The organism is uncultured Tateyamaria sp. (genome assembly GCF_947503465.1).
In the GTDB taxonomy this organism is placed as follows: domain Bacteria; phylum Pseudomonadota; class Alphaproteobacteria; order Rhodobacterales; family Rhodobacteraceae; genus Tateyamaria.
Genome location: NZ_CANNDN010000003.1, coordinates 449,823 through 503,551, shown reverse-complemented (window position 1 = coordinate 503,551; position 53,729 = coordinate 449,823). Strand labels below are relative to the sequence as shown.

Genomic DNA, 53,729 nt, shown 5'->3' with positions numbered 1-53,729 from the left:
GATGGTCTTGTCGGCATTTCGGATCACCAGCGCACCCATCAGCAGGAAGATGCCCGCGGCGACCCATTTCAGGACTGCTAGAAATCCACCATAGACCGACAGGATCCACGTGATGCCAAAGATCGCCAGCAGCGACCACAGCACATCGCCCACCACCACACCCAGCGCCAGCGGCCACGCCGCATGAAGCCCGCCCGACAGGCTGCGCGCGATCAGGCCCACCCAGACTGGCCCCGGCGTCAGGAACAGCACCGCCAGCGCGCCCGCATAAAGCGCGATGTCAAGATACTGAAGCGTCATCCCAGCGAAAATTCCTGATGCAGCGTATTCGCCTCGCGCCACAGATCGCGTGGATCGGTTCTGCCGGTCGCAGCAAGCCAGCTTTCGGCTGATGCGACTTCTTCGGCGACCAGTGCGTCCAAAACCGGTTGGGTCACTGTGGTTTCTGCACGTTCCTGAACCGCCATTTTTTGGGCCGTAAGCGTCGTCAACGCCTCCGAAGTGGGTGCATCCAGCTCGCAGCCCGCGCGCAGTTTCGGCATGTCCATGGGCGGCATGGCGACGTTATTCAGGCGCATCCACCGTAGAGCCAGAGCAGGGCGCAAAACGTAGAAATACCTCTTGATGCGGACGCCACCATCGGGTCCCTGCAAGCGCGACTGCTGACGCTTGAGAAGCGAAAGATAGTGCCAGGTGACAGCTTTGCGGTCGAGCGCCCGCCGGGCAAAATCGTGCAACCGTTCGACAGCGTGGTCTTCGGTCAAGTATTGGATGGGTGACTGCAACCACTCTGCAATGACCGCATTGGACCCCACAGCCAGGGAGAGCGCCTTGGACAGTTCTCAACCGGACAGATCCAGCTCTTCATCAATGGGCCGCTCGATGACATCGCGCCGCTTGTCCAGACGAAAGTGCCAATCCACTGGCCGGGCATAGATAAACCGGACATCGTAATCGCTGTCGGGCGAATGGAACCCCCATGCGCGTGATCCACTTTCAACGGCAAGCAGAATGCGGACGTTTTCCTCGTGTGCGATATCGCGCAACCTGTCGCGGATCAGGGCGTACATCTCCGGTGATACTGCATCGTTCATGTATTCCTTACCTCTGAGATATCGTTAGCGTCGGCGGTGACCTCGATCCTTTGCGCCCGGCCCTCAAGTTCTGAGAACAATTCAGGTCCGGTCCCCGTCATCCACGCCTGCGCCCCCAACGCGCAAATCTCGTCATACAGGGCCGCTCGTCGGTTCGCATCCAGATGCGCGGCCACCTCATCCAGAAGCAAAAGGGGCGACGTCCCGAAATCCCGTGCCAAGGCCCGCGCATTGGCAAGGATCAGGGACACAAGCAATGCCTTCTGCTCGCCCGTCGAACAGTCCTTCGCAGGCACGCCCTTGGCCGCATAAACACCAAACAAATCAGCACGATGAGGCCCCAACAACGTCCGCCCCGCCGCAAGATCACGTGCGCGCCCGTCCGCCAGAGCGTTCCGCACATCTGCCACCGTGTCAGGCATCCCCAACTCACCGGGTTCAAGGGTCAAATCAGCGGCTGGAAAGGCGGTCTGCGCCCCCGCCTGCGCCTCGGCCAGTTCGGCCAAGGCCCGCACGCGGTTGGCATGAATGGCGGCGCCCGTCTCTGCCATGCGCAACTCCAGCGCGGCATACCAATGCGCATCCCGCACCATATCCTTGAGCAGCCGGTTGCGCTCGCGCATCGCTTTTTCATAGTCCAGCGACACCTGCGCATGATCGGGCATAAACGACAGGGTCATGCGATCCAGAAACCGCCGCCGCCCTTCGGCCCCTTCGATCCAAAGCCGGTCCATGGACGGGATCAACCACAACACGCGGGCCACGCGACCCAACGCGGTCTGCGCCGCCGCCTTGCCGTCAATCCTGACCTGCCGGGCCGCGCCACCTTCGGACCAGGTTTCAATCTCGTGCACCTGCTGCAACGACTGCATCACGCCGGACAATTTCCAGCCCACAGCTTCAGGGCGTCGGGTCATATCCTCGGCCGAGGACCGGCGCAGGCCACGGCCCGGCGAAAACAGCGATACAGCTTCCAGAATATTGGTCTTGCCCGCCCCATTGGGGCCAAAAATGGCAACGGGCCGCGCATCCAGCTCCAACCGCGCCAGCTTGTGTGACCGGAAATGGGACAGGGTCAGCGATGTCAGATGCAACGCCACGACAGCCCCTTCATTGTTCGAAAAATATGCCCGCCGGAGGCAAAAAATCACACGCGCATCGGCATGACGACATAGACCGCCGACTGGTCCGTGCCTTCCCGCATCAGGGTCGGATCACCGGAGGAATTGAACATGAACACGGCGTTCTCGCGATCCACCTGGCTTGCAATCTCCAGCAGGTATTTCGCGTTGAACCCGATCTCCAGCCGCTCATCCCCATAGGCGACGGCCAGTTCTTCTTCGGCGGCCCCGCTGTCAGGCGCGTTCACGGACAGGATCAGGCGGTCCTCGTCCAGTTGCAGCTTCACCGCGCGCGACCGTTCCGACGACACGGTGGCCACCCGGTCCACGGCCTTGGCAAAGTCGCTGGCGTCCACTTCCATCTTCCGCGTGTTGCCCACAGGGATCACGCGGGTGTAGTCGGGGAACGTCCCGTCGATCACCTTCGATGTCAGGGTGATGTCGGGCGTGGCAAAGCGCACCTTGGTCTCGGACACTGACACGGCAATCTTCATGTCATCATCGTCCAGAAGCTTGCGCAACTCACCCACGGTCTTGCGGGGGACGATCACGCCGGGCATGTCTGCGGCCCCCTCGGGCAGATCGCTGTCGATCCGGGCCAGACGGTGCCCGTCGGTTGCCACACAGCGCAGCGCCTTGCCGTCATCGCCGTCGGCGATGTGCATGTAAACACCGTTCAGGTAATACCGCGTCTCCTCGGTCGAGATCGCGAATTTCGACTTGTCGAACAACCGGCGCAGCTTGGGCGCGTCGACCGAGAAGTTCGAGGCGTATTCCGACGACGCCATGACCGGAAAATCTTCCTTGGGCAGCGTCGCCAGCGAAAAGTTGGATCGACCGGCCTCGACCGTCAGGCGGCCTGCGGCACTGTCGGCGGTCAGGGTGACAAGCGCGCCATCAGGCAGCTTGCGGACAATCTCGTGCAGCGTGGTGGCGGCAACGGTTGTCGCCCCTGCGCGTTCGACCTGCGCGGGGGCCTTGTCCACCACCTCGATATCCAGATCCGTGGCGCGAAAGGTGACGTCGGACCCTTCGGCCTCGATCAGCACGTTGGCGAGGATCGGAATGGTGTTGCGACGCTCGACGACGGACTGGGCCTGGCTCACCGCTTTCAGCAGCACACCGCGTTCGACACTGATTTTCATGGTCCGTCTCCCCACCTCTGTCCCGGGACGGGCAGACTAGCCCAACCGCAGCACTTCACAAGCATTTTATTGCTTGTCGGGCGGGCGGGCAGCGACGTCAAGGCGGGGCAGTGGCGAAAACGAAAAAGGGCGCCCCAAAGGACGCCCCCCTGTGTCGCGAAAGCGGCAGATTCAGGCTTCGAGTGACCGGCGCAGCAGCTCCAGGTCTTCGGCAATCTGGCCGTCCGATTGCTTCAGCTCTTCGATCCGCTTCACACCGTGCATGACCGTCGTGTGGTCCCGACCCCCGAACCGACGACCTATTTCGGGAAGCGATCGCGATGTCATGTGCTTGGCCAGATACATCGCCACCTGTCGGGGGCGGGCATAGGCGCGCAGACGCTTGGGGCCGATCATGTCCGACAGGCGGATGTTGTAGTGCTCGGACACCTTGCGCTGGATCTCCTCGACGGTGATCTTCCGTTCAGAGGCGCGCAGCACGTCGGCCAGACAATCCTGCGTCAAGTCCATGTCGATCTTGCGGCCCACGAGGCTGGCGAACGCGAACAGACGGGTCAGGGCACCCTCAAGGACCCGCACATTGGTCGAGATGCGATGGGCCAGGAATTCCAGCACACCCGCCTCGACCCGCAGGTCAGGATAGGTGTCCATCTGCTGTTCAACCTTGGACTGCAGGATGCCCAGGCGCAGTTCGTAATCGGTGGGATGCAGGTCCACGACCAATCCGCATTGCAGACGGGATTTCACGCGATCTTCAAGGTCCTTGATCTCGCCCGGCGCGCGGTCTGCGCTGATGATGATCTGCTTGTTCTGGTCCACAAGCGCATTGAACGTGTGAAAGAACTCTTCCTGCGTGCTGTCCTTGCCGGCGATGAACTGAACGTCATCGACCATCAGCACATCGACAGAGCGGAACAGCTCCTTGAAATCCATCATCTTGCGATCACGCAGCGCTTGCACGAACCGGTACATGAACTGCTCGGCCGACAGGTACAGGACATTCAGATCCGGACGACGGGTCTGCAATTCCCATGCGATGGCGTGCATCAGGTGGGTTTTGCCCAGGCCGACACCACCATACAGAAACAGCGGATTGAACGTGACCGGACCGCCTTCGGCCACCCGCTTGGCAGCGGCATGGGCCAGTTCGTTGGGCTTGCCCACAACGAAACTGTCAAAGGTAAAGCGTTTGTCGAGCGGCGCCGCAGACAGCGCGGACCGGGCCGACTTGCCGGCATGGGGCATCACCGGTGCCGCCGCAGGCGCATCTACGGCAGAGGGGCGGCTGCCCGAATTTGCAGCCAAGGCAAAGCTGAGGCGGCGAATGCTGTCATCTTCCGACTTCAGCTCGTGCAGGATCAGGTCAGAGAAGTTCTGACTGACGTAATTGCCCATGAAATTCGTGGGCACGTCAAAAGTCGCGATACCGTCCTGCAGGTCCCGAAACTGCAAGGGCTCAATCCATGTTGTGTAATTGTTCTGGCCTACCGTCTTGAGCAGCCGTTGTCTCAGCTGTCCCCATTTTTCTTGTGTCATGCGCGTTCAACCATCCCTTCTGCCATTTACTACGCCAGCGATCTTCGGCCCGCCGGCTCAGCCCGTCCCTAGTCTCAAGGCGATCGAAACCAGACCACTGCCAAAGGCCGTAGCGTCGATCCATTCGGATTTTCACAGATGAGGCGTCATGCTCTGCCCGAAACATCGGGTTCCCCGCACGCGCCGTCCGCACACCAAATTTTATGACAGGTCGGGCATGGCACAGTACCATGCACAAAATCGGTTCAGACTACGTCTGCCGTCCCCTATCCAGACACGCGTGTGCGTACTGATGCACTCCGGTGTCTGGCCTGTCCCCCCAAGGCGATTCCAAATCGCATGTCAGAGGTAGCAAGTTCGTGAGCGGGCCGTCCACAGAACTTAAATCTTGACTCTAAGATTTTGAAAAAAGAATCTGCGCGGCCTTTGTTTTCTCAGAAAAAACAAAAAAAGCGCCGCAAAATTGCGACGCTTTGTGTCTTCGTGCATGCCGGGAATTACCCCAGTGCTTTGACCCGTGCGGAGAGACGCGACATTTTCCGCGAGGCTGTGTTCTTGTGATACACACCCTTGGTCACGCCGCGCATCAGCTCGGGCTGTGCGGCTTTCAGTGCGTCCGATGCTGCATCCTTGTCACCCGAGGCGATCGCCTCTTCGACTTTGCGCAGATGCGTCCGGATGCGCGACCGGCGCGCCTTGTTCACGGCGAAGCGTTTTTCGTTTTGACGGGCCCGCTTCTTGGCCTGAGGCGAATTTGCCATGTTTATCTCGTCCCAAATGGTTGGTGCGGTAGTTCAGAAGCCGCGCATATGGGCGGTTTCCGGATCAGAGTCAACTGCCCCCAAACAAACGCGTCAATCTGTGGTATGATCCGGGCACTCAGCAGCCACCGGAGGATGACATGACGCAACCCATGGCCACTGTTCAGCACGCCCGCGCGCTTTACCGCGCCCAAGGCGACAAGGCCGAAGCCTACGCCGCGCAACAGGCCCGCGCCGCCAAGCAGGCCGGCAACGCGACCGAAGCCGAAGACTGGCGGAAAATCCGCGCCACGATCCGTCAGATCAGGGGCGCGCACCAGAAATAGACACTACTTGTCTCGGAACTGCGCCTCGCGCTTTTCAAGGAAGGCAGCCATGCCTTCCTTCTGGTCCTCGGTCGCAAACAGCGAATGGAACACGCGGCGTTCGAACAGCAGCCCTTCGCGCAGCGGTGTTTCAAAGGACCGGTTCACGGCCTCCTTCACGGCCATGACGGAAATCATGGATTTCTCGGCGATCTTTTCGGCGGCGCTCATCGCCTCTTCCATCAGCTTCTTGGCAGGCACCACGCGGCTGACCAGCCCGGACCGCTCGGCCTCTTCCGCGTCCATGAAACGGCCCGTCAGGTTCATGTCCATCGCCTTGGCCTTGCCCACGGCGCGGGTCAGGCGCTGCGTGCCGCCAATGCCGGCCATCACTCCCAGGTTGATCTCGGGCTGACCAAACTTGGCCGTGTCCGACGCAATGATGAAATCGCACATCATCGCCAATTCGCACCCCCCGCCCAGCGCATAGCCGGATACGGCGGCAATCACGGGTTTGCGCACCCGCACGATGGCGTCGGTTTCCGGCCCGAACAGATCCTCGGTGAACACTTCGGTAAAGGACTTGTCCTTCATCATCGCGATGTCGGCCCCGGCGGCGAACGCCTTTTCCGACCCGGTGATGACGATACAGCGCACCTTGTCATTTTGCTGACACCCGGCCATCGCGTCGGCCAGTTCGGACATCAGTTGATCATTCAGGGCATTCAGCGCATCGGGACGGTTCAGCGTCACCTTCGCGATGTGGTCTTCTACGTCGACGATGATCGTCTCATAGGCCATGGGTCTGCCTTTGGTTTGTTATGTTTCAAGTGGTAACGCTTATCACGGGGGGACCCCGTTTCAAGTCAAGATTGGCACGACCTACAGTAGAAGGACGACCGCCCCGCCTGCACCACGCGCATGATGGATTGGGAACACCCGGGGCTCCGACAAGGTTCCCCTTCCCGCCCGTAAACATCGAACCGATGCTGAAAATACCCAAGCTCGCCATCCGCTTGACGGAAATCCCGCAAGCTTGATCCGCCCGCCTCGATCGCTTCGGCCAGCACATCCCTGATGATCGGCACCAGCGCCGCAACGCGCGCTTTGGAAATGCGCCCTGCCTTGCGCATGGGCGAGATGCCCGCGCGGTACAATGCCTCGCAGACATAGATATTGCCCAGTCCCGCGACGATTCTCTGATCCAGCAGCGCGGATTTGACGGGCGTGTTTTTGCCCTCGAATGCCGATATCAGATGATCCTCGTTGAACGCGTTGCCCAGCGGCTCGGGCCCAAGAACGGCCAGCAGCTTGTGTTGCTCTGCCGTTGCCGTCTCCATCAGATCCATCGCCCCGAACCGCCGCGGATCGTTGAACGTGATGCGCGCGCCATTGTCCATGTGCAGCACCACATGGTCGTGCTTCTCGGGTGCCGGATGCGCGTGCACGAACTGCCCAAGCGGATCCCCGGACACCAGCATCCGCCCCGACATCCCCAGATGGATCAGCAGCGTCTCACCCGACGCCAGATCAGCCAAAATGTACTTTGACCGCCGCCGCAGCCCCAACACCTGCTGCCCGCTCAACCGCTCGGCCATCCCAGCCGGAAACGGCCACCGCAGATCGGGCCGGTTCACATCCGCCTGCGCGATCACGGCCCCTTCCATCGCGGGCACAAGGCCGCGTCGGACGGTCTCAACTTCCGGCAGTTCGGGCATCGACGGCAAACTCCTGCGGCGAAAGGGTCACGTTGTGTATGTCCGCCAGCGGCCTATAACAAGGCCTGACCAAACAACAAAGACGCCCCAGCCATGACCGAAGACAAGACAACGCATTTCGGGTTTGAAACCGTACCCGAGGATGAAAAGGCCGGTCGTGTGCGGGGCGTGTTCGGCTCGGTCGCGTCGAAATACGACATCATGAATGACGTGATGAGCGTCGGCATCCACCGCATCTGGAAAGAGGCGATGATGGATTGGCTGGCCCCCCGCGCCGGGCAAAAGCTGCTGGATGTGGCGGGGGGCACCGGCGACATCTCGTTCAAGTTTCTGAAACGTGCGGGCCACGGCCACGCCACCGTGCTGGATCTCACCGAACCCATGCTGGTAGAAGGCCGCAAACGGGCCGAGGCGGACCGCATGGCCGACAGCCTTGATTGGGTCGTCGGCGACGCGATGGCCCTGCCCTTCGACGACAACACCTTCGACGTCTATACGATCAGCTTCGGCATAAGGAACGTGACAAGGCCCCAGGACGCTTTGAACGAAGCCTACCGCGTGCTGAAACCCGGCGGCCGCCTGATGGTGCTTGAGTTCAGCCAGTTGCCCAATGACGGGCTGCAAAAGCTCTATGACCTCTACAGCTTCAACGTGATCCCCAACATGGGCAAGCTGATCGCCAACGACCGCGACAGCTATCAATACCTGGTCGAGAGCATCCGCAAGTTCCCCGATCAGGAGACGTTCCTGTCCATGGTCCGCACCGCAGGGTTCGAGAATGCCAAGTACCGGAATCTCTCCATGGGCATCGCCTGCCTGCATTCCGGGTGGAAAATCTGATGATTTTTCAATATATTGTGTTTAACAAGGCGTTAAGCGCAAGTGTCCCCGCGGGGACACTTCTGGGCGGCGGTTTTGTCCCCGCGGGGACACCCCGGTGAGAGGCCCCCACAACATCATCCGCCTGATCCGCACGGGCGCGACGTTGGAACGTGCGGGCGCGATGAATGTCGTCCTCGACGCGTTCGAAGCCCCACCCGCCCTGCGCTTCGTTGCCAAGGCGCTGGCCAAACCGTTCCGCTGGCTGGGCTACAAGGGCGATCCGACGATGCCGCCCGCCATCCGCGCGATCACGGCACTCGGCCCTGCCTACATCAAGTTTGGCCAAATCCTGTCGACACGGCCGGACGTGGTGGGCGACGAACTGGCGGTCCAGTTGCGTGTGTTGCAAGACCAGTTGCCCGCCTTCCCCGCCACCGACGCCAAGGCCGAGGTTGAGCGTGAACTGGGCGTGCCCACCGATGCCCTGTTCTCGGAGTTCAGCGAACCGGTTGCCGCCGCCTCCATCGCGCAGGTGCACAAGGCCAAGCTGGCGAACGAAGACACGTTCGTGGCGGTCAAGGTGCTGCGTCCGGGCATCGAAAAAGCGTTCCAGAAGGACATCGACGCCTTCTATTTCGCCGCCCGCATTGTCGAGGTGTTTGCCCCCGGCGCCCGGCGCCTGCGACCCATGGACGTCATCGCCCATTTCGATGGCGTCGTGCAGGGCGAACTGGACCTGCGCCTCGAATCCTCTGCCGCGGGCGAGTTCGCCGCCAACACGGAAAAGGACGCGGGTTTCAAACTTCCCAGGATACGGTGGGAATATTCCGGCCGTCGGGTGATGACGCTGGAATGGGCCGATGGGGTTCCCATGGGTGACAACGCTGCCATCGACGCCGCCGGTCACAACCGCGTGGACCTTAGCGAACGGGTGCTGAAACTGTTCCTGCTGCACGCGCTGCGCGACGGGTATTTCCATGCCGACATGCATCAGGGCAACCTCAAGGTCGCCCCGAACGGGGACATCATCGCCTATGATTTCGGGATCATGGGGCATATCGATGAATACACCCGCCGCGTCTATGCCGAGATCCTGTTCGGCTTTATCCGCAAGGATTACAAGCGCGTGGCCGAAGTGCATTTCGAGGCAGGGTATGTCCCGGCCGACAAGGATGTAGACGAGTTTGCCCGCGCCCTGCGCGCCGTCGGCGAGCCGATCTTCGGTATGGACGCATCCAAGATTTCGATGGGGCGGCTCTTGGCCTATCTCTTTGAAGTTACTGAACGTTTCGGGATGGAGACGCGGACCGAACTGATCCTGCTGCAACGCACCATGGTCGTGGTTGAAGGCGTGGCGCGGTCCCTCAATCCGAACATGAACATCTGGCAGGTCGCGTCACCTGTGGTGACGGACTATATCCAGAAATCCATCGGCCCCAAGGCGGTGGTCAGCGACCTTTACAACACGGTCCGTGTCCTGACCCGGTTCGGCCCACGTTTGCCGCGCCTTGTCGAACAGGCGCTGATCGCCCAGTCCAACCCTCTGCCGCCCAAGCGTCGCGGGTTCTGGCGATGGATCGTGCTGGCCCTGGTGCTGGGCACGGTGTTCGGGACCGCGCTTGTCCTGACGCTCGAGGCAATTTTCTGATCGGCGCCCTGCACGCGAATCGTGCTAGGCTGCGCAACATCATTTCAGATGTTGATTACTGCCATGCCCCCATTGCACACCCCGGCCAAGTCGGCGTTTCCGATCCTTCTGTGGATCGGTCTTGCCTTTGTCGGTGGCCTTGCGATCTGGGCGACGGTGTTTTGGCTGACAAACGGGGGTGAGGATGGCCCCCGCCTGCTGGTCGCCGTCGGGACAGCGGGTCTGTCACTGGCCTTTGGCGGTGTGCTGGGGGGCGTCATCAAAAAGCTGTTCGATGCGTGGAACACCCGCAAGACCGCGCTTGACGCACGGACGGAGTACATCGCGCAGCTGATGGAAGATTTCAAAACCGTCTACAACATGGTGGAGCGGGCGCGCTTTCTGATCCTGGCGCATCAATCGGCCAAAACCTATGGCGAACAGATGCGCGACCTGCCTGATGCCATTATTCTTCTGCACAATATCAAGCGGGCCACACGACAGGGTTTTCCGAACCTTTACAAAGATTTGGAAGGCCCGATCTTCTTTTGTACGGTGTTCCTGAAGGCGTTGGTGGAAGAGTACAGGGACGACTACTATCCAATCTCGAAAAAGCAGTCACAGGATGAGGCCGACAACAAGGTGACCCGCGCCTTGATCGCGGAGGGGACCAAGGATCGAGACGCGGAAATCGTCCAGTCGGCCTGGGCCGAAATCCGGGATCTGACATGCTTGAAGGTGTTGTTGCTGGCGACCGGACCGGACAAGGAAAAGGGCGAAGCCGAAGACTTTGCCAGCTACAACAAATTCTTTGTCCAGCACATCGACCTGGCCAGCTACGCCTTGATGCTGCGGATGCCCGGCAATGAAAAAGGCGTGCGCAATCCGAAGAACGACAAAAAGCTGGCAAGGCTTGGTGCCTTGGCGCGCCGCTTGAAGGCGAACCGCGCGGCAGGTGCAGCGGGCGACACGAGACAGGTGTCGCCCCGCGTCTGACCGTCAGCCCATCCGTTCAATCGCCAGCGCGATCCCCTGGCCACCGCCGATGCACATGGTGATCAAGGCCTTTGATCCGCCGATCCGCTCCAGCTCGTACAGCGCCTTGACCGTGATGATGGCGCCGGTTGCGCCCACGGGGTGACCCAGGGCGATGGCACCACCGTTCGGGTTCACACGCGCAGGATCAAAGCCAAGGTCGTTCGAGACGGCGAGCGCCTGTGCAGCGAACGCTTCGTTCGATTCCACAACGTCGAAGTCGCTTGCCGACAGGCCCGTCCGGTCCAGCAGGTTGCGCACTGCCGGGATGGGGCCGATGCCCATGACTTCGGGGCGGACACCCGCATGAGCATAGCCCAGCACGCGGGCCTTCGGTGTCAAACCGGCCTTTTCGGCCGCCTTTGCGGTGGCAAGCACGACAGCACCGGCACCGTCGTTGATGCCGGATGCGTTGCCCGCCGTGACGGACCCGTCCTTCTGGAACACGGGCCGCAGGCCGGCCAGGGCATCCATGCTTGTCGCCTTGGGATGTTCATCGACCTCGAAGGGCACCAGGTCGCGCTTGACCTTCACCTCGACCGGCGTGATCTGCGAAGCGAACCGACCGTCCGCGATGGCGGCGGCGGCGCGTTCCTGGCTTTGCATCGCAAAGGCATCCTGGTCGTGCCGGGTGATACCATGTTCGGCGGCCACGTTCTCTGCCGTTACGCCCATGTGCCCGGTGCCAAAGGGGCAGTTCAGTGCGCCCAGCATCATGTCGAGCGTTTTGACATCGCCCATCTTGGCCCCCCAGCGTTGGCTGGGCATGATGAAAGGGGAACGCGACATGTTTTCGGCCCCGCCCGCAAGGCCAAACTCGGCATCGCCCAGCATCAGAGACTGAATCACGCTGACAATCGCCTGTACGCCCGACCCACACAGGCGGTTCACGTTCATGGCGGGCGTCGTGTCGGGCACGCCTGCCTGCATCGCCGCGACACGGGACAGGTACATGTCCCGCGGTTCGGTGTTGATCACGTGACCAAAGGCGACGTGGCCGATCTGCCCGCCTTCGACCCCCGACCGGTCCAGCGCGGCCTTGGCCGCTGCGGTGCCCAGGTCGATCGGCGTGGTCCCGGCGAGCGATCCCCCAAAGGTGCCGATGGCCGTGCGTGCCCCGTCCAGAATTACGATGTCTTGGGTCATGGCTTTCTCCTTTTGGGGTTTGCACAAGGATATGACGATGGGACACGCGCGTGTCAGCCCCGATGGCTTGACTTTGACGCAGCGGCACGGGCATTTGTCCGGCATGACGGAAAGTAATGACGCTATATTGTCGCTTTTGCCGGCCCGCCTGAAAGACGCGCGGCGGGCGCAGGGCCTGTCGCTGGATGCGGTTGCGAAATTGTCGGGTGTGTCCCGGTCGATGGTCAGCCAGATCGAGCGCGGCGAATCCTCACCCACCATTGCGACGCTGTGGAACCTGACGCGGGCCTTGCAGGTGGATTTTGCCGGGCTTCTGGATGAGGGCGCGGCGGAACGCATCGAGGTGCTGCGGTCGGGCGATGTGCCAAGCATCGAGAACCGGGGCGCGGGCTGCACCATCCGTATTCTGAGTGCCCCCGAGGATGCAGGGCGACATGAGGTGTACGAGCTGCGGTTTGTGGACGGCGGTGTGCTGGACAGCCAACCCCATGCGCGTGGCGCGCGGGAGCATCTGACGGTGATCGACGGCACGCTGAGGGTCACGAGCGGCGGTGCTGTCGAGACGATCGGGCAGGGCGATACCGCCCGCTATGCTGCCGATGTCCCCCACCGTATTGAAGCCGACCGCCCGGCGCGGGCGTTCCTGGTGGTCCAGGACGCGTAATTTCCGTTTTCACGGAATTTTGTCCGTGATGATGATTTCCGCTCTACCGGAATCGTTTCCGAAATGTTAGATATGTGGTCAAAGGAGCGCATCCATGACCCACGCCTTTCTGACCCATGTGACCGACACCCTTGCCCAGATCGAGGCGGACGGGATGTTGAAACGCGAGCGCGAGATCACGTCACCGCAAGCGGGCCGCATTGATGTGGGCGGCCGCGCGGTTCTGAACCTGTGCGCCAACAACTACCTTGGGCTGGCCGATCACCCCGACCTGATTGCCGCCGCCAGGGGCGCGATGGACACGCATGGGTTTGGCATGGCGTCGGTCCGGTTCATCTGCGGCACGCAGGACTTGCATCGGGACCTTGAGCATCGCCTGGCCCGCTTTCTGGGCAAGGACGATGCCATCCTGTTCGCCGCGTGTTTTGACGCCAATGGCGGATTGTTCGAGCCGCTGTTGGGGCCGGAGGACGCCATTGTGTCCGATGCCCTGAACCATGCCTCGATCATCGATGGCATCCGGCTGTGCAAGGCCAAGCGCTATCGCTATGCCAACAGCGACATGGACAGTCTGGAAAAGCAGCTGCGCGCGGCCAAGGCGGATGGCGCGCGGCACATCATGATTGCGACCGACGGCGTGTTTTCCATGGACGGCTATCTGGCGAAGCTGCCGGAGATCACGACGCTGGCCCGGAACTTCGGCGCGTTGGTGATGGTGGATGATTGTCATGCAACGGGGTTCATGGGGCCCAAGGGCGCAGGCACGCCCGCCCATGCGGGTGTTGATGTCGACATTCTGACGGGTACGTTGGGCAAGGCGCTGGGCGGGTCCATCGGCGGTTACATCGCCGGACCGCAGCCGGTGATCGACCTGCTGCGCCAGCGGGCGCGGCCGTACCTGTTTTCGAATTCTTTGCCCCCCGCCATTGTCGCCGCGGGCATCGAGGCGATCCGGCTGGTTGAGGACGGTGATGCGCTGCGGGCGCAGCTTTTTGACAATGCGGCGTATTGGCGGGCCGGATTGGAGCGGTTGGGCTTTGAACTGTTGCCGGGCGAGCATCCGATCATTCCGGTGATGCTGGGCGAAGCGCAGTTGGCGCAGGATATGGCGGCACGGTTGTTCGAGGACGGTGTCTATGTCTCCGGCTTTTTCTTTCCGGTGGTGCCGCGTGGGCAGGCACGGATCAGGACGCAGATGAATGCGGCCCTGACCCGCGATGATCTGGACCGCGGGTTGGCGGCGTTCGAGGTGGCGGGCAAGGCTGTGGGGGTGATCTGATGCGCAACACGATGATGGCGCTGGAAAAAACGCATGCCCGCGAAGGGCTGTGGCAGGTGTCCGCCCCCGTGCCCGAGATCGGGCCGGATGACGTGCTGATCCGGGTGAAGAAAACCGGGATTTGCGGGACCGACATTCACATCTGGAACTGGGACGACTGGGCGCAGACCACGGTGCCTACTCCGTTGATCACGGGCCATGAGTTTGCGGGCGAGATCGTGGATATGGGCCGGAACGTCCAGGGGCTGGACCTGGGCCAACGCTGTTCCGGGGAAGGGCATCTGATCGGCACAACCTCGCGCCAGAGCAGGGCCGGCAAATTTCATTTGGACCCGGCCACGCGGGGGATCGGGGTGAACGAACAGGGGGCCTTTGCAGAATATATGCGCCTGCCCGCTTTCAACGTCGTGCCGCTGCCGGATGAGATTGACGACGATATCGGCGCCATCCTCGACCCGTTGGGGAATGCGGTGCATACCGCGCTGAGCTTTGATCTGATTGGCGAGGATGTGCTGGTCACCGGGGCCGGTCCCATCGGTATCATGGCGGCGGCGGTGGCGCGCCATGTGGGCGCGCGCAACGTGGTAATAACGGATGTGAACCCCGACCGGCTGGACCTTGCCGCCCGCGTGGCGGATGTGGTGCCCGTCAATGTGGCGCAGCAGGACCTGCGGGATGTAATGCCCGGCCTGAAGATGACCCAGGGGTTTGACGTGGGCCTTGAGATGTCGGGCAATCAGATGGCGCTGGACCAGATGGTCGAGGCGATGACCATGGGGGGCCGCATCGCGATGCTGGGGATACCGCCGGGCAAGAGCCCCGTGGACTGGTCCCGGATCGTGTTCAAGGCCATCACCATTAAGGGCGTCTATGGGCGCGAGATTTTCGAGACCTGGTACAAGATGATCGCGATGCTGCAAAATGGTCTGGACGTGGCGGGCGTCATCACGCACCGGTTCAAGGCGTCGGAGTTCGAGGCCGGATTTGCGGCGATGAAGTCGGGATCGTCGGGCAAGGTCGTGCTGGATTGGACCTGACAGCGTGCCGGGCCGAAGCCCAGCCTACGGTGTCGGAGGAGCGGTGCGCCGTGAAGGCGCACCCTACGGGTTGAGCGGCTGGCGTCCCCGGTCCGTCAACGTCCAGACCTGCACCGCTTCGAACACGGCCGCGGTGAGCGGTTGGCCATAGCCCGCGGCGGTATCGAGGTTGACGCGGTTGCCGTAATGGGTGGCTGCCTTGATGGGGGTATGGCCGTGCACGATCAGCTTTGGGTGCGGGTCCGTGTGGTCGTGAAACTCCTGCCTGATCCACAGCAGGTCCTCTTCGGACTGATCCATGATCGCGACGCCCGGGCGGATACCTGCATGCACGAACATCAGGTCGCCCACGACATGCATGAGCCGCAGGTCGCGCAGGAAGGTCACATGCGCCCGAGGCACCGCGTCGCGGGCATCAGCGTGCACGTCCTTTTCCCGCCGCGCACCGCTGGCGTCCACGCCATAGGATGCCAGTGTCGTGTCACCGCCCAGCCGTTCGTGCAGCCAGTAAAGTTCCACCATCAGGTAGGGATCATGCCGCAGCGGATCATCCATGAACCATTCGAACATGCGGTCATGGTTGCCTTTGAGGAAGGTCCAGTTCCGGCCTGCATCGCGCCCGTCGATCAGCGCATCCAGCACCGCGCGACTGTCTGGGCCGCGGTCGGTGTAATCGCCCAGAAACACGACCTGTGCATCGCGGCCGCCGTCGCCTTCGATGAGAGAGAGGATGCGATCGAGTTCAGCCATTTGGCCATGGATGTCGCCGATGGCGTAGATGGGATGGGTCATGGAGCAGGCTCGCCTTAAGGTTCGGCTGTAACTGCGGCCTACAATTCGTTCAGACCACGCGCGAGTGTTACGAAAGGGTATTTGAATTTTACACGCAAGGTCGATGCGTGAATGTCACGCAGCCGAAATACGCCCCGTCACCTGCGCGGACGCATCACTCGTCGTCGCCAAAAAATACGATAGCGCCGACGGTGCTGCCGGCTGCGACGACTTTGGATGCACGTTTGGCCTGGCCGATGGTCAACGCCATGGCTTCGCTGTTGGCGGCAACGTAACGGATGCCAAGATCAAGATCGCGATAACTGATCTGTTTGTCTTGGGTGCGCAGGCGCTTCAGATAACCCGAGAGCCGTCGCGAAATGAACAGGGCCTCTTGGGTGGTGATGACACGGGATACGCCTGAAATGCTGGCTGAGTTGTCAGCGATGAAGTCAGACGACTCACAACTGAGCACAACGCAGCGCTTGTCGGCCGCAGCGCACATGTTTGCCATCTCTGCAATTTCGAGTTGGCTACCATCTGGAAAAATCAGCCTGCCGTTGTCGTTATGTGCGATGACTGCGATGACATTTTCGTCAGACCCTGAGATGACCCGCGCTATTTCATCGGCTGATTTTGCGCTTTGAGCGGCATCTTCGAACGTGTTGAAGTTGCGATTGACCGTTGTAGTTTCATCCAGCATGGCCAGTGTCGGTTCGCGTCCAAAGATCGAGATGAATTCGGTCGAATGATCGGGGAGCGCAGTTGCGAACCGGATCGTCGGTTCGACCCCTCTGAGGTAGGAAGTTGCCAGATTTTCGGAGAGGCGTGGCGCCTCGATGGCGAGTTCCCGAAACAGAGTGGTGCCGTCGCTCTCTCCGGCGCGGAAAGCCAGTTGAGAGTCGTCGAAGCGGCTGGCGCGGCTGGCTTGCGAAATGGTGGAAGTCGCTGTGTCACCAACCCGTGCGGTGGTTGCGACCGTATCGCAGGAACGGGCGAGTAGAGGCAACGCCATAACGCCTAAGAGGCCGAGGTGAATAATCGGGCCTAAAAAATTCTTGGACATAATCAAACTCCAAAATAATGCTTGAGAACTCCTGTTGCGTGAATTGGTTTGTCTTTTGCCGGTGCAGGTGTGGCACCCAGTTCAACGGATTGACCGGACGACAGGGATTTAACGAGTGATTTGAAAATGAGTGGGAAGGCTGCGCCAAATACAAACATGTCGCGCAGCGAGTGATCGTCGGGCTGGCCGTCGAACCAAAAATACACGCCGAGGACCGATACGATCATCATAACCGCCGTCATTGCCCAATAAAGCGGAGATCGTAGCAGGCGTTGCGTGCCTTTGAGGTGAAGCCGGGTGCGCAGGTTGTACCAGTGCAGCACCTCCTGAAACACGCTGCCCAGGCAAACGGCAATTGCGACTTCTGACATTAGATAGTCAAGCATGGCAACCTCCTGTGAAAAGGATACCAGCGTTGCTCAATCACTCAATACGGGAATCCCCTACCTTTGGACGGCGGTGGACGGGTGGCCGTCCCCGCATTGATTTAAAGGCGAGGACGGGAGTTTGGCCGTCAAGCCACGTCGAAAGCCAGTGGTTTCACCTGCGTGAACATGCCGGTGCCGTCGAGCGTCTTCAGAACATCGCTTGGGATCGGGTCATCGACATAAAGCAGCGCAATCGCCTCGCCGCCCACATCGTTCCGGCCCAGCGTGAAGTTCGCGATGTTCACGCCGTTCTTGCCCATCGTGTTGCCCAAGAGGCCGATGATGCCCGGCACGTCCTCGTTCGTGGTGTAAAGCATGTTGGCGCCGATCTCGGCGTCGATGTTGATGCCCTTGATCTGGATGAAGCGTGGCTTGCCATCCGAGAACACGGTGCCCGCGACCGAGCGTTCGCGTTTGTCGGTGACGACGGTGACCTTGATGTACCCTTCGAACGCGCCCGACTGGTCCTGGTTCGTGGTCGATATCTGGATGCCGCGTTCCTTGGCGATGACGGGGGCGGAGACCATGTTCACGTCCGGGTTGGCGCGTTTCATGATGCCCGCGATGACGCCGCAGTTCAGCGCGTCGAGGTTCATGGTCGAGACAACGCCGTCATAGAGGATGTTGATCGCCTTGATCGGCTCGTCCGTCATCTGGCCGACGAAACTGCCCAGGTGGCCTGCCAGCTTGACCCAGGGACCCATCACCTTGGCCTCTTCCGCTGTAACGGACGGCATGTTGAGCGCGTTTTCGACCGCCCCTGTGAGCAGGTAGTTCGCCATCTGCTCGGCCACCTGCAGGGCGACATTTTCCTGCGCCTCGGTCGTGGCGGCGCCAAGGTGCGGTGTGACCACCACGTTGGGCAGGTTGAACAGCGCGTTTTCCTTGGCGGGTTCCTCGGCAAAGACGTCAAAGGCCGCACCTGCGACGTGGCCGGATTTCAGCGCTTCGGCCAGCGCCTCTTCGTCCACGAGGCCGCCACGGGCGCAGTTGATGATCCGCACGCCGGGTTTCATCATCGCGATACGCTCGGCGGTGATCATGTTCGCCGTCTGCTCGGTCTTGGGCACGTGCAGGGTGATGAAATCGGCGCGCTTGATCAGGTCCTCAAGCTCGACCTTTTCGACACCCATCTTGGCGGCCTTTTCCTCGCCCAGGAACGGGTCATAGGCGAGCACCTTCATCTTCAGACCGCGGGCACGGTCGCAGACGATACCGCCGATATTGCCTGCGCCGATGACGCCCAGGGTCTTGCCGGTCAGTTCGGTGCCCATGAACTTGGACTTTTCCCATTTGCCCGCGTGTGTCGATGCGCTGGCTTCGGGGATTTGGCGGGCAACGGCGAACATCATGGCGATGGCGTGTTCGGCGGTCGTGATCATGTTGCCGAAGGGCGTGTTCATCACGATCACGCCTTTCTTGCTGGCCTCTTCCTTGTCGATATTGTCGGTGCCGATGCCTGCGCGCCCGATGACTTTGAGGTTGTGGGCATTCTTCAGAATGGTCGGGGTGACGCGCGTGGCGGACCGGATGGCAAGGCCATCATACTGGCCGATGACCTCGGCCAGCTTGTCCTTGTCCTTGCCAAGGTCGGGTTGAAAATCGACCTCGATCCCGCGGTCGCGGAAAATCTGAACGGCGGCTTCGGAGAGTTTGTCGGAGATGAGAACTTTGGGCATTTTTGTGTCCTTGCGGGTGGTGCGCAATAAATGCGCACCCTACGGGTTGGTTTGGTTTTGTGTCGGGTGGTGGGCGATGGACGCACACCCTGTGGGTTGATGTGGTTTTGCGTCGGGTGGTGGGCAGATTGCCCACCCTACGTGGGGGAGTAGGGTGGGCAATCTGCCCACCAGTGATCATGCGTTGATTTCGGTCTCGAACGCGTGGGCGAGCCAGGGCAGCATCGCTGCGATGTCTGCTGTTTCGACCGTGCCGCCGCACCAGATGCGCAGGCCCGGAGGGGCGTCGCGGTACGCACCGATGTCGAGCGCCACGTTTTCATCCGCGAGCCGTTTGGCGACGGCCTTGGCGAACGCGGCGCCGTCCGTAATCCGGTCATCCGTGAACTTCAGGCAGACCGACGTGGTGGACCGTGTGACGGGATCAACGGCGAGGTTGTCGATCCAGTCGTGTTTTTCGCAGAAATCAAATACGGCTTGGGCGTTGGCTTCCGCACGGGCGATCAACCCTTGCAGGCCGCCCACGTCGCGCGCCCAGTTCAGAGAAAACAGGTAATCTTCGACCGCGAGCATGGACGGTGTGTTGATCGTTTCACCGACAAAGATGCCGTCGATCAGCTTGCCGCCCTTGGTCAGGCGGAAGATTTTGGGCAGGGGCCATGGCGGCGTGTACGATTCCAGACGTGCCACCGCGCGGGGGGACAGGATCAGCATGCCGTGCGCCGCTTCGCCGCCCAGCACCTTTTGCCAGCTGAAAGTCGTCACATCCAGCTTGTCCCAGGGCAGATCCATCGCAAAGGCGGCCGAGGTCGCGTCGCACAGCGTCAGCCCGGCACGGTCCATCGGGATCGCGTCGCCATTTGCCATGCGCACGCCAGAGGTCGTGCCATTCCAGGTAAAGCAGACATCGTTGTCGTAGTTGAGCGCGGCCATATCCACGATGTGGCCATAGTCAGCCGTGTGGACGGTATGTTCGATTTTCAGCTGCTTGGCGACGTCCGTGACCCAGCCTGCGCCGAAGCTTTCCCATGCAACCATATCCGCGTGCCGTTCGCCCAGCAGGGACCACATCGCCATTTCGTAAGCGCCGGTGTCCGAGGCGGGTACGATGCCGATCTTGTAGTCGGCGGGGACGCCGAGGATCTCTCGTGTGTCTTCGATTGCCTGTTTGAGCTTGGCCTTGCCCACGGCGGCACGGTGCGAGCGGCCAAGGGGCGCGTCGGCAAGTGCGGCGAGTGTGTGGGTGGGTGGTTTGGCGCAGGGGCCAGAAGAAAAACGCGGGTTTGCCGGCCGCGTGACCGGAGCAGTGATAGCCATCTGATGTTATCCTTACAGATATGCGCCCTTCGTTGGGGAAGGGTGTCCCACGGCCGCGTTTACGGGGGCATACGGGGTGGTGCAACCGGGAATCCGGGGCTATAGCGCCGCTTGAACCATTTTTTGCGACATGCCTGTCGCGTATCGGAAACGGGTCTTCATGTTTGTTTGCACGCTGTTAACGGATCCTGCCGCGCCGTCGCTGGAGCCGGCCCTGATTGACAACCTGCGGAATGCGTGGGGCGGTGGGGATGTGCAGTGGCTGGCCGTGGACGAGGTGGCCGCATTTTCACTGGAGGTGATGCCCGACAACCGGTGGGAAGTGTGGGCTGACTTGCAAAGGATGGGCGTCGATCTGGTGATTGTGCCGCTGGACGGGCGCCGCAAGAAGATGCTGATCGCCGACATGGACAGTACCATGATCCAGCAGGAATGCATTGACGAACTGGCGGATGTGGCCGGTGTCGGCGACCGGGTCAAGGACATCACGGCGGGGGCCATGAATGGCGAGTTGGATTTCGAAGCGGCCATTCGCGAGCGTGTGGGTTTGCTGAAGAACCTGCCCGAAAGCGTCATTGGCGATGTGCTGGCAACGCGGATCACCATGATGCCCGGCGGGGCGACCTTGCTTGCGACGATGAAGGCGCATGGGGCCTACGCCGCGCTTGTGTCAGGCGGGTTCACGGCCTTTACCAGCGCCGTGGCGGCGCATCTGGGGTTCGATGAGAATCGGGCCAATACGTTGCTGGCCTCTGATGGTGTTCTGACGGGCGAGGTGGGTATGCCGATCCTGGGCCAGCAGGCCAAGGTGGATGCGCTTGTCGAGATCACCACGCGGCTGGGGATCGCGGTGGAAGATGTGCTGGCTGTCGGAGATGGCGCCAATGATCTGGGCATGCTGGGCCGGGCCGGGATAGGCGTGGCGTTGCATGCGAAACCTGCGGTTGCCGCGCAATGCGATGTGCGGGTGAATTTCGGGGATTTGACCGCACTGTTGTATGTGCAAGGCTATGCGCGGTCTGAATTTGTGAGCGCGTAAAGGGGCGCTGCCCCTCGGCCTTGCGGCCTCACCCCGTCGTATTTCTGGTCAGAAGAAACGGGATTTCGCGAATCGTGGTACTCTGGGTTCAGCCAACAGGGAGGGATCAGGATGCCGGATTTCATTTTTGCCTATCACGGGGGGACGATCCCCGAGACGCAGGAAGAGGGCGAGAAGGCCATGGCGGCCTGGGGCAAGTGGTTCGAGGATATGGGCGAAAACGTCGTGAATGGTGGCAATCCGGTGGGACAGTCGATGACGGTGACTGCGTCTGGTGTGACACAGGATGGCGGGGCCAACCCCATCTCCGGCTACACCGTTGTGCGCGCCGACACGCCAGAGGCGGCCTGCGAGATGGCCAGGGGTTGTCCGATGGTGGCGGACGGGTCCGGTTCGGTTGAAGTGGCGCCGATCATCGAGATGTAGCGACGTCAGAGAAGGGCAGGTGCGGCGCGCATGTGGCCCGTTTCGAGACCATCCCAGTTCTTGATCGGGCCGTTGGTGTAGGCCAGTGCCTCGGGGTGGTTGGGGTCAAGTGCGCCCAGCCGCACCAGGATTTGCGCGATGGCACATTCGGCGGCCCGGGTGCCGCCATCGGTGATTTTGAGGGCAACGCCCTTTTTCTGCTCGGGCAGGATGGCGACAAAGAACGCCTCGGCGCCCGTTTTGATCGCGACCTTGCCGTCCATGGCGCGCATGAGCCGTGTGCAGGCACGACCTTCGCCTGCGACCAGGTCCGGATGGGCCGCCATGGCGCAGTGCAGTTGGGCTTCGGCGCTGTCTGTGCCCGCGGCGGCGAAATGGGCCATGGCGCGGGCCATGCCGTGCAGGGTGCAGGCAAAGTTGGGGGCCGAACAGCCGTCAATGCCGAAGCCGGGAGAGGTTTCTTCGGTCACCCTCTCGAACGCTTCGAGGCAGGCGCGTTGTACCGGGTGGGCCGGGTCGACGTAATCGGGACCTGCGCCCAGATGTTTGGCGAGGGTGAGAAAGCCCGTGTGCTTGCCCGAGCAGTTGTTGTGGATGCGGCAGGGGCTTTCGTCTGCCTTGATCATCGCGGTGCGCAGGTCCGGATCGCGTGAGTCCTGTGGCCCGCATCTGAAATCATCATCGCCCTTGCCTATGGCCGACAGCCAGGCGCCGACCTTGTCCACGTGGATGGGCGCGCCCTGATGCGACGCACAGGCCAGGGCAAGGTGTTCGGGGCCGAGACTGTGCGCGGCGGCGGCACCACTTTCGATCAGGGGCAGGGCCTGGATCATCTTGGACGATGAACGCGGCAGCACAACCGTGCCCGGTTCCCCCCAGCTTTCGACGATCTGGCCGGTGTCATCGCAGATCACGGCGTGGCCCTGATGTGCGCTTTCGAGGAATGGACCGCGCCAGATTTCTGTCAGCGTGACTGCGCCATGGGCCGGATGCGTCATCTTTTCCCTCACTTCTTGGCGATTTCCCGCCAATTCATCTTTCCTGCGTCGCGCGTTTCGCGCTAATGTGCCACTTGTCGAGAAGAAAGACCGCCCTTGCAAGAGAATGCGCCGAAAATGGCGCGCCCGGGGGCGGATCAGGTATTGAGGTTTCTGACAGCTTGGAGGCTGTGGCTATGGCATTTAGGAAGACAATGATCGGTTTGGTAGGCGCCGTTTCGCTTATGGCGGGAACGGGCGTTGCGCAGGAGCAAAGCACCAACCGTGTGGCGGCCAAGACCGACTGGAGCGTGTTCGTCGAGGACAATCCGACCGAGTGCTGGGGTGTCGCGACACCCAAGGAGGTCGTCAATACGCGCGAGGGCCGTGTCGTGGCCGCGACCCGCGGTCAGATTCTGCTGATGGTGTTTTATCGTCCGAGCGCGGCCGCCAAGGGTCAGGTGGCCTTTACCGGCGGCTATCCGTTCCGGTCCGGGTCGACCGTGAACGTCAACATCAGCGGCAACGAGTTCGAGCTGTTCACCGAAGGGGAATGGGCCTGGCCCGCGACCCCCGCAGATGATGCCAAGATCGTGACAGCGATGAAGCGCGGGGCCGAGGCCATCGTGACCGCTGTGTCCAGCCGTGGCACCACCACCAAGGATACGTTTTCGCTGTTGGGGTTTACCGCGGCGGTCGAAGATGCCGAGGCGCGATGCGGCGGGTAAGCCCGGGCGCAATTTCAACTCACATCCATGCGAGGGGCTGTGCAGGGATGCACGGCCCCTTTGTGTATTCCGGCAGTTAAGAACCTTTTGGTTCCTTACTAGGTGGGGCGCCGTCGTCCGATTGTCACTGAGGAACCAGTATGGTCACCACTACAGTACACATCCTTGATACCGCCCCCCGAGCATCCGTTCCGCTGCTTGAAGATTTGATCCGCACCTATGGGCGTCTGCCCAACCTGCACGGCGTGATGGCTGAAAGCCCGGGCTTGCTGGAAGCGTACCTGCACTTGCACCGTCTTGCGATTGAAGGCACCGCATTTACCCCTGAAGAGCGAACCGTGGTGTGGATGACCGCAAATGTCGCGAATGCCAGTCATTACTGCGTGCCCGCCCACACCGCCATCGCCCATCGCGAGACGATTGACGCGCGCATTGTCCAAGCCCTGCGGGATGAAACCCCTTTGCCGCCACGACTGGAGGCGCTGCGCGATTTTACGCTTGCCCTGCGCGAGAGCCACGGCCGCCCGGGCGCGGATGCCATCGCAGCCTTTGAAGCCGCCGGGTACGGGGAGCGTGCGATCCTTGATACCATCCTGATCTATGCGCAGAAGGTGATGTCGAATTTCACGAATGCGGTTTTTGACACCCCCACCGACATCGCCCTGGCCCCGTTTGCCTGGTCGCCAAAGGCCAGTGTTGCGGCCCAGTGATCCAAATGCGCGCCCAAGGGCGCACGCGATTCATTTTTTCTGACGAGGGGCTCTGCCCCTCGCGCTCCCCGTCGTATTTCTGGTCAGAAGAAGCAGGGGATGGCCGCTGTGCGTTTTCCTTTCCGGCGAATCCTTTTGATTGTCGGTGGCTTTCCTATATAGGGGCGCATCACCCCAACGATGGAAATAGCCATGGCTGACGCGCCGATCACACAGGACGTTTTGACGATTCCCCGGAAAATGCCGGAGGGACTTGTGAACCTTGTTGGCCTGACGCGTCCGCAAATGCGCGACGTCTTGGTGGCTCATGGTACGCCGGAAAAGCAGGCGAAGATGCGTGTGGGCCAGATCTGGCAGTGGATTTACCAGTGGGGCGTGCGCGACTTTGCAGAGATGACGAACCTGTCCAAGGTGTATCGCGCCGCACTGGCCGAAACATTTGTGATCGAGATTCCGGACGTTGTGTCGAAGCAGGTCAGCATCGACGGCACCCGCAAGTGGCTGGTGCGCATCTCGGGCGGTCACGAGGTGGAAGTGGTGTACATCCCCGAAGAGGATCGCGGCACGCTGTGTGTGTCCAGCCAGGTTGGCTGTACGTTGACCTGTTCGTTCTGTCATACAGGCACGCAGAAGCTGGTGCGCAACCTGACCGCGGCCGAGATTGTCGGTCAGGTGATGATGGCCCGTGACGATTTGGACGAGTGGCCCGTGCCCGGTGCACCCAAGGATGAAACGCGCCTTCTGTCGAACATCGTTCTGATGGGCATGGGTGAACCGCTTTATAATTTCGAGAACGTGCGCGACGCGATGAAGATCTGCATGGACGAAGAGGGCATTCAGTTGTCCCGTCGTCGCATTACGCTGTCCACTTCGGGCGTCGTGCCCGAGATTGAACGCACCGCGAACGAGATCGGCTGTCAACTGGCCGTATCCTTCCATGCCACCACGGACGAGGTGCGCAACACACTGGTCCCGATCAACAAGCGCTGGAACATCGAGGCGTTGCTGGACGCGCTTAAGGCCTATCCACGCGGGCGCAATTCCGAACGTATCACCTTTGAATATGTGATGTTGGACGGGGTGAATGACACGGATGAGGATGCCCATCGGCTGGTCAGGCTGTTGGAGGGCATCCCGGCCAAGGTGAACCTGATCCCGTTCAATGAATGGCCCGGCGCGCCCTACAAGCGGTCGTCAAACAACCGGATCCGCGCCTTTGCCAACATCATCTACAACGCGGGCTATGCCTCGCCCATCCGCACACCGCGGGGCGAGGACATTCTGGCCGCGTGCGGGCAGCTGAAATCCGCGACCGAGCGTGCCCGCAAGAGCCGGAAGGAAATCGCGGCGGAGGCTGGGCTGGGGTAACTGAAAGGGCGGGGGCCTGGCCTTTTTTGGTGCGCCAACCTTCGGCATCGCGATGCGCGTGCAATCACGCGAAAGGAAGCGATGCACAGATTGTCAAAGCGCGGATTGATTTACCCCCCTTTTGAGTCTTCGTTTCTGGGGCGGGTGGTGACATGACCGTGTCGCCGCGGTCGTGCCCTGATTATTCAACGGCCAGGGCGCTTCATGCGCAAACCCCATGTGCAGATCATCAAATAGTTGATGAAGGACACGCGTGAAAATGAACGCGTGGCTGATGCGCAAAAGAGTACGCCCAGACGTAATTTCACCGACAGATCGACGAGTTGACCGGTCATTGTTCCCGAAATGGTCACAATCTTTTCCCGTTTGCGCACCAATGGCGCCATGGTGCGCTTGCATGACAGGCTCAGGGAAAAGGAAATGGAGTGACTGTCATGTCGATTATTTTTGGACAAGACCCGTTTGTCGAAGCGCAGGTTCTGGACCTGGTCAACCGCGAACGCAGCCAGGCGCTGTCGCGTCGCGAATGGAAGCACCGGTTGGCGGGCTATGGTTACAGCATCCGCGAAACCGACGCGGGCGATGTCGTCGAAACGCTGCCGCACCGGGTCGCTATTTGCAAATTGCCTGCTGAACTGACCGCTTGACGCGTCACGTTGGTGGCATGCTGTGCCGCCATGCCCTGGTGCAGCCTGTTCAGGATTGCGACCATGTCTGGCATCATCGCGGACTCCAGTTGAGTCGACTGCGCAGGATCAGGTGCCGGTGCAGAATGCGGACCGTCTTGCCCGACTTACAGCACGCACGGGCGCTGCAGTGGCCTGTCCGGCCGCCGCAGTCTTGAACTTGGTGCGGATGCCCTGGCGTCCTCCGCCTTTTGTGCGGCCACATCCCCCCACCCGTGCGGTCAGCGCCGCGATGCCGGATTGGTATGTCCCAACCTGTGCTGCCGCGTTTGATCCGTCAGTCTTGCCGTTTCATGCATGTGCCCTTTGACCCTCCGGGTTCGATCCGTTTCATCGAACCAAGGCAAAGGACGGTCAAGAGATTGCGGAGCTATCTGCCGGGCACGATCCCGCGCTTGTCGGTCGGGCCCCAGGTATCGATCAGTTCAATCGCATCCTTGGCCGTGTCGACAAACCGGAACAGGTCCAGGTCATCGGCAGAAATTGTGCCCGCTTCCGACAGCGCATCCCAGTTGATGATCTTTTCCCAGAACGCTTTGCCAAACAGCAGGAACGGGACACGTTCCATGCGGCCGGTCTGGATCAGGGTCAGCGCCTCGAACAGCTCGTCCAGCGTGCCAAAGCCACCGGGGAAGACGCAGATCGCGCGGGCGCGCATCAGGAAATGCATCTTGCGGATCGCGAAATAGTGGAAGTTAAAGCACAGGTCGGGCGTGACAAAGGCGTTTGGCGCCTGTTCGAAGGGCAAGACGATGTTCAGCCCGATGGAATGCCCACCGGCGTCCACCGCCCCACGGTTCCCCGCCTCCATGACGCCGGGGCCGCCACCCGTGACAATCACGTTTTCCCTGCCCCCGCTTTCAATGGACTTCAACGTCATGAGGCGCGCAAATTCACGTGCTTCGTCATAGAACTGCGACAGGTCGGCAAGCGTTTGCGTGCGCGCGCTGTCCTTGTGGGCGGGGTCGGGAATACGAGCCCCACCAAACAGAACAATTGTGGATTCAATCCCCTGTTCATTCATCAGCATTTCGGGCTTCAGCAGTTCCAGCTGCAACCGCACGGGGCGCAGTTCATCCCGGCAAAGAAAGTCCGGATCCGCGAAGGCAAGGCCATAGGCGGGTGATCGGGTCTGGGGTGTGTCAGGCACACCTTCGGCGGCCTCGCGGTCTGTATCGGCGTCGCGGAACGGGCTGCGGTGGTCGTCTTTCATAATTCTTGCTCCAATTGGCTTGTTCCAAGGCGTATCGCGCCGGTCGCGCCTTGCCCAGATATGATTGCAAGACATCCCGCTTTGTTGTCTAAGCGCCGCGATCAAACAGCGGAGTCGCCCATGTCCAACGCACAGCTTGAAACTGCCATCGAAGCCGCTTGGGAGGCGCGAGACACCATCACGTCCGCCACCACGGGCGAAACGCGTGAAGCGATCGAGGATACGCTGAACGCATTGGACAGCGGGTCGCTGCGCGTTGCTGAAAAGCAGGGCGATGGCAGCTGGCACGTGAACCAGTGGGCAAAGAAGGCCGTGCTGCTGGGGTTCCGCATCAAGGATATGGAACAGCAGGATGGCGGCCCGCAAGGCGGCGGTTGGTGGGACAAGGTCGACAGCAAGTTCAAGGGCTGGGGCGATACCCAATGGAAAGAGGCCGGGTTCCGCGCCGTTCCCAACTGCGTCGTGCGCAAGTCGGCCTTTATCGCGCCGGGTGTCGTGCTGATGCCGTCCTTTGTGAACCTTGGCGCTTATGTGGACGAAGGCACCATGGTCGACACATGGGCCACCGTCGGGTCCTGCGCGCAGATCGGAAAAAACGTGCACCTGTCCGGTGGTGTGGGCATTGGTGGCGTGTTGGAGCCGATGCAGGCCGGTCCGACGATCATCGAAGACAATTGTTTCATCGGTGCCCGGTCCGAAGTGGTCGAAGGGTGTATCGTGCGTGAAGGATCGGTTCTGGGCATGGGCGTTTTCATCGGCCAGTCGACCAAGATCGTGGACCGCGAAAGCGGCGAGGTCATGTATGGCGAAGTACCATCGGGGTCTGTGGTTGTCGCCGGTTCCATGCCGTCCAAGAACGGGATCAACCTGTATTGCGCTGTCATCGTGAAGCGCGTGGATGAACGCACCCGGTCCAAGACGTCCATCAACGAGCTGTTGCGTGACTGACACGCCCAAGAAGCCGAAAAAGCCCCAGCAGGTGTTCACCCTGCTGGTGCAAATTGGCCGCAAGTCGGGGGACGGGTTGCCCGAGGATGCAACCGGCGCGGCGCTGATGTGCTTTGCCAGTGGCGTGGACGAGGCCGAAGCCGTGCGCGAGACTGTGGCCTTGCTCAAACAGGCGGACACCGCACCGTTGGATGTGACCGGTTATGGCACGTTGGACGACCGGCTTGCCGAAGGGCACGAGGTTGACGGTGAAGAGCGTGCGCTGATGCAGCGTGCGCTGGACGAGAATGCCGTGATCGTCGCCCAGGTCACGCCCTTTTTCGACAAGGACTAGGCCCGGCGGAACGCCAGCAACAGGGCCGTGTCTGTGGCGTGCGGCCCGGTGGCCTGCGGGCCGTAAATGGCAACTTCGGTTGTGCGGACATCGGTGATTTCAGGCTCTAACAAGGCGAGTTTGTCGGCAAAACCGGTCGCGCCGAAATGCGCCGCGTTGACCGAGATCACGACCCACCCGCGTGGCCGCACTGCCGCGATCACGGAGTCCAGGCCGTCTGGCCCCACATGACCGTTGGTGAAGGTGCCGGAACTGACCGCCCCCTGGTACGGGCCATCCGGCAGGGCAAGACCGTTCAGGATGTTTTCGACCCGTGTCGTGCGATAGATGTCCTTGGTGGCTGCGACATCCAGCATCTCGGCAGAGATGTCTGTGCCGTCAATCGGGTCAATGCCCCGGGCCCGCAGGGCTGCGCCACACAGCCCCGTGCCCGCGCCCACGTCCAGTACGGGGCCGAAACCGCCGATGGTCGCAAAGTGCCGCGCCACCTGTTCGGGCAGGATATAGTCGTTGTCCCGGGCAAATCCGTTATCATAGCTGTCCGCCCAAGCGGAGTAGAGCCGTACAGAGTCGTCCGGGCTGTCCAATGCGTAGGCCGCGTCGAGCGATGGATCCTTGGTCATGGGCCGATTAGGCGATGACGCGCGTATCTTGGCAAGGGGCTTGTGCGTGTCGTTCTGGCGCGCCACCTATGGGCCATGACACAGAAGACACTGCTGTCCTTTGGACATGGATATTCGGCCAAGGCGTTGGCCGCTCTTTTGCTGCCCGCGGGCTGGCGCATCATCGGCACCACGCGGTCGGCAGACAAGGCAAAGCTGCTGCAACGGACCGGGGTGGAGCCGCTGATGTTTCCCGGCGATGACCTGCGGGCCGCCATCGGCGCGGCAACACATCTGTTGATTTCGGCCGGGCCGGATGCAGACGGAGACCCCGTGCTGCGCGATGTGGGCGATCATATCCGGGCGCGCGCAGCAGAGTTTGAATGGGTCGGGTATCTGTCGACCACGGGTGTTTACGGGGACCATCGTGGCGCCTGGATCGATGAAAAGACCGCGTTGGCGCCCAGCACCCGGCGGGGCCAATGGCGCAAAGAGGCCGAAGCGGCCTGGGCTGCCATCCCCGACCTGCCTCTGCACATCTTTCGCCTTGCCGGCATCTACGGGCCCGGGCGCGGCCCATTTGCCAAGGTGCGCGCGGGTACGGCACGCCGGATCATCAAAGCGCACCAGGTGTTTTCGCGTATCCATGTCGAAGATATCGCGCAGGTTGTCGCTGCTTCCATTGCGCAACCCGCGCCCGGCACGGCCTATAACGTCTGCGATGATGATCCCGCCCCGCCGCAGGATGTCATCGAACATGCCGCCCGTCTGTTGGACCTGCCCGTTCCACCCGCCGAAGACTTTGAAACGGCGGAAATGACGCCGATGGCCCGCAGCTTCTATGCCGAAAGCAAGCGGGTGCGGAACAGCCTGATCAAGGAGGCGCTGGGCGTCAAACTGATTTACCCCACGTACAAGGAAGGGCTGGCGGCCTTGCTGCAGCAGTCGGAATGACCGGTGATGACGCGCGTACGCTGAACCACCTTCTGGATGCGCTCGACACCGCAGGAGAGGGAGAGCAGGTGTCCGTTCAGGACATCCTGGACGAAGTTGGCGAACGGTCCATCATGCCGGTGGTCCTGGCGGTGTCCATCTTGCTGGTGTCGCCGCTGTCGGGTGTTCCCGGCGTGCCGACTTTGTCCGCGATGGTCTTGCTTCTTCTTGTGGGGCAGGCGGTTGCGGGGCGTCGCCACCTGTGGCTTCCGGGCATACTGGGTCGGCGTTGCATCCCGCGTAGCCGTCTGCACATGGCAACCGGTTGGTTGCGGCGCCCGGCGACGTGGTTCGACACGCATTCCCATCCCCGGTTGCGCGTTCTGGCGCAAAATCCGCTGCGACGCATTGCGTTGGCGTTTTGTCTGGTGCTGCCGCTGACATGGCCCTTTCTTGAGTTCCTGCCGTTTTTCACATCGTTTGGTGCGGGCGCTGTTGCCCTGATCGCCTTTGGATTGCTGACCCGCGACGGCTATTTTCTGATTGCGGGATACGGCGTTGCGACGTCCATTCTGGTGAGCGCCGCGTTTCTTGTTCAGGCCGCGACCTGACGGGGCCACACGCGGTAAAGCACGGCACCGATAACCCCAAACACCAGCAAAAGACCCATCGCGGTGGCTGCATTCGCACCATAGAACGTCGCGCGGTCGGTCCATTCCATCGAATTGAGGAACGGGTAGGGCAGGCCGCTGGTGACATCGCCCACAGGTTTGGAATTGAACCGCTGCACAAACAGTTCGGCCCATGCCACATAGGCCCCGATGATGGCCAGCAACGGGATGGCGGCCCGCCACACCCGGCGGAACACGGCCCCGATGAACAGGGCATCAACGATCTGAAGCATCGGGCCAAGCGCGTGCAGATAATATTCCAGCCACCAGATGATTGGATTGCCGCCGTTCACCAGGGATGGATCGGTCAGGTACAGGCGCCAGTACAGAAACACCACCATCACGTTCAGCACTGCGGCACACATGGCCGTCACTTCGTGTTGCCGCGTGATCCGGTGTTCGCTGCGGGCCAGCATGCGGCTGGCGGCATAAAAGGACAAGAACAACGCCCAGATTGTCAGATAGCGGAACGGACCACCCGGCCCGGTCCACTGCCCGCCCAGCATCTGGTACAGGCAATAGCCCGCCGCCAGCAGAAACACGATCCAGCGGTAGATCAGGACGGGGCGGCTGTGGATGTCCATGAGACAGGCCTTTCACATGTGACCCTAACACTGGCCGAAACCGGCACGCTGGCGCAAGGTTCAGGCGCGTGCCTCGTCAAGTGACGTGACGCCAAGCACGTTCAAAACCTTTGCTTCGATCTGTTCGGCGTTCATGCCTGCAACGGCGTACATGTCTGCCGGGCTGGCCTGGTCAATGAAGGTGTCGGGCAACACCATCGAGCGATACTTGAGCCCGCTGTCGAATACACCTTCTTCGGCCAGAAGCTGCGCAACATGGCTGCCAAACCCACCCACGGCCCCTTCCTCGATCGTGATCAGTGCCGCGTGCTGTTCGGCCAGCCGAAGGATCAGATCCCGGTCCAGCGGTTTGGCAAAGCGCGCATCCGCAATGGTCGGGGTGATCCCCTTGGCGGCAAGGTTTTCGGCAGCCTTGCGCACCTCTTCCAACCGCGTGCCAAAGGACAGAAGTGCGACGCCCGTGCCCTCCTGAATCATGCGCCCCTTGCCGATCTCCAGCGGTTCGCCGCGCTCGGGCATGTCGACACCGGTGCCCTCACCCCGTGGGAACCGGAAGGCAATGGGGCCGTCGTCATGGGCGGCTGCGGTCGCGACCATATGGGCCAATTCGGCCTCGTCTGCCGCAGCCATGACCGTGAAACCGGGCAGGTTGGCCAGATATGCAACATCGAACGCACCCGCATGTGTTGCGCCATCCGCGCCTACCAACCCGGCACGGTCGATTGCAAATCGCACCGGCAAACGCTGGATCGCGACGTCGTGCACCACCTGATCATACCCGCGTTGCAGGAAGGTCGAGTAGATCGCGCAGAACGGTTTCATCCCCCCCGCAGCCAGGGCCGCGGAAAAGGTGACACCGTGCTGTTCCGCGATGCCCACGTCAAAGCAGCGGCTGGGATAGCGTTCTGCAAACAGGTTCAGGCCGGTGCCGTCGGGCATGGCGGCGGTCACCGCGCACAGCTTGTCGTCGGTCTCGGCCTGTTTGATCAGGTGTTCGGCGAACACTTTGGTATAGCTTGGCGCGTTGCTGGGCGCCTTCTTCTGCTCGCCGGTGATCACGTCGAACTTGGACACGCCGTGACCCTTGTCGCGGGCCGTTTCCGCCGGGGCATAGCCTTTGCCCTTTTTCGTCAGTACGTGGATCAGGATGGGCCCGGTTGCCCGATCCTTGACCGTGCGCAGAACCGGCAGCAGCTGATCCATGTCGTGACCGTCGATGGGCCCGAGATAGCTGAACCCCAGTTCCTCGAACAAAGTGCCGCCAACGGCCATGCCCTTGAGCATGTCCTTGGCGCGCCTTGCCCCTTCGCGGAACGGTTCGGGCAACAGGCTGACGGCCCCCTTGGCTGCGGCCTTGAGATCCTGAAAAGGGTTCTGGGCATAGAGACGGGACAGGTAGGACGACATCGCGCCCACGGGTGGGGCAATCGACATCTCGTTGTCGTTCAGTATGACGAACAGGCGCTTGCCCAGGTGACCTGCGTTGTTCATCGCCTCATAGGCCATGCCCGCGCTCATCGATCCGTCGCCAATCACGGCAATCGCGTCACCCGACCCCTCGGGCGGTTGGCCGCCCAGATCGCGGGCCACGGCAAAGCCGAGCGCGGCACTGATCGAGGTCGAGGAATGCGCGGCACCAAACGGGTCATAAGGAGACTCGGATCGTTTGGTAAACCCGCTCAGCCCGTCTTTCATCCGCAAGGTGCGGATGCGGTCGCGGCGTTCGGTCAGGATCTTGTGCGGGTAACACTGGTGGCCCACGTCCCACACCAGCTTGTCGCGCGGTGTGTCAAAGACGGCATGCAGCGCCACGGTCAGTTCCACAACACCAAGGCCCGCGCCCAGATGACCGCCCGTGACGGACACCGCAGATACGGTTTCGGCCCGCACCTCGTCCGCAATCTGGCGCAGCTGTGCATCGGAAAGGCGCTTGAGGTCCGCAGGCCTGTGCACGGTGTCGAGAAGCGGGGTGTTGGGGCGGTCTGACATATCAGTCTCTAGCTTGTGCGGGTCACGACAAAGCGGGCGGCGTCCCGCAACACGTCTGCGTCCGCTTGGTATACATGTAACGCATCACAGGCTTCGGTCACGAGTTGGTCAGCGCGGCGTTTCGCCTCGTCCAGGCCCAGAAGGGACACAAAGGTCGCCTTGCCCGCGTCGGCATCCTTGCCTGTGGCCTTGCCCATGGTTTCCGCATCGCTGGTCACATCCAGAACGTCGTCCGCGATCTGGAATGCAAGGCCAAGCGCCCGGGCATAGATCTGGAGCGGCGCAAGATCAGCCTGCGCCAGGCGCGCACCTGCGGTTGCGGACCATTCGATCAGGGCACCCGTTTTGCCGCGTTGCAACTCTGTGATCTGGCCAAGGGTCAGGGGCGCGTCTGCCGTCTCCGCCGCGATGTCCAGGGCCTGACCCAGCACCATGCCCTGCGCGCCCGCGGCCCGCGCCAGCGATTGGGCAAGATCGGCACGGACGTCACCGTTGCCCGCCTTTGGATGTGCGCAGAGTTCAAAGGCCAACGAGTGCAGCGCATCGCCTGCCAGCACCGCGGTCGCTTCGTCCCACTTGACGTGCACGGTGGGTTCGCCCCTGCGCAGATCGTCGTTGTCCATACAGGGCAAATCATCATGGACAAGCGAGTAGGCATGCAAGGCTTCGATACCGGTTGCGGGCCAGATCGCCCTGTTAGGGTCTATGCCATGCAGGCGTGCGCTCTCCAGCACCATGAAACCGCGCAGGCGTTTGCCGCCATTGGTTGCATGGGCCATGGCACGGACGACGGGAACGGGATCAAGGGCGCCAAGCACGGCATCAAACTGCGCCTGAATGGCGGCAGCGGCATCGTTCAGCCGTTCGCGGAACATGGGTTACAGGCCTTCGACCGGTTTCAGGCCCGTGGGATTGCCATCCGCGTTTGTCGTGATGGCTGCGACCTTTTCCTCGGCCTCGCGCAGCTTGGTCTCGCACCGCTTTTTCAGCAGCGCGCCGCGTTCGTACAGCTTGATGGAATCGTCCAGCGCCACGTCGCCCCGTTCCAACTGGCCCAGCACCTGTTCCAGTTCGGCCATCGCTTCTTCAAAGCTCATCTCGTCTACGGGGCGGTCAGTCATGCGGAGGCCTTCATCAGCGATTGAACATGGGCGCGGGCACAGGCTGCCAGCGCGTCCAGATCATAACCGCCTTCCAGCACCGACACCACCCGGCCCTTGCACAGGTCGTGCGCGGTTTGCGTCAGCAAGTCGGTGAGACGGGCATAGGTGTCCGCCGTCCAGTTGAGCTGCGCAAGCGGATCGTCCTGATGCGCGTCGAACCCGGCGGAAATCAGGATCAACTCCGGCCGGTGTTTGATCAGCGCCGGGATGACCTGCCGTTCGTATTCGGCAATCGCGTGATTGCCGTCCGTCTGTGGCGCCAGCGGGATATTCAGAACGGTGCCGTGCGGGCCACGATCCGACGCGTGCCCGGTGCCGGGCCAGAGCGGCATTTGCTGTGAGGTGACGACCAGCGCGCGGGGATCGTCTTGCAAGAGGGCTTGGGTCCCATTGCCGTGATGGACGTCGAAATCGACAACGGCAACGCGGTCCAGCCCATGCACCTCAAGCGCATGCTTGGCGGCAATGGCGACGTTGCCAAAGATGCAAAAGCCCATGGGCAGAGACTGTTCCGCGTGGTGACCCGGTGGGCGCATTGCGACGAAGGCATTCTGCACTTCCTCGTCCAGGACCATATCCACCGCCTTGACCGCACCCCCGGCTGCGCGCCAGACGGCGCCTTCGGATGTGGCGGAAAGGAAGGTTTCGGCATCGGTCTCGCGGTCGAGGCCGGCAAAACCATCGGTGGGCATCCTGGAACGGACGAAGTCGATGTAGTCCTGCGGGTGACACAGCGCGATGGACGCATCGTCTGCGATGGGCGGATCAACACGGATCAGGTCCAGATCGGCCAGGGCGCGCTGGATGTAGTCGAGCCGCGCCACCTGTTCGGGCATGCCCGGCGGTGTGACGTGCAAAAGGCCGTCGGGATGGGTCAGCAGGGCTGTGGGCATGGCTTCATTGTTCCAAAAATATGCAAATCCGACGGTTCAATCCGGCGCCAGCATATACCCCGCACCGCGCACGGTCTGCAGATAACGCGGCTGCTTTGGGTTGCTTTCGATCTTGCGCCGCAGCCGGGTGATCTGCACGTCCACCGCGCGTTCCTGCGCCTGGCCTCGGTCGCGGCCAAGGTCTTCCACCAGCTGGGCGCGGCTGATGGCTTCGCCGGGCTTGGCAGAGAACAGTTTCATCAACTGCATTTCGGTCGCAGTCAGACGTACAAGGTCTTCACCCTGCCACATCTCGCCCCGTTCCATGTCGTAACGGATAGGGCCAAGGGTCAGGATCTTGGGTGCGGCTTCTTCCGGTGCCACATCGGGCACCCGGCGCAGGATGGCATTGATGCGCAGCAAGAGTTCCTTGGGCTCGAACGGTTTGGCAAGGTAGTCGTCCGCGCCCGCTTCCAACCCTTCGATCCGGTTGCCCGTCTCGCCCTTGGCCGTCAGCAGCAGGATGGGCGTGGCGTGGGTTTCGCGCAGGGAGCGGCACAGGCTGAGCCCATCTTCGCCGGGCATCATCACGTCCAGCACGATCATGTCGAAGTCCAGCCCGGACAGAACCCGCCGGGCGTGTGCGGCATCGCGGGCGGCTGTCACCAGGAATCCGTTCCGCATAAGGAATTTCTGCAACAGGCTCCGAATGCGCTCATCGTCATCGACGATCAGCAAGTGGGCGTCAAAGTCACTCATGCACCGCTCTCCTTAAGTCTTTGATAGGTGCGATGCATTTCCGTGTCCATCATTGCCTCAAGCACGGTGCGAAAGCCCGCCACCGCCTCGGGTCCGGCGTCACGGAAGGCCGCGCGCATGCGGGCGCGCTGGGCGTCTGACAACCGACCCTCAAGCGCGTGCCCATCCTCTGTCAGAAAGAGGTGGCGTTCGCGCTTGTCGGATTTCCCTACCCGGCTTTCGACCAGCCCGTCTTCTATCAACGTGCGCAAAACGCGGTTCAGCGATTGTTTGGTAACGCCCAGAATATTGAGCAGGTTGTTGACCGTTGTGCCCGGCGCGCGGTTGATAAAGTGGATCGCCCTGTGGTGCGCCCGCCCATAGGCCAGGTCCGACAGGATACGGTCAGGGTCAGCCGTGAACCCGCGATAGGCAAAGAACATCGCCTCGATCCCCTGTCGCAACTGTTCGTCCGTCAGGAAAAGCAGGTTCTCTCCACCTCGGGTGGTGGTTGCCCGTCCGTCGTCCATACCCGCCCCCATCAAAGCGCCGTCTTTTGTTGCAGTTTAAGTCAGCCTTGTTGACATTCCAAGGGTGAAGCGATATCGAATCGCAGGTTTTGCGCAATTTTATGACCGTATCGGCCCTATCAGCGCAACAAACGTAAAATCGGAGGGTGCCATGGCTGGCTATGATGATCGCGACGGAAAAATCTGGATGGATGGCCAAATGGTCGATTGGCGTCAGGCGAACATTCATATCCTAAGCCACGCCATGCATTACGCGTCGTCCGTCTTCGAGGGGGAGCGGGCCTATAACGGCAAGATCTTCCTCAGCCGCCAACACTCCGAGCGGCTGCATTTTTCGGCGGGTGAGCTGGATTTTCAGATCCCCTATACCGTGGACGAGATCGAGGCCGCCAAGCAGGAAGTGTTGACGGCCAATGGTCTCACCGATGCCTATGTGCGTGCGGTTGCCTGGCGCGGCGCGGGCGAGGACATGGGTGTCGCGTCCGCTCGCAACCCGGTTCACCTGGCGATCGCCGCCTGGGAATGGGGCAGCTATTATGGCGACGCCAAGTACAAGGGCGCCAAGATCGATATCGCCAAGTGGAAGCGCCCATCGCCCGAGACAATCCCGGTGCATGCCAAGGCCGCGGGCCTTTACATGATCTGTACCACGTCCAAGCACGCGGCCGAGGCCAAGGGCTGTTCTGATGCGCTGTTCATGGATTATCGCGGTTATGTGGCCGAATGTACGGGCGCGAACATTTTTTTCGTGAAGGACGGCGAAGTGCACACGCCCAAGGCGGATGTGTTCCTGAATGGCCTGACGCGCCAGACGGTCATCGGACGTTTGCAGGACAAGCAGATCAAGGTGCACGAACGGGTGATCATGCCGGAAGAGCTGGAAGGCTTTGAACAATGCTGGGTCACAGGAACAGCTGCTGAGGTGACGCCTGTAGGTCAGATTGGTGACTTCAACTTCGAAGTTGGTGCCATGTGCCGCGACGTGGCCGAGGATTACGAGAAGCTGGTGCGGGAATAAATTGGATTACGACGCCTTCGCCATCGAATGGGAGGCGGCATGGAACGCGCATGATCTGGACCGCATCCTCTCGCACTACGCCGAGGATGTGACCTTTCGCTCGCAAAAAGCAATGCGGCTGGTCGGTCACGGAGAGTTGCGGGGCAAAGCAGCACTGGGTGCCTACTGGTCGCGCGCCCTCGAACTGCAGCCCAATCTATCGTTTATCGTGGTGAACGTATTTCACGGGCACGGAATGATGGTGCTGACCTACCGCAATCACCGGAACGCGCTGGCTGCCGAGACCTTGCGCTTTGGCGCGGATGGCTTGGTCGTGTCGGCATCTGCTTGCCACGTGCCAGCACGTTGACCGTCAAGGTCCGGCAACTGCGTAAAATCCTGGCCAGTGTCCACGCGAACCCCCAGTTTGCGCAGCTTTTCAATCGCGTCCTTGCTTTTTGTATCCGGCCCCGGACCGGGTTCTCGCAGGATGACGCGTTTGACCTGGGCCGGATGGCGCTTGGCGGCGTCCAGATAGACCTGCGCGTCGTGTTGGCCCGTATCCCCGATCAACACAAAGGGCAGGTCGGGATGCGTGTTCAGGATCTGTTCGATGGCCGCGCCTTTGTGGTCCCCATGCGTGCCCGAGATGAACTGCGTTTCCGAAAGGCCGAGATCGCGCAGGAACATCGGTCCTTTTTGCAAACCGGTCCGGTCGAAAATTGTGCGCAGAAAGTGAAACAGGTTCCACGGGGACGAGCTGACATAGTAGACCGGGTTCTTTCCGCCATGCAGCGCGTCAATCAGCGCGATACTGTCGGGAAAGACTCGCCGCGTGAGGGCGTTGCCGGTCAGGGACGTCCAAAGGTTGCGGGCAAGGGAATAGGCCCCGGTTTCCAGCACGGTGTCGTCGATGTCAGAAATGATCCCGAACGCAGCATGCGCCGGTGGCACAAGCGCTTCGAGCGTCGCGGTTTCCTCGGGTGTGTCGGGCAACCACGCCTCGACGCGGATCCAGCCGCTCATACCGTCATCGCGCGGAATGATCAGGACAAAGTAGCCCTCCTCGTCGCTGATGCCGACCGTATCACGCGTCGCGACGGCCACGTCCGCGACCTCGTCTGTGGCGAACAGTGCCAGCATTTGTTTGAAATTTGCCCAGCGTCCCTGATCTGGTTTCGGGGCACCGCGGCGCTGACGGCCCAGGATGCGACCGCGCAAGACGACCGTTTCCGGTGTTGCATAGCCCAGATACGGCTCAATCAGCGGCGCATCCGCTGGCCGGTGTTTGACCCGGTCCACAGTCTTTTCGATCGGATGAAGCAGGCGGGCAAGGGCACGTTTGACAGACATGACGGATCAACCCGGCAAGCAGCCCGGCGGTTCCCTCACCCTTTCGGATCTGTCACCGCTCGTGCCCGGCTGCGCCCGCCACCGAGTTGCCGTTCGCGCCAGATGATGATCACGCCGCCCAGCACCACGAGTGATGCGCCGATCACCGTCTCGACCGTGGGCAGTTCGGCAAAGATCAGGTAGCCGATGAGCGCGGCAAAGATCAGCGATGTGTAGTCAAACGGTGCCAGCATGGACGCCGCGCCAAAGCGGTAGCTGGCCGTTACCATGATCTGTGCGACACCCCCGATCAAACCTGCGCCGACCAGCAGGATCAGATCTGTCCCCGCGGGGACAACCCATCCAAATGGCAGGCTGAGCAAGCTCAGCACCGTTGCGGTCAGTGAAAAGTAAAAGACGATGGCTGCCGTGTGCTCGGTCTTGACCAATGTGCGGATGTGGATTTGCACGAACGCGCGCAGGATGGATGCGCCCAGAACGAACAGGGCCCCGATCGTGCCCGCAGTTCCGATGTCATCCAGGGACAGACGTGGCCAGATCACGATCATGACTCCCACAAGGCCCAACGCGACGGCACTGATGCGGAACAGCCGGATGCGTTCGCCCAGCATGATGGCGGCCAGAATGACCGTGAACATGGGCGTGGCGTAGCCAATGGCGGTGACTTCGGGCAGGGGCAGCAGACCAAGGCCCGCAAAGGTCAGTGCCATGGCCGTGGTGCCGAACAAACCGCGCCAGATATGGCCCCTGAGGTTCTTGGGCGTGAGCGCCTCGCGCATCTCTCCGGCCCGCCAGATCCAGGCGATGATGATCGGCATGGCGAACAAGGAACGGAAGAATACCGCCTGACCGGGCGGAACGTTCTGCGTCGCAACCTTGATCATTGCCGCCATCACCATGAACAGAAACACCGCCATCAGCTTCAGTGCGATGGCGGTGCCGGGTTTGTTTTGGGTGGTGGGAGCTTTCATCTCTCCTGACCCATGCAGGGCCAGAAGAGCTTTGGCAAGCGGTCAGTTCAACTTGGCGATGCCAAGCGGGACGCTGAACTTCTCGCACCAGATATAGACTTCGTTGTACTCAGACACATCCACACCGGCGGGAACGACAAAGGATTGTCCGCCGGTCAGGCTGCCCAAGACACCCGCATCTGTGTTGCCGTTGTAGAAGCCATCCTTGCCAAGACCGACGCGGGGGTCGGGTGCGCCGTCAAGGCTGAAGTCTTCGCCCAGAACGATGGTGTGGCTTCCATCGGCGTTCTTGACCACTTCGACCGCGCCGGTGGTGATGTGATCGGATGCACCGGTAAATGTACCCGTGGACACGGTTTCGGCCGAAGCAGGGGCTGCCGCTGCGCCCAGCACGATGGCCAGCGTCAATGCAATGGATTTGATGAAGTTAAGCATGTGAGTCTCCATTTTGGACTGATTGGTTCCTAATTGATGACTAACATTAGGAACCAATCGGTACAAAACACAAAACTGTGAATAATGGACTATCTGGTTCCGAACGCTATATTGAACAGCGGACACTGGGGAACACACATGGCACGACCAAGATCATTTGATACAGACGACGCGCTTGAGAAGGCGATGCACGTCTTCTGGGCGCACGGATACGAGGGCGCGTCCCTGCCCGACCTTCTGGACGGCATGGGACTGACGCGCGGCAGCCTGTACAAAGCCTTCACTGACAAGAAGTCACTCTTTCTGAAAGTTCTGGAGCGGTACGAAGGCGAAGCGGTTCGGGCCGGGGTGGCGATGCTGCGCGATCCGTCCATCCCAAACGGCGCGGAACGCATCATGTCGATGTTCCAGGGATCATACCAGAACGTGTTGAACGGGGATTCGCGCGGGTGCCTGCTGTGCACGGCGGCGGCGGGCCCCAGCACCTATGATGACGAGATTGCACAGGCGGTGTCGCGCGGTTTGGGTGCATTGCGCGACGGGATCCATACCGCGCTGGGCGCTTCGCCCAAGCATGCAACGCTTACGCCGGCAGACAGAAGTGCCTTGGCCGACATGATTATCGCGCAATATGTCGGATTGCGGACGATGGCCCGCGCCCGGATTGACAACGACACCTTGCACAACATCGTGCGATCTGTGGGCGTGATGCTGGCCTAGCCGATCGGGCCGCGCACACCACTGGTTTGGCCGCGATCCAGCAACACGTGATCAAGGATCACGCAGGCCATCATCGCCTCGCCCACGGGAACGGCGCGGATGCCGACGCAGGGGTCGTGGCGGCCCTTGGTGATGATCTCGGCTGCTTCGCCCGACCTGGTGATCGTCTTGCGGGTCTGCAGGATGGACGAGGTCGGCTTGACTGCAAAGCGCACGACGATGTCCTGCCCGGTCGAGATACCACCGAGAATGCCACCGGCGTGGTTTGATGAGTATTCCGGTCCGTCCGGTCCCATGGTGATCTCGTCAGCGTTCAATTCGCCCGTCAACATGGCCGCCGACATGCCTTCGCCAATTTCGACGCCCTTGACGGCGTTGATGGACATCATGCCAGCGGCAAGGTCGGTATCGAGCTTGCCATAGACCGGTGCACCAAGGCCCGGGGGCACATTGCGCGCCACCACTTCGATCACTGCGCCCACGGACGACCCAGACTTGCGCAAACCGTCGAGGTAGTCGGCCCAGGTCCCGACCGCTTGCGCGTCGGGCACCCAGAACGGGTTCTGGTCGATCTGGTGCCAGTCGAACCGGTCACGGTCGATCTCGTGCGTGCCCATGCGGGTCATGTACGCCTTGATCTCGATCCCCGGCACCAGCTTGGCCAATGCAGCGCGCGCCAAGCCGCCCGCTGCCACCCGTGCCGCCGTTTCGCGCGCCGACGACCGACCACCGCCGCGATAGTCCCGTATCCCGTATTTCTGCCAATAGGTGATGTCGGCATGGCCGGGGCGGAATTTCTCGGCGATGTCGCCATAATCCTTGGAGCGTTGATCGGTGTTCTCGATCATCAGCTGGATCGGTGTGCCGGTTGTCACCCCTTCGAACACGCCCGACAGGATGCGCACGGCGTCCGCCTCGCGCCGCTGCGTGGTGTATTTGTTCTGCCCCGGTTTGCGCTTGTCGAGCCAATGCTGGAGCATCGCCGCGTCAATCCCGATACCGGGGGGGCAGCCGTCCACCGTAGCGCCCAGCGCAGGCCCATGGCTTTCGCCCCATGTGGTCACGCGGAAAAGATGGCCAAAGCTGTTGATCGACATGGGGTGCGCTCCTTTGCCGGACCCGTCTAGCGGTGCCGTGCGCCCCGCTCAAGGCGTTTTCCGCTTGCGGTGCGCGCGCCTGCGCCCTAGCTATGGACCCACCTCGGGGTGCCTGGCGACAGGCTGAGATGCATGATGCGAACCCGTTGAACCTGAACCGGTTAACACCGGCGGAGGGAAGGTTTGGATCATCCCAAGACCCTTATCCCGCCGCCTCTCTATTTGGAGGATGCGATGAAATACGTTTTGACCATGGCCGCGACACTCGCCGCCACGACGGCTCTGGCCGACACACCAGTCCTGACAGTTTATGCAGGCGACTACTTTACGTCCGAATGGGGCCCTGGCCCGATCATAGAAACAGAGTTTGAGAAGGTCTGTGGTTGCGACCTGGAATGGTCCACCGGCGATCTGCTGCCGCGCTTGCTGCTGGAAGGTGAACGGACGAAGGCCGATGTCGTGATCGGCCTGACATCCGATGTGACGGCCAAGGCGCGCGCCACCGACCTGTTTGCCCCGCACGGGCAGGACAACAGCGCGCTGACCTTGCCCATCGACTGGACCGACGACACGTTCCTGCCCTTCAACTACGGGCATACGGCGTTCATTTACAACGAAACCACGATGGACGCGCCGCCCGCATCGTTCGAGGACCTGCTGGCCCTGCCTGATGATATAAAGATCGTCATTCAGGACCCGCGCACGTCGATTTCCGGTCTGGCTTTGGTGCTTTGGGTGCAGGCGGTTTATGGCGACCGGTCGGCAGAGGTGTGGGAGGCGCTGTCGGACAACATCCTGACCGTGACCAAGGATTGGTCGGCGTCCTATGGTCTGTTCACCGATGGCGAAGCGGACATGGTGCTCAGCTACACGACCTCGCCCGCGTATCACATGTTTGCCGAAGAGGACTTCACCAAGAAGGCGGCGATCTTCCCCGAAGGCCACTATTTCATGGTTGAAACGGTGGGCAAGATTGCGGGCACGGACCAGCCTGCGCTGGCGGATCAGTTCCTGGCCTATGTGATGTCGCGCGACTTCCAGACCATTATTCCCACCGCCAACTGGTCGCTGCCTTCGGCCTTGCCGCAGGCCGATTGGCCCGAGGGGTGGTCGGAATTGCCGCTGCCTGAAAAGGTGCTGTTCTACTCGGAAACCGAGGCGGCAGAGCTGCAAGCGGACGCGATCGAGACATGGCGCGCCGCGCTCAGCCAGTAAGCCCAAGGGCTGGCATCATCGCGGCGGCGTTCGTCGTCGCGGTGGTGATTGCAGCCTTTGTCGGCATCAGTCAGAGGATTGAAACCACCACTGGCTTGCGCGCTGCCGAATGGCAAGCGGTGCGCTTTACCGTCTGGCAGGCGTTTCTGTCTGCGCTGATTTCCGTGGTGTTGGCGGTACCCGTGGCCCGCGCCTTGGCCCGGCGGCGGTTGCCGGGGCACACGCTGCTCGTGACGCTGCTCGGGGCCCCGTTCATCCTGCCGGTGATCGTGGCTGTTCTGGGGTTGCTCGCGATCTTTGGGCGGAACGGGTGGCTGAACACAGCGCTGGGCGTGGTCGGATTGCCGGAGGTGTCCATCTATGGCGCGCATGGCGTTGTTTTGGCGCATGTTTTCTTCAACATGCCTTTGGCCACACGGTTGATCCTGCAAGGTTGGCAGTCCGTCCCGGCAGAGCAGTTTCGCATTGTGGGTCAGTTGGGACTGCCCCCGCGCATGGTGTTTCGCGTCATTGAATGGCCCATTCTGTGGCAGGTGGTGCCGGGGGCGTTTGCGCTGATTTTTGTCATTTGCCTGACGAGTTTTGCAGTGGCGCTGACTCTGGGTGGCGGTCCACGCGCGACGACGATTGAGTTGGCTATTTACCAAGCGTTTCGGTTCGACTTCGACCTCGGGCGGGCTGCTGTCCTGAGCCTGTTGCAGCTTGCCGTGGCGGGGGCTGCGGCGGTGCTGGCCCTTTGGATCCTGCCGCCCATCGCGTTGCAAACCGGGCGCGACAGGGCGGTGCGCCGTTGGGATGCACCTGCGCCATGGGGGGATGCTTTTTGGATCCTGCTTGCTGCCGGGTTCCTGTTGCTGCCGATGCTGTCCATTGCGCTGTCGGGCGTTGTGGGCCTGTTTTATATGCCTGTTTCGGTGTTGAGTGCGACCTGGACGACCATTTGGGTTGCTTGCGTGAGCACCGTCGTTTTGCTGGTTCTTGCGCTGCCGATGGCGGCGTGGTTGGCGCAAGCGCAGTGGGGCGGGGCCGAGGCATTGACCCTTTTGGGCCTGGTCGCATCGCCCCTGATGATCGGGACGGGGTGGTTCATTCTGATCTTTCCATATGTCTCGCCCACAGCCTTTGCACTGCCTGTGACGGCGCTGATCAACGCGATGATGGCGCTGCCTTTTGCGGTGCGCATCCTGCTGCCTGCGATGCGGCAAGTGTTCAGTGATTACGCGCGTTTAAGTGTGGGCTTGGGACTGCGTGGGGTGTCGCTGTGGCGCATTGTCATCATCCCGCGCCTGCGTCCGCAGATCGGGTTTGCGGCGGGCTTGACGGCGGCGCTGAGTGTCGGGGATCTGGGCGTTGTGGCGCTGTTTGCGGACCCGGATGTGGCGACGCTTCCGTTGCAGATGTACCGGTTGATGGGCGCGTATCGGACTAAGGCCGCGGCGGGGGCGGCGTTGGTGCTGGTCACGCTGGCCTTTGGGATGTTCTGGGTCTGCGATGCGTGGGGGCGGCGGCATGTTGCGGGTTGAGGGGTTGCGGATCGCTCAGGGGGAATTTGCCTTGAGTGCGGATTTTGAGGTCGCGCGAGGCCGTCGGGTGGCAGTGATCGGGCCGTCTGGCGCGGGAAAGTCTACGCTTTTGAATGCCTTGGGTGGGTATATCGACATTGCAGGTGGCAGCGTCGAGGTGGATGGCCGGGACGTGACCGATGCGGCGCCGGACAAGCGTGGGATTGCTATGCTGTTTCAGGACGGGAACCTGTTTCCGCATCTGACACTGGCGCAGAATGTGGGCTTGGGGATACGGCCTGCGCTGCGGTTGAGTGAGGCCGAGACGGCGCAGGTGCATGACGCGCTGGGCCGTGTTGGGCTGGCGGAATTTGCGGATCGCAAGCCCGGGGATGTGTCGGGAGGGCAGCAGAGCCGTGCGGCGCTGGCGCGGGTGTTGGTTCAGGCCAAGCCGTTGCTTTTGCTGGATGAACCCTTTGCGGCATTGGGGCCTGCGTTGCGGGTTGAGATGCTGGATTTGACGTCGCAGATGGCGCGGGACGCGGGGGCCACGGTGTTGATGATCACCCACGCGCCAGAGGATGCGGAGCGCGCGGATGACCTGATGTTTGTGGAGGCGGGCCGCGTGGACCCGCCTCAGCCGGTGGCAAAAACCATGGCTGATCCGCCGCCGGCCTTGCGGGCTTATCTAGGCCGCTGAGCGCAGGTCTGCGCGTGTTGCGCTGATGCCCAGGGCGGCTTGGGCCGCTTCGCGCCCCTTGAGGACGAAGTGGTCGGCGTAGATGCCGAGGTGGTGCTGGGTCTCCTGGAAGTGGTGCGGGGTGAGTGAGACGGACAGGATCGGTATTCCGGTTTTCAGGCCCACTTGCATCAGGCCATCGACCACCGCTGAGGCGACGAAGTCGTGGCGGTAGATGCCGCCGTCGACCACGAGGGCGGCGCAGGCGATTGCGTGGTACTGACCGGTTTCGGCGAGGGTCTGGGCCATCAGCGGCATCTCGAACGCGCCGGGCACGTCGAAGACATCCACTTGATTTGACGCGATTATTTCGGTGAATCCCTGCAAAGCCTGATCGACGATGGCGGCGTGCCACTGGGCTTTGACAAAGGCGAAGCGGGTGTGTGTCATGGGTTTTCTCCTTTAGGTTCAGACACTTAAACACCCAAGGCGATTGCGCATGCGACAAGACGCACCCGTATGGATGCTGTCGCCTGCGTTCTCTTTCATCCGGACTGTGACCGTCGGCTCAGGCGTCTCACCTGATCTGCTGGACCCCCGGGGTTGCCGGGGCGCTCGTGGGCTCTTGCTGACGCAAATACCACCGGTGGGGAATTTCACCCCGCCCTGAGAACAGCGTCAGGTTGCCAAGCCGCACGCACAGAGGCAAGAGGGACGCAACGTATCACGGACCTTTGACATGCACCCGAACCCGATCTTTCATGACCAGACCACCGACCGGAACATTGCGTTTGCGCGTGAGCGTGCGTTTGGCATGCTGGCCGTGAATGGCGAGGACGGGCCGATGATGAGCCATGTCCCCTTTCTGATTGATGAACGGGGCGCACAGCTTGACCTGCATCTGGTCCGGTCGAACCCGATTGCACGCGCGGTGGTGAAGGTACCGATGCGGGCCAAGATCGCGGTGAGCGGGGCGGATGGGTATATCTCGCCCGACTGGTACGAGGTGCCGGACCAGGTGCCGACATGGAACTATATCGCGGTCCATATGGCCGGCACGCTGGAGAGGCTGCCGCAAGAGCAGATGCGCGACATGCTGGACCGGCAGTCCAAGCATTTCGAGGATCAGTTGTTGCCCAAGAGCCCGTGGAAAACGGCCAAGATGACCCCCGAGGTGCTGGAGAAGATGATGCGGCAGATCGTGCCGTTTCGCATGACGATCGACGCGGTCGATGGCACCTGGAAGCTGAACCAGAACAAGCCGGATGAGGTGCGCCTGCGGGCTGCGGATTACGTTGATGCCTATGGGATCGGGCAGGAGACGCGCCTTCTTGCTGCGCTGATGCGCGGGGCCTAGGCTGCGCGCGACCAAACTTGGAGAATCGCGATGAAGCTGTTGATGGCGGGGCCCAGCCCCTTTGTGCGTAAAGTGCTGGTTTTGCTGCACGAAACGGGGCAGTCGGGCGATGTCGAAGCGGTCACCGTCACCGCAACACCCGGTGGGGCGGACGCCACGTTGAAGGCCGCGAACCCGGTGGGCAAGATCCCGGCGCTGGTGCGGGACGAAGGGCCGACGCTGTATGACAGCCGGGTGATCTGCCGGTATCTGGATGATCGCGCAGGTGCCGGTCTGTACCCTGAACAGGGCTGGGACACGCTGGTTCTGGAGGCCACGGCGGATGCGCTGATGGAAGCCGCGGTTCTGATGATTTACGAAAAACGGTTCCGGCCGGAAGAGATCTGGTCAGCCGATTGGATCGAAGCGCAGTGGGGCAAGGTTGAGGGGGCGCTGGACGCCCTGAATGCCCGCTGGATGAGCCATCTGGCAGGGCCGATGGACATTGGCCATATCGGCGTCGCATGTGGGCTGGGGTACCTGGATTTCCGTCACGGCGACCGGGACTGGCGCAAGGGCCGCGATGCCCTGGCCAAATGGTACGACACTTTTGCGGCGCGTCCGTCGATGGTGGAAACGAACCCGCAGGGGTGATGTTGCGCAACGTTCGGTGCACCGGTTCGGCCATGGGCGCGCGAATCGGGATTAATGCCAGAAAAAGAAGGCCCATCGGCTGTGCACCACCCGTGCACCATCTGTGCACAACCCGTACACCGGGTGTCAGCCGATGCCGCGGTTAACGGACCGAACGGTCCCGAGTCTTATCAAAGGGTTAATTCAACCGCCCTGCGACCACGTGTGTCAGATTGCGCGCTGGACGTGGGCGGGTGACCCCGCTAGATAGCCGGTCAATGTGGCTGCGCCCTGCGCGCGGCCCTTGTTGTCATTTGGCCCCTGGCGGGGTCGCTGGAAACTGGAGAAGTCCCCCGTGTCCCACGCAGAAGAAGACCACGAAGGCACCCGGCGCGATTTTCTGTACTACGCCACGGCTGGCGCAGGTGCGGTGACGGCCGGTGCCGCGATTTGGCCGCTGGTGAATCAGATGAACCCGTCGGCAGACGTTGTTGCCGCCAGCACGAAACGGATCGACGTGTCGAGCATCGAGCCGGGCACGCAGCTGACCGTTCTGTTCCTGGGCAAGCCCGTCTTTATCCGGCGCCGCACGCAGGATGAGATTGACGCCGCCCGCGCGGTTCCGGTTGATGATCTGCCGGACGGCCTGGCACGGAACGAAAACATCGGCGAAGCGCCCGCTGACGACGCGAACCGGACCCTGGACGAAGCGGGCGAATGGCTGGTGATGCAGGGCGTGTGTACGCACCTTGGGTGTGTGCCCCTGGGCGATGCGGGCGACTTTGGTGGCTGGTTCTGCCCCTGCCACGGGTCGCACTATGACACGGCAGGACGGATCCGTCGCGGCCCCGCGCCACGCAACCTGCCGGTTCCTGCAGCAGAATTCGTGGACGAAACCACGATCCTACTCGGTTAAGGGAGAGACACTATGGCTGGAATTCCTCACGACCATTATGAACCGAAGGCGGCCTGGGAAAAGGGCCTGGCCAAGCGGTTGCCGATTGTCGGCCTGATGTACGACACGCTGATGATCCCGACGCCGAAGAACCTGAACTGGATGTGGATCTGGGGCATCGTTCTGACATTCTGTCTGGCGCTGCAAATCATCACCGGCATCGTTTTGGCGATGCACTACACGCCGCATGTCGATGAGGCCTTTGCCTCGATCGAGCATATCATGCGCAACGTGAATGGCGGTGTGATGCTGCGGTATCTGCACATGAACGGCGCGTCGCTGTTCTTTGTCGCCGTCTATGCCCACATATTCCGCGGTCTGTACTACGGGTCCTACAAGGCCCCGCGCGAGATCACGTGGATCATCGGGATGCTTATCTACCTGCTGATGATGGGCACCGCCTTTATGGGCTACGTTCTGCCCTGGGGTCAGATGTCCTTCTGGGGGGCGACCGTGATCACCGGCCTGTTTGGTGCGATCCCGTTCATCGGTGATGCGCTGCAAACCTGGTTGCTGGGCGGACCTGCCGTGGACAATTCCACGCTGAACCGCTTTTTCAGCCTGCATTACCTGCTGCCCTTCGTGATTGCCGGTCTGGTGATCGTCCACATCTGGGCGTTCCACACCACGGGCAACAACAACCCCACCGGGGTCGAGGTGCGCCGCACGTCCAAGGAAGAGGCCGAAAAAGACACGCTGCCCTTCTGGCCCTATTTCGTGATCAAGGACCTGTTCGCGCTGGCGATCATCCTCGTGGTGTTCTTTGCCATCGTGGGCTTCATGCCGAACTATCTGGGCCACCCCGACAACTATATCGAGGCGAACCCGCTGGCGACGCCTGCGCACATCGTGCCCGAATGGTACTTCCTGCCGTTCTACGCGATCCTGCGTGCCTTTACCCCCGATGTGTGGATCGTGCAGTTCGCGACCTTCATCAGCGGTGGCATCATCCAGGCCGACTTTTTCGGGGTGCTGGCGATGTTTGGCGCGATTGCCGTGATGGCGCTGGCCCCGTGGCTGGACACATCGAGCGTGCGCTCGGGTCGCTATCGCCCGATGTTCAAGTGGTGGTTTGCCCTGCTGGTTGTCGACTTCTTCGTGCTGATGTGGGTGGGTGCCCGCCCGGCGGAAGAGCCGTACAACACGATCGCGCTGATCGCGTCGACCTATTGGTTCGTCTACTTCCTGGTCATTCTGCCCCTGCTGGGCGTGATCGAGAAGCCGAACGCGCAGCCTGCGACCATCGAAGAAGACTTTGCCGCGAAGATGGGCAAGGGGGACAGCGGTTCGGCCGCCCCCGCGACCCAGCCTGCGGAATAAGGAGAGACTGCAGATGTTGAAGAACCTTGCAGCAAGCCTGGTGGCAGTGTTCGCACTGACCACCGGCGCCTTCGCCGCCGGCGAAGCCAAGAACGTGCCCGATGTCGATTTTGCCCATGACGGGCCGTTTGGCGCATTCGACCAGAACCAGTTGCAGCGCGGTCTGCAGATCTACACCGAGATCTGCGCGGCCTGCCACGGTCTGCAATATGTGCCGATCCGGACATTGGGTGATGATGATGGCCCCGGCTTGCCCGCGGATCAGGTGCGCGCCTATGCCGAGTTCTACGAGGTCTTTGACCCGGCCATTGATGATTTTCGTCCGGCCATTCCGAACGATCACTTCCCTGGCTCGAACCTGGAAAACGCGCCCGACCTGAGCCTGATGGCCAAGGCCCGTGCCGGGTTCCACGGCCCGTACGGTCTGGGCATCAACCAGCTGGTCAGCGGCATGGGCGGTCCCGAGTACATCACGGCAATTCTGACCGGCTATACCGGGGAAGAGAAGGAAGAAGCCGGGGCTGTTCTGTATGAGAACAAGTATTTCCCCGGGGGCTGGATTGCGATGGCGCCGCCGTTGTGGGGGGATGACACCGAATTTGCGGATGGTGCCGCCACGGACCTGCAAAGCCTGTCGGAAGACGTGTCCGCGTTCCTGATGTGGACTGCCGAGCCGAAGCTGATGGCCCGCAAGCAGGCCGGCTTTGTCGGTGTGATCTTTCTTACGATCCTGTCGGTTCTGCTGTACCTGACAAACAAGCGTCTGTGGGCGCCGGTGAAGTCGCGGTACAAGGCGAAGTAAACGCCTGCTGATGTGACGTTTGAAAGCCCTGCCTTTTTGGCGGGGCTTTTTCATTTGGTGCAGGGCGCTTGCGCCATGCGATATGCGCGTCATGCTGTTGTCGTGGATGCGCGGCGGTCTGGCGTTCGAGGGGGCGCTGCCCCCGCGGCGTGCCGCCGCCCCCCGAAGTATTTTCAGCCAGAAGAAGCTGTCAGTGTCCTGTCCGTATGTCCCGTGATGGTGGCCGTGACGATCTGCCCCTCGGACTGCGGTGTGTCGAAGGTGACTTCGGTGAACTGTTCGGTGCGGCCGAGGTTCGGGTTTTCCATCAGGACATGATGGCGTTTGCCCTGTTGCGCGGCGAGGTGTCTTGCCACCTGTGCGTCGCCCGCAGCGCGGAGCCTGGCCGCCCGGTCCTTGATCGTCTTTCCGTTTACCTGCGGCATGCGGGCGGCTGGCGTGCCGGGCCGCGGGGAATAGGGAAAGACATGCAGCCACGTCAGGTCGCAGTCCCCGACCAGTTTGAGCGCGTTGTCGAACATCGCTTCGGTTTCTGTCGGAAAACCCGCGATGATGTCCGCGCCAAAGGTCATGTCGGGCCGCAGCGCGCGCGCCTCTTGCGCAAAGCGGATGGCGTCGTCGCGCAGATGCCGCCGCTTCATCCGTTTGAGGATCAGGTCGTCGCCATGTTGCAGCGACAGGTGCAGGTGTGGCATCAGCCGGGGTTCCGTGGCGATGGCCTGCATGAGGGCCTCGTCCACCTCGATGGAGTCGATCGAACTGATCCGCAGGCGGGGCAGGTCAGGCACCAGCTTGAGGATGCGCATCACCAGATCACCAAGCTGGGGCGTGCCCGGCAGGTCCGCGCCCCAGGATGTCAGATCGACGCCAGTGAGGACGACCTCGTTAAAGCCGCGATCCACCAGCCGCTTGATCTGGTCCACCACGACCCCTGCCGGGACCGAGCGGGAATTGCCGCGTCCGTAAGGGATGATGCAGAAGGTGCAGCGGTGGTCGCAGCCGTTCTGGACCTGCACATAGGCGCGGCTGCGGGTGCCGAACCCGTCGATCAGGTGCCCTGCGGTTTCGGTCACCGACATGATGTCGTCGACCTGCACCGGTTCGGTTCCAAAGTCGCCCGCAAGGCCCGCCCACGTGCCCGCTTGCATCTTTTCGGTGTTGCCGATGACCGCGTCCACCTCGTCCATCTGTGCGAAGGTGTCGGGTTCGGTCTGGGCTGCGCACCCCGTGACGATCAGCTTGGCATCGGGATGCGCGCGCCGCAGCTTGCGGATGTCCTGGCGGGCCTTGCGCACCGCCTCTGCCGTGACGGCGCAGGTGTTCACGACAACCGCGTTCTGCACCCCGGCCTGCGCTGCCAGTTCTTCCATCGCCTTGGTTTCATAGGCGTTGAGGCGGCAGCCATGGTTGGAGAAGACGGGCGCGGTCATAGGTTGTTCAGGAAGTCGGCCGTCAGCCGGCCGTCGAACACATGGGCCGTGGGGCCGGACATCCAGACCCCATCGTCGCGCCAGTCGATCTGCAAGGTGCCACCGTCAAGGTCGATCCGGACCTTGCGCCCTGTCAGGCCGCGCCGCACCGCCGCAACCGCCGTCGCACATGATGAAGAGCCGGAGGCCAGCGTGACGCCCGTGCCCCGTTCCCAGACCCGCATACGCAAGTGGTCCGGGCCGATGACCTGGGCGAACTGGACATTTGTGCGATGCGGATACAGCGGGTGATGTTCGATCTGCGGGCCAAGTGTCGCCAGGTCCACGGCGGCGACATCCTTCACGAAGAATGTGCAATGCGGGTTGCCCATGCCGGTGGCAACAGGCGTACCGTCGATCGGCAAGGCCAGAGTGTCCACATCGCGCGCCAGCGGGATGTCGTGCCACTCCAGCTGGGGTTGGCCCATATTCACGGCCGTGCTGCCATCGGCGTTCCGCACGGCGGTGAGGGTGCCACGGCCCGTCACCTCGATCTGCAGGCTGTCGGCGCCGCGCTGGTCCAATTCGCGCGCCGCGATGCACCGTGTGGCGTTGCCACACGCCGCCGACTGCGACCCATCGGCGTTGTAGAAGGTGACCTTCAGATCCGCGCCGTCGGTGATCAGGGCCAATTGGTCAAATCCGACACCCATGTGGCGGTCCGCCAGTGCCCGAACCAGGGGTGCGGTCAGGTTGACAGGTGACACGCGCCCATCAATCACGACAAAGTCGTTGCCTGCCCCGTGCATCTTCATGAAGGGCCAATGAGAGGTCGCCATATCTGCCATGGCGCGCATATAACGCCGGGCCCTTGCGGAATCCAGTATGTCGCAGGAAAACATCCGAGAATCGGCTTGACCCTGCGTGCGACCCTTTCTAGATAGGCCGCCTAGTGGGCCGTTAGCTCAGTTGGTAGAGCAACTGACTTTTAATCAGTGGGTCGCAGGTTCGAACCCTGCACGGCTCACCACTGCTTCAGAGCTGACACATGACACCTGATCGTTCTTTTACGACAGGTTTTCGTCCTTTCTTTGTAAGCTGAGCAAAGCTTCGGGTACCCGAAATATACTGCATTTTTCGGACTCAAATCATCTGGGCGGGCGTCGTTGAGCGGGACAAGTCATAGTAAGCCAAGCCCCAGATCGGCTGCAATCGTATCTGATATGCAGGCGACGCCCGCTTT

General features: G+C 61.7%; 60 protein-coding genes, 1 tRNA gene, 1 pseudogene and 2 riboswitches (2 of these 64 cut by a window edge). Of the genes and pseudogenes, 29 read left to right on the top strand and 33 right to left on the bottom strand.

Features of this window, described 5'->3' with window-relative positions; translation table 11 throughout:
• The 6 genes and pseudogenes from Q0844_RS18385 to rpsT form a co-directional block, all read right to left on the bottom strand.
• Positions 1 to 300: the start of a LysE family translocator gene (locus tag Q0844_RS18385; RefSeq protein WP_299047925.1), read on the bottom strand. 321 nt of this gene lie to the left of the window's left edge; the window shows 300 of its 621 coding nt (coding positions 1-300); it begins with the start codon at positions 298 to 300; the stop codon falls past the left edge of the window.
• Positions 297 to 1,070: pseudogene (locus tag Q0844_RS18380) on the bottom strand (nucleotidyltransferase domain-containing protein). The gene Q0844_RS18385 and the pseudogene Q0844_RS18380 overlap by 4 nt, the downstream one beginning before the upstream one ends.
• Positions 1,071 to 1,090: 20 nt before the next feature.
• Positions 1,091 to 2,194: a DNA replication/repair protein RecF gene (recF, locus tag Q0844_RS18375; protein WP_299047922.1), complete on the bottom strand. Its 1,104-nt coding sequence runs from the start codon at positions 2,192 to 2,194 to the stop codon at positions 1,091 to 1,093.
• Positions 2,195 to 2,241: 47 nt separating this feature from the next.
• The gene (dnaN, locus tag Q0844_RS18370; RefSeq protein ID WP_299047919.1) at positions 2,242 to 3,360 is read right to left on the bottom strand and encodes a DNA polymerase III subunit beta; all 1,119 of its coding nucleotides are present in this window, start codon (positions 3,358 to 3,360) and stop codon (positions 2,242 to 2,244) included.
• Positions 3,361 to 3,531: 171 nt separating this feature from the next.
• Entirely contained in the window at positions 3,532 to 4,896 is a 1,365-nt protein-coding gene (gene dnaA / locus Q0844_RS18365) for a chromosomal replication initiator protein DnaA (RefSeq protein WP_299047917.1), read from the bottom strand.
• Positions 4,897 to 5,393: 497 nt separating this feature from the next.
• On the bottom strand, positions 5,394 to 5,657 hold the full coding sequence (gene rpsT, locus Q0844_RS18360; RefSeq protein WP_299047916.1) for a 30S ribosomal protein S20: 264 nt from the start codon (positions 5,655 to 5,657) through the stop codon (positions 5,394 to 5,396).
• A 140-nt stretch (positions 5,658 to 5,797) separates the two neighbouring features.
• On the opposite strand from rpsT, the gene Q0844_RS18355 reads away from it, so the two are divergent.
• Positions 5,798 to 5,983, top strand: a complete 186-nt coding sequence (locus tag Q0844_RS18355) for a hypothetical protein (protein WP_299047915.1) — start codon at positions 5,798 to 5,800, stop codon at positions 5,981 to 5,983.
• A gap of 3 nt (positions 5,984 to 5,986) precedes the next feature.
• Here Q0844_RS18355 and Q0844_RS18350 read toward each other — a convergent pair whose 3' ends face one another.
• A complete protein-coding gene (locus tag Q0844_RS18350; RefSeq protein ID WP_299047913.1) occupies positions 5,987 to 6,763 on the bottom strand; it encodes an enoyl-CoA hydratase in 777 nt (258 codons plus the stop codon).
• A gap of 65 nt (positions 6,764 to 6,828) precedes the next feature.
• A complete protein-coding gene (gene mutM / locus Q0844_RS18345) occupies positions 6,829 to 7,680 on the bottom strand; it encodes a bifunctional DNA-formamidopyrimidine glycosylase/DNA-(apurinic or apyrimidinic site) lyase (RefSeq protein WP_299047911.1) in 852 nt (283 codons plus the stop codon).
• Positions 7,681 to 7,773: 93 nt separating this feature from the next.
• Between mutM and ubiE the strand changes: the two genes are divergently transcribed.
• The 3 genes from ubiE (at position 7,774) to Q0844_RS18330 (ending at position 11,125) form a co-directional block, all read left to right on the top strand.
• On the top strand, positions 7,774 to 8,520 hold the full coding sequence (ubiE, locus tag Q0844_RS18340; protein ID WP_299047908.1) for a bifunctional demethylmenaquinone methyltransferase/2-methoxy-6-polyprenyl-1,4-benzoquinol methylase UbiE: 747 nt from the start codon (positions 7,774 to 7,776) through the stop codon (positions 8,518 to 8,520).
• Between the two features lie 97 nt (positions 8,521 to 8,617).
• The gene (gene ubiB, locus Q0844_RS18335; RefSeq protein ID WP_299047906.1) at positions 8,618 to 10,150 is read left to right on the top strand and encodes a 2-polyprenylphenol 6-hydroxylase; all 1,533 of its coding nucleotides are present in this window, start codon (positions 8,618 to 8,620) and stop codon (positions 10,148 to 10,150) included.
• Positions 10,151 to 10,213: 63 nt separating this feature from the next.
• Positions 10,214 to 11,125: a hypothetical protein gene (locus Q0844_RS18330; protein ID WP_299047904.1), complete on the top strand. Its 912-nt coding sequence runs from the start codon at positions 10,214 to 10,216 to the stop codon at positions 11,123 to 11,125.
• A gap of 3 nt (positions 11,126 to 11,128) precedes the next feature.
• Here Q0844_RS18330 and Q0844_RS18325 read toward each other — a convergent pair whose 3' ends face one another.
• Positions 11,129 to 12,310: an acetyl-CoA C-acyltransferase family protein gene (locus tag Q0844_RS18325; RefSeq protein WP_299047901.1), complete on the bottom strand. Its 1,182-nt coding sequence runs from the start codon at positions 12,308 to 12,310 to the stop codon at positions 11,129 to 11,131.
• Between the two features lie 103 nt (positions 12,311 to 12,413).
• Between Q0844_RS18325 and Q0844_RS18320 the strand changes: the two genes are divergently transcribed.
• From Q0844_RS18320 to tdh, 3 genes are all read left to right on the top strand, one after another.
• The gene (locus Q0844_RS18320) at positions 12,414 to 12,974 is read left to right on the top strand and encodes an XRE family transcriptional regulator (protein WP_299047977.1); all 561 of its coding nucleotides are present in this window, start codon (positions 12,414 to 12,416) and stop codon (positions 12,972 to 12,974) included.
• Positions 12,975 to 13,068: 94 nt separating this feature from the next.
• Positions 13,069 to 14,253: a glycine C-acetyltransferase gene (locus Q0844_RS18315; protein WP_299047898.1), complete on the top strand. Its 1,185-nt coding sequence runs from the start codon at positions 13,069 to 13,071 to the stop codon at positions 14,251 to 14,253.
• The gene (tdh, locus tag Q0844_RS18310) at positions 14,253 to 15,290 is read left to right on the top strand and encodes an L-threonine 3-dehydrogenase (RefSeq protein ID WP_299047896.1); all 1,038 of its coding nucleotides are present in this window, start codon (positions 14,253 to 14,255) and stop codon (positions 15,288 to 15,290) included. The genes Q0844_RS18315 and tdh overlap by 1 nt, the downstream gene beginning before the upstream one ends.
• Before the next feature lie 63 nt (positions 15,291 to 15,353).
• On the opposite strand, the gene Q0844_RS18305 is transcribed toward tdh, so the two are convergent.
• The 5 genes from Q0844_RS18305 to Q0844_RS18285 all read right to left on the bottom strand — a co-directional run bounded on the left by Q0844_RS18305 (position 15,354) and on the right by Q0844_RS18285 (position 20,551).
• Positions 15,354 to 16,082 carry a metallophosphoesterase family protein gene (locus Q0844_RS18305; protein WP_299047894.1) on the bottom strand — a complete coding sequence of 243 codons (729 nt, stop codon included), beginning with the start codon at positions 16,080 to 16,082 and terminating at the stop codon, positions 15,354 to 15,356.
• A gap of 154 nt (positions 16,083 to 16,236) precedes the next feature.
• On the bottom strand, positions 16,237 to 17,127 hold the full coding sequence (locus Q0844_RS18300) for a hypothetical protein (protein ID WP_299047891.1): 891 nt from the start codon (positions 17,125 to 17,127) through the stop codon (positions 16,237 to 16,239).
• A gap of 2 nt (positions 17,128 to 17,129) precedes the next feature.
• The gene (locus Q0844_RS18295; RefSeq protein ID WP_299047890.1) at positions 17,130 to 17,513 is read right to left on the bottom strand and encodes a hypothetical protein; all 384 of its coding nucleotides are present in this window, start codon (positions 17,511 to 17,513) and stop codon (positions 17,130 to 17,132) included.
• Positions 17,514 to 17,641: 128 nt separating this feature from the next.
• Positions 17,642 to 19,234, bottom strand: a complete 1,593-nt coding sequence (gene serA, locus Q0844_RS18290; protein WP_299047888.1) for a phosphoglycerate dehydrogenase — start codon at positions 19,232 to 19,234, stop codon at positions 17,642 to 17,644.
• 177 nt (positions 19,235 to 19,411) lie between these two features.
• On the bottom strand, positions 19,412 to 20,551 hold the full coding sequence (locus tag Q0844_RS18285) for a phosphoserine transaminase (RefSeq protein WP_299047886.1): 1,140 nt from the start codon (positions 20,549 to 20,551) through the stop codon (positions 19,412 to 19,414).
• Between the two features lie 160 nt (positions 20,552 to 20,711).
• Between Q0844_RS18285 and serB the strand changes: the two genes are divergently transcribed.
• Together serB and Q0844_RS18275 are read left to right on the top strand one after the other, a co-directional pair.
• Positions 20,712 to 21,590: a phosphoserine phosphatase SerB gene (serB, locus tag Q0844_RS18280; protein ID WP_299047883.1), complete on the top strand. Its 879-nt coding sequence runs from the start codon at positions 20,712 to 20,714 to the stop codon at positions 21,588 to 21,590.
• 111 nt (positions 21,591 to 21,701) lie between these two features.
• Positions 21,702 to 22,016 (top strand): YciI family protein, encoded by a 315-nt coding sequence (locus tag Q0844_RS18275; RefSeq protein ID WP_299047880.1) that lies wholly within the window; start codon positions 21,702 to 21,704, stop codon positions 22,014 to 22,016.
• Positions 22,017 to 22,021: 5 nt separating this feature from the next.
• Here Q0844_RS18275 and Q0844_RS18270 read toward each other — a convergent pair whose 3' ends face one another.
• The gene (locus Q0844_RS18270; protein ID WP_299047878.1) at positions 22,022 to 23,014 is read right to left on the bottom strand and encodes an asparaginase; all 993 of its coding nucleotides are present in this window, start codon (positions 23,012 to 23,014) and stop codon (positions 22,022 to 22,024) included.
• A 194-nt stretch (positions 23,015 to 23,208) separates the two neighbouring features.
• Between Q0844_RS18270 and Q0844_RS18265 the strand changes: the two genes are divergently transcribed.
• The 3 genes from Q0844_RS18265 to rlmN all read left to right on the top strand — a co-directional run bounded on the left by Q0844_RS18265 (position 23,209) and on the right by rlmN (position 25,799).
• Entirely contained in the window at positions 23,209 to 23,721 is a 513-nt protein-coding gene (locus tag Q0844_RS18265) for an invasion associated locus B family protein (RefSeq protein ID WP_299047875.1), read from the top strand.
• 140 nt (positions 23,722 to 23,861) lie between these two features.
• The gene (locus Q0844_RS18260) at positions 23,862 to 24,431 is read left to right on the top strand and encodes a carboxymuconolactone decarboxylase family protein (RefSeq protein WP_299047870.1); all 570 of its coding nucleotides are present in this window, start codon (positions 23,862 to 23,864) and stop codon (positions 24,429 to 24,431) included.
• Between the two features lie 192 nt (positions 24,432 to 24,623).
• Positions 24,624 to 25,799: a 23S rRNA (adenine(2503)-C(2))-methyltransferase RlmN gene (rlmN, locus tag Q0844_RS18255; RefSeq protein ID WP_299047867.1), complete on the top strand. Its 1,176-nt coding sequence runs from the start codon at positions 24,624 to 24,626 to the stop codon at positions 25,797 to 25,799.
• Positions 25,800 to 25,984: 185 nt separating this feature from the next.
• Here the strand turns inward: rlmN and Q0844_RS18250 are convergent, their stop codons facing one another.
• Positions 25,985 to 26,185 carry a hypothetical protein gene (locus Q0844_RS18250; RefSeq protein WP_299047864.1) on the bottom strand — a complete coding sequence of 67 codons (201 nt, stop codon included), beginning with the start codon at positions 26,183 to 26,185 and terminating at the stop codon, positions 25,985 to 25,987.
• A 48-nt stretch (positions 26,186 to 26,233) separates the two neighbouring features.
• Here Q0844_RS18250 and Q0844_RS18245 point away from each other — a divergent pair, with 48 nt between their 5' ends.
• Complete coding sequence (locus tag Q0844_RS18245) at positions 26,234 to 26,446, top strand: hypothetical protein (protein WP_299047861.1); 213 nt, start codon at positions 26,234 to 26,236, stop codon at positions 26,444 to 26,446.
• A 409-nt stretch (positions 26,447 to 26,855) separates the two neighbouring features.
• Here Q0844_RS18245 and Q0844_RS18240 read toward each other — a convergent pair whose 3' ends face one another.
• Entirely contained in the window at positions 26,856 to 27,698 is an 843-nt protein-coding gene (locus Q0844_RS18240) for a TIGR00730 family Rossman fold protein (RefSeq protein ID WP_299047859.1), read from the bottom strand.
• Positions 27,699 to 27,818: 120 nt separating this feature from the next.
• On the opposite strand from Q0844_RS18240, the gene dapD reads away from it, so the two are divergent.
• Together dapD and Q0844_RS18230 are read left to right on the top strand one after the other, a co-directional pair.
• The gene (dapD, locus tag Q0844_RS18235) at positions 27,819 to 28,646 is read left to right on the top strand and encodes a 2,3,4,5-tetrahydropyridine-2,6-dicarboxylate N-succinyltransferase (protein WP_299047857.1); all 828 of its coding nucleotides are present in this window, start codon (positions 27,819 to 27,821) and stop codon (positions 28,644 to 28,646) included.
• Entirely contained in the window at positions 28,597 to 28,980 is a 384-nt protein-coding gene (locus Q0844_RS18230; RefSeq protein ID WP_299047856.1) for a hypothetical protein, read from the top strand. The genes dapD and Q0844_RS18230 overlap by 50 nt, the downstream gene beginning before the upstream one ends.
• Here Q0844_RS18230 and Q0844_RS18225 read toward each other — a convergent pair.
• Positions 28,977 to 29,603 (bottom strand): methyltransferase domain-containing protein, encoded by a 627-nt coding sequence (locus tag Q0844_RS18225; protein WP_299047854.1) that lies wholly within the window; start codon positions 29,601 to 29,603, stop codon positions 28,977 to 28,979. The genes Q0844_RS18230 and Q0844_RS18225 overlap by 4 nt on opposite strands.
• Positions 29,604 to 29,678: 75 nt before the next feature.
• On the opposite strand from Q0844_RS18225, the gene Q0844_RS18220 reads away from it, so the two are divergent.
• The gene (locus Q0844_RS18220) at positions 29,679 to 30,536 is read left to right on the top strand and encodes an SDR family oxidoreductase (protein ID WP_299047852.1); all 858 of its coding nucleotides are present in this window, start codon (positions 29,679 to 29,681) and stop codon (positions 30,534 to 30,536) included.
• A complete protein-coding gene (locus Q0844_RS18215; RefSeq protein ID WP_299047850.1) occupies positions 30,533 to 31,126 on the top strand; it encodes an exopolysaccharide biosynthesis protein in 594 nt (197 codons plus the stop codon). Before Q0844_RS18220 ends, Q0844_RS18215 begins: the two co-directional genes overlap by 4 nt.
• On the opposite strand, the gene Q0844_RS18210 is transcribed toward Q0844_RS18215, so the two are convergent.
• The 7 genes from Q0844_RS18210 to Q0844_RS18180 are packed head-to-tail and all read right to left on the bottom strand — an operon-like array spanning position 31,111 to position 37,062.
• A complete protein-coding gene (locus Q0844_RS18210; RefSeq protein WP_299047847.1) occupies positions 31,111 to 31,770 on the bottom strand; it encodes a hypothetical protein in 660 nt (219 codons plus the stop codon). The genes Q0844_RS18215 and Q0844_RS18210 overlap by 16 nt on opposite strands.
• A 60-nt stretch (positions 31,771 to 31,830) precedes the next feature.
• Positions 31,831 to 33,759 carry a 1-deoxy-D-xylulose-5-phosphate synthase gene (gene dxs / locus Q0844_RS18205; RefSeq protein WP_299047844.1) on the bottom strand — a complete coding sequence of 643 codons (1,929 nt, stop codon included), beginning with the start codon at positions 33,757 to 33,759 and terminating at the stop codon, positions 31,831 to 31,833.
• 8 nt (positions 33,760 to 33,767) lie between these two features.
• Entirely contained in the window at positions 33,768 to 34,634 is an 867-nt protein-coding gene (locus tag Q0844_RS18200; protein ID WP_299047841.1) for a polyprenyl synthetase family protein, read from the bottom strand.
• A 3-nt stretch (positions 34,635 to 34,637) separates the two neighbouring features.
• A complete protein-coding gene (locus Q0844_RS18195) occupies positions 34,638 to 34,880 on the bottom strand; it encodes an exodeoxyribonuclease VII small subunit (protein ID WP_299047838.1) in 243 nt (80 codons plus the stop codon).
• Positions 34,877 to 35,815, bottom strand: coding sequence for a histone deacetylase family protein (locus Q0844_RS18190; protein WP_299047835.1), 939 nt, complete (start codon positions 35,813 to 35,815; stop codon positions 34,877 to 34,879). The genes Q0844_RS18195 and Q0844_RS18190 overlap by 4 nt, the downstream gene beginning before the upstream one ends.
• Positions 35,816 to 35,851: 36 nt before the next feature.
• The gene (locus Q0844_RS18185) at positions 35,852 to 36,553 is read right to left on the bottom strand and encodes a response regulator (RefSeq protein WP_299047832.1); all 702 of its coding nucleotides are present in this window, start codon (positions 36,551 to 36,553) and stop codon (positions 35,852 to 35,854) included.
• On the bottom strand, positions 36,550 to 37,062 hold the full coding sequence (locus Q0844_RS18180) for a MarR family transcriptional regulator (protein ID WP_299047830.1): 513 nt from the start codon (positions 37,060 to 37,062) through the stop codon (positions 36,550 to 36,552). The genes Q0844_RS18185 and Q0844_RS18180 overlap by 4 nt, the downstream gene beginning before the upstream one ends.
• Positions 37,063 to 37,213: 151 nt before the next feature.
• Between Q0844_RS18180 and Q0844_RS18175 the strand changes: the two genes are divergently transcribed.
• Entirely contained in the window at positions 37,214 to 38,080 is an 867-nt protein-coding gene (locus tag Q0844_RS18175) for a branched-chain amino acid aminotransferase (protein ID WP_299047827.1), read from the top strand.
• A gap of 1 nt (position 38,081) precedes the next feature.
• On the top strand, positions 38,082 to 38,429 hold the full coding sequence (locus Q0844_RS18170) for a nuclear transport factor 2 family protein (RefSeq protein WP_299047825.1): 348 nt from the start codon (positions 38,082 to 38,084) through the stop codon (positions 38,427 to 38,429).
• On the opposite strand, the gene Q0844_RS18165 is transcribed toward Q0844_RS18170, so the two are convergent.
• From Q0844_RS18165 to Q0844_RS18155, 3 genes are read right to left on the bottom strand one after another with little or no spacing between them, the layout of a single operon-like run.
• Complete coding sequence (locus Q0844_RS18165) at positions 38,339 to 39,412, bottom strand: phosphatase domain-containing protein (RefSeq protein ID WP_299047823.1); 1,074 nt, start codon at positions 39,410 to 39,412, stop codon at positions 38,339 to 38,341. The genes Q0844_RS18170 and Q0844_RS18165 overlap by 91 nt on opposite strands.
• Before the next feature lie 35 nt (positions 39,413 to 39,447).
• The gene (locus Q0844_RS18160) at positions 39,448 to 40,383 is read right to left on the bottom strand and encodes a DMT family transporter (RefSeq protein WP_299047818.1); all 936 of its coding nucleotides are present in this window, start codon (positions 40,381 to 40,383) and stop codon (positions 39,448 to 39,450) included.
• Between the two features lie 42 nt (positions 40,384 to 40,425).
• Positions 40,426 to 40,818: a DM13 domain-containing protein gene (locus tag Q0844_RS18155; RefSeq protein ID WP_299047815.1), complete on the bottom strand. Its 393-nt coding sequence runs from the start codon at positions 40,816 to 40,818 to the stop codon at positions 40,426 to 40,428.
• 138 nt (positions 40,819 to 40,956) lie between these two features.
• Here Q0844_RS18155 and Q0844_RS18150 point away from each other — a divergent pair, with 138 nt between their 5' ends.
• The gene (locus tag Q0844_RS18150; RefSeq protein WP_299047812.1) at positions 40,957 to 41,538 is read left to right on the top strand and encodes a TetR/AcrR family transcriptional regulator; all 582 of its coding nucleotides are present in this window, start codon (positions 40,957 to 40,959) and stop codon (positions 41,536 to 41,538) included.
• On the opposite strand, the gene aroC is transcribed toward Q0844_RS18150, so the two are convergent.
• On the bottom strand, positions 41,535 to 42,635 hold the full coding sequence (gene aroC, locus Q0844_RS18145) for a chorismate synthase (protein ID WP_299047810.1): 1,101 nt from the start codon (positions 42,633 to 42,635) through the stop codon (positions 41,535 to 41,537). The two genes, Q0844_RS18150 and aroC, sit on opposite strands and share 4 nt — an antisense overlap.
• 94 nt (positions 42,636 to 42,729) lie before the next feature.
• A riboswitch (TPP riboswitch) is annotated at positions 42,730 to 42,831 on the top strand.
• A gap of 38 nt (positions 42,832 to 42,869) precedes the next feature.
• Here aroC and Q0844_RS18140 point away from each other — a divergent pair.
• The 3 genes from Q0844_RS18140 to Q0844_RS18130 are packed head-to-tail and all read left to right on the top strand — an operon-like array spanning position 42,870 to position 46,052.
• A complete protein-coding gene (locus Q0844_RS18140) occupies positions 42,870 to 43,850 on the top strand; it encodes a thiamine ABC transporter substrate binding subunit (RefSeq protein WP_299047808.1) in 981 nt (326 codons plus the stop codon).
• Positions 43,826 to 45,373 (top strand): thiamine/thiamine pyrophosphate ABC transporter permease ThiP, encoded by a 1,548-nt coding sequence (locus tag Q0844_RS18135; protein WP_299047806.1) that lies wholly within the window; start codon positions 43,826 to 43,828, stop codon positions 45,371 to 45,373. The genes Q0844_RS18140 and Q0844_RS18135 overlap by 25 nt, the downstream gene beginning before the upstream one ends.
• The gene (locus tag Q0844_RS18130) at positions 45,360 to 46,052 is read left to right on the top strand and encodes an ATP-binding cassette domain-containing protein (protein ID WP_299047803.1); all 693 of its coding nucleotides are present in this window, start codon (positions 45,360 to 45,362) and stop codon (positions 46,050 to 46,052) included. Before Q0844_RS18135 ends, Q0844_RS18130 begins: the two co-directional genes overlap by 14 nt.
• Here the strand turns inward: Q0844_RS18130 and Q0844_RS18125 are convergent.
• On the bottom strand, positions 46,041 to 46,481 hold the full coding sequence (locus Q0844_RS18125) for a 6,7-dimethyl-8-ribityllumazine synthase (RefSeq protein WP_299047800.1): 441 nt from the start codon (positions 46,479 to 46,481) through the stop codon (positions 46,041 to 46,043). The two genes, Q0844_RS18130 and Q0844_RS18125, sit on opposite strands and share 12 nt — an antisense overlap.
• A gap of 83 nt (positions 46,482 to 46,564) precedes the next feature.
• Positions 46,565 to 46,709, bottom strand: a riboswitch (FMN riboswitch).
• A 61-nt stretch (positions 46,710 to 46,770) separates the two neighbouring features.
• On the opposite strand from Q0844_RS18125, the gene Q0844_RS18120 reads away from it, so the two are divergent.
• The 5 genes from Q0844_RS18120 to Q0844_RS18100 all read left to right on the top strand — a co-directional run bounded on the left by Q0844_RS18120 (position 46,771) and on the right by Q0844_RS18100 (position 51,077).
• Complete coding sequence (locus tag Q0844_RS18120) at positions 46,771 to 47,388, top strand: FMN-binding negative transcriptional regulator (protein WP_299047798.1); 618 nt, start codon at positions 46,771 to 46,773, stop codon at positions 47,386 to 47,388.
• 30 nt (positions 47,389 to 47,418) lie between these two features.
• Positions 47,419 to 48,021 carry a glutathione S-transferase gene (locus Q0844_RS18115; RefSeq protein WP_299047795.1) on the top strand — a complete coding sequence of 201 codons (603 nt, stop codon included), beginning with the start codon at positions 47,419 to 47,421 and terminating at the stop codon, positions 48,019 to 48,021.
• Between the two features lie 334 nt (positions 48,022 to 48,355).
• Positions 48,356 to 48,916 carry a ubiquinol-cytochrome c reductase iron-sulfur subunit gene (petA, locus tag Q0844_RS18110; protein ID WP_299047792.1) on the top strand — a complete coding sequence of 187 codons (561 nt, stop codon included), beginning with the start codon at positions 48,356 to 48,358 and terminating at the stop codon, positions 48,914 to 48,916.
• A gap of 12 nt (positions 48,917 to 48,928) precedes the next feature.
• A complete protein-coding gene (gene petB, locus Q0844_RS18105) occupies positions 48,929 to 50,275 on the top strand; it encodes a cytochrome b (protein ID WP_299047789.1) in 1,347 nt (448 codons plus the stop codon).
• Between the two features lie 13 nt (positions 50,276 to 50,288).
• Positions 50,289 to 51,077: a cytochrome c1 gene (locus Q0844_RS18100; RefSeq protein ID WP_299047788.1), complete on the top strand. Its 789-nt coding sequence runs from the start codon at positions 50,289 to 50,291 to the stop codon at positions 51,075 to 51,077.
• Positions 51,078 to 51,250: 173 nt separating this feature from the next.
• On the opposite strand, the gene mtaB is transcribed toward Q0844_RS18100, so the two are convergent.
• The gene (gene mtaB, locus Q0844_RS18095) at positions 51,251 to 52,507 is read right to left on the bottom strand and encodes a tRNA (N(6)-L-threonylcarbamoyladenosine(37)-C(2))-methylthiotransferase MtaB (protein WP_299047786.1); all 1,257 of its coding nucleotides are present in this window, start codon (positions 52,505 to 52,507) and stop codon (positions 51,251 to 51,253) included.
• Complete coding sequence (gene dapF, locus Q0844_RS18090) at positions 52,504 to 53,343, bottom strand: diaminopimelate epimerase (RefSeq protein WP_299047783.1); 840 nt, start codon at positions 53,341 to 53,343, stop codon at positions 52,504 to 52,506. The genes mtaB and dapF overlap by 4 nt, the downstream gene beginning before the upstream one ends.
• 97 nt (positions 53,344 to 53,440) lie before the next feature.
• Here dapF and Q0844_RS18085 point away from each other — a divergent pair.
• A tRNA-Lys gene (locus Q0844_RS18085) sits at positions 53,441 to 53,516 on the top strand.
• Positions 53,517 to 53,666: 150 nt separating this feature from the next.
• Here Q0844_RS18085 and Q0844_RS18080 read toward each other — a convergent pair.
• Positions 53,667 to 53,729, bottom strand: partial view of an aminotransferase class V-fold PLP-dependent enzyme gene (locus Q0844_RS18080; RefSeq protein WP_299047780.1) — the 3' portion only. The gene runs 1,095 nt beyond the window's last position; 63 of the gene's 1,158 nt are visible here — the last part of the coding sequence; the start codon falls outside the window, past its right edge; the stop codon is at positions 53,667 to 53,669.

Bases quoted from the DNA above. Each gene is read 5' to 3' on its own strand.
- dnaN (WP_299047919.1), bottom strand. From the start codon at position 3,360: ATGAAAATCAGTGTCGAACGCGGTGTGCTGCTGAAAGCGGTGAGCCAG.
- dnaA (WP_299047917.1), bottom strand. From the start codon at position 4,896: ATGACACAAGAAAAATGGGGACAGCTGAGACAACGGCTGCTCAAGACG.
- rpsT (WP_299047916.1), bottom strand. From the start codon at position 5,657: ATGGCAAATTCGCCTCAGGCCAAGAAGCGGGCCCGTCAAAACGAAAAA.
- Q0844_RS18355 (WP_299047915.1), top strand. From the start codon at position 5,798: ATGACGCAACCCATGGCCACTGTTCAGCACGCCCGCGCGCTTTACCGC.
- Q0844_RS18350 (WP_299047913.1), bottom strand. From the start codon at position 6,763: ATGGCCTATGAGACGATCATCGTCGACGTAGAAGACCACATCGCGAAG.
- mutM (WP_299047911.1), bottom strand. From the start codon at position 7,680: ATGCCCGAACTGCCGGAAGTTGAGACCGTCCGACGCGGCCTTGTGCCC.
- ubiE (WP_299047908.1), top strand. From the start codon at position 7,774: ATGACCGAAGACAAGACAACGCATTTCGGGTTTGAAACCGTACCCGAG.
- Q0844_RS18330 (WP_299047904.1), top strand. From the start codon at position 10,214: ATGCCCCCATTGCACACCCCGGCCAAGTCGGCGTTTCCGATCCTTCTG.
- Q0844_RS18325 (WP_299047901.1), bottom strand. From the start codon at position 12,310: ATGACCCAAGACATCGTAATTCTGGACGGGGCACGCACGGCCATCGGC.
- Q0844_RS18320 (WP_299047977.1), top strand. From the start codon at position 12,414: ATGACGGAAAGTAATGACGCTATATTGTCGCTTTTGCCGGCCCGCCTG.
- Q0844_RS18315 (WP_299047898.1), top strand. From the start codon at position 13,069: ATGACCCACGCCTTTCTGACCCATGTGACCGACACCCTTGCCCAGATC.
- tdh (WP_299047896.1), top strand. From the start codon at position 14,253: ATGCGCAACACGATGATGGCGCTGGAAAAAACGCATGCCCGCGAAGGG.
- Q0844_RS18305 (WP_299047894.1), bottom strand. From the start codon at position 16,082: ATGACCCATCCCATCTACGCCATCGGCGACATCCATGGCCAAATGGCT.
- Q0844_RS18300 (WP_299047891.1), bottom strand. From the start codon at position 17,127: ATGTCCAAGAATTTTTTAGGCCCGATTATTCACCTCGGCCTCTTAGGC.
- Q0844_RS18295 (WP_299047890.1), bottom strand. From the start codon at position 17,513: ATGCTTGACTATCTAATGTCAGAAGTCGCAATTGCCGTTTGCCTGGGC.
- serA (WP_299047888.1), bottom strand. From the start codon at position 19,234: ATGCCCAAAGTTCTCATCTCCGACAAACTCTCCGAAGCCGCCGTTCAG.
- Q0844_RS18285 (WP_299047886.1), bottom strand. From the start codon at position 20,551: ATGGCTATCACTGCTCCGGTCACGCGGCCGGCAAACCCGCGTTTTTCT.
- serB (WP_299047883.1), top strand. From the start codon at position 20,712: ATGTTTGTTTGCACGCTGTTAACGGATCCTGCCGCGCCGTCGCTGGAG.
- Q0844_RS18275 (WP_299047880.1), top strand. From the start codon at position 21,702: ATGCCGGATTTCATTTTTGCCTATCACGGGGGGACGATCCCCGAGACG.
- Q0844_RS18270 (WP_299047878.1), bottom strand. From the start codon at position 23,014: ATGACGCATCCGGCCCATGGCGCAGTCACGCTGACAGAAATCTGGCGC.
- Q0844_RS18265 (WP_299047875.1), top strand. From the start codon at position 23,209: ATGATCGGTTTGGTAGGCGCCGTTTCGCTTATGGCGGGAACGGGCGTT.
- Q0844_RS18260 (WP_299047870.1), top strand. From the start codon at position 23,862: ATGGTCACCACTACAGTACACATCCTTGATACCGCCCCCCGAGCATCC.
- rlmN (WP_299047867.1), top strand. From the start codon at position 24,624: ATGGCTGACGCGCCGATCACACAGGACGTTTTGACGATTCCCCGGAAA.
- Q0844_RS18250 (WP_299047864.1), bottom strand. From the start codon at position 26,185: ATGGCGCCATTGGTGCGCAAACGGGAAAAGATTGTGACCATTTCGGGA.
- Q0844_RS18245 (WP_299047861.1), top strand. From the start codon at position 26,234: ATGTCGATTATTTTTGGACAAGACCCGTTTGTCGAAGCGCAGGTTCTG.
- Q0844_RS18240 (WP_299047859.1), bottom strand. From the start codon at position 27,698: ATGAAAGACGACCACCGCAGCCCGTTCCGCGACGCCGATACAGACCGC.
- dapD (WP_299047857.1), top strand. From the start codon at position 27,819: ATGTCCAACGCACAGCTTGAAACTGCCATCGAAGCCGCTTGGGAGGCG.
- Q0844_RS18230 (WP_299047856.1), top strand. From the start codon at position 28,597: ATGAACGCACCCGGTCCAAGACGTCCATCAACGAGCTGTTGCGTGACT.
- Q0844_RS18225 (WP_299047854.1), bottom strand. From the start codon at position 29,603: ATGACCAAGGATCCATCGCTCGACGCGGCCTACGCATTGGACAGCCCG.
- Q0844_RS18220 (WP_299047852.1), top strand. From the start codon at position 29,679: ATGACACAGAAGACACTGCTGTCCTTTGGACATGGATATTCGGCCAAG.
- Q0844_RS18215 (WP_299047850.1), top strand. From the start codon at position 30,533: ATGACCGGTGATGACGCGCGTACGCTGAACCACCTTCTGGATGCGCTC.
- Q0844_RS18210 (WP_299047847.1), bottom strand. From the start codon at position 31,770: ATGGACATCCACAGCCGCCCCGTCCTGATCTACCGCTGGATCGTGTTT.
- dxs (WP_299047844.1), bottom strand. From the start codon at position 33,759: ATGTCAGACCGCCCCAACACCCCGCTTCTCGACACCGTGCACAGGCCT.
- Q0844_RS18200 (WP_299047841.1), bottom strand. From the start codon at position 34,634: ATGTTCCGCGAACGGCTGAACGATGCCGCTGCCGCCATTCAGGCGCAG.
- Q0844_RS18195 (WP_299047838.1), bottom strand. From the start codon at position 34,880: ATGACTGACCGCCCCGTAGACGAGATGAGCTTTGAAGAAGCGATGGCC.
- Q0844_RS18190 (WP_299047835.1), bottom strand. From the start codon at position 35,815: ATGCCCACAGCCCTGCTGACCCATCCCGACGGCCTTTTGCACGTCACA.
- Q0844_RS18185 (WP_299047832.1), bottom strand. From the start codon at position 36,553: ATGAGTGACTTTGACGCCCACTTGCTGATCGTCGATGACGATGAGCGC.
- Q0844_RS18180 (WP_299047830.1), bottom strand. From the start codon at position 37,062: ATGGACGACGGACGGGCAACCACCACCCGAGGTGGAGAGAACCTGCTT.
- Q0844_RS18175 (WP_299047827.1), top strand. From the start codon at position 37,214: ATGGCTGGCTATGATGATCGCGACGGAAAAATCTGGATGGATGGCCAA.
- Q0844_RS18165 (WP_299047823.1), bottom strand. From the start codon at position 39,412: ATGTCTGTCAAACGTGCCCTTGCCCGCCTGCTTCATCCGATCGAAAAG.
- Q0844_RS18160 (WP_299047818.1), bottom strand. From the start codon at position 40,383: ATGAAAGCTCCCACCACCCAAAACAAACCCGGCACCGCCATCGCACTG.
- Q0844_RS18155 (WP_299047815.1), bottom strand. From the start codon at position 40,818: ATGCTTAACTTCATCAAATCCATTGCATTGACGCTGGCCATCGTGCTG.
- Q0844_RS18150 (WP_299047812.1), top strand. From the start codon at position 40,957: ATGGCACGACCAAGATCATTTGATACAGACGACGCGCTTGAGAAGGCG.
- aroC (WP_299047810.1), bottom strand. From the start codon at position 42,635: ATGTCGATCAACAGCTTTGGCCATCTTTTCCGCGTGACCACATGGGGC.
- Q0844_RS18140 (WP_299047808.1), top strand. From the start codon at position 42,870: ATGAAATACGTTTTGACCATGGCCGCGACACTCGCCGCCACGACGGCT.
- Q0844_RS18135 (WP_299047806.1), top strand. From the start codon at position 43,826: ATGGCGCGCCGCGCTCAGCCAGTAAGCCCAAGGGCTGGCATCATCGCG.
- Q0844_RS18130 (WP_299047803.1), top strand. From the start codon at position 45,360: ATGTTGCGGGTTGAGGGGTTGCGGATCGCTCAGGGGGAATTTGCCTTG.
- Q0844_RS18125 (WP_299047800.1), bottom strand. From the start codon at position 46,481: ATGACACACACCCGCTTCGCCTTTGTCAAAGCCCAGTGGCACGCCGCC.
- Q0844_RS18120 (WP_299047798.1), top strand. From the start codon at position 46,771: ATGCACCCGAACCCGATCTTTCATGACCAGACCACCGACCGGAACATT.
- Q0844_RS18115 (WP_299047795.1), top strand. From the start codon at position 47,419: ATGAAGCTGTTGATGGCGGGGCCCAGCCCCTTTGTGCGTAAAGTGCTG.
- petB (WP_299047789.1), top strand. From the start codon at position 48,929: ATGGCTGGAATTCCTCACGACCATTATGAACCGAAGGCGGCCTGGGAA.
- Q0844_RS18100 (WP_299047788.1), top strand. From the start codon at position 50,289: ATGTTGAAGAACCTTGCAGCAAGCCTGGTGGCAGTGTTCGCACTGACC.
- mtaB (WP_299047786.1), bottom strand. From the start codon at position 52,507: ATGACCGCGCCCGTCTTCTCCAACCATGGCTGCCGCCTCAACGCCTAT.
- dapF (WP_299047783.1), bottom strand. From the start codon at position 53,343: ATGCGCGCCATGGCAGATATGGCGACCTCTCATTGGCCCTTCATGAAG.